The organism is Coprococcus sp. AF16-5 (assembly GCF_003479365.1).
GTDB classification, from domain to species: Bacteria; Bacillota; Clostridia; order Lachnospirales; family Lachnospiraceae; genus Coprococcus; species Coprococcus aceti.
The window spans coordinates 1-57671 of the sequence record NZ_QUGZ01000007.1; the positions used below are offsets into that span (position 1 = coordinate 1).

52 protein-coding genes and 1 pseudogene are annotated in these 57671 nt (G+C 41.0%); 41 read left to right on the top strand and 12 right to left on the bottom strand.

The window, feature by feature from the left end:
• The first annotated feature begins 114 nt into the window (after nt 1-114).
• The 11 genes from DWW70_RS13405 to DWW70_RS13455 all read left to right on the top strand — a co-directional run bounded on the left by DWW70_RS13405 (nt 115) and on the right by DWW70_RS13455 (nt 11273).
• Nucleotides 115-270: a hypothetical protein gene (locus tag DWW70_RS13405; RefSeq protein ID WP_199669333.1), complete on the top strand. Its 156-nt coding sequence runs from the start codon at nt 115-117 to the stop codon at nt 268-270.
• A gap of 398 nt (nt 271-668) precedes the next feature.
• Complete coding sequence (locus DWW70_RS14790; RefSeq protein ID WP_147360152.1) at nt 669-881, top strand: hypothetical protein; 213 nt, start codon at nt 669-671, stop codon at nt 879-881.
• A 284-nt stretch (nt 882-1165) separates the two neighbouring features.
• Nucleotides 1166-2128 carry a bacteriophage abortive infection AbiH family protein gene (locus DWW70_RS13410; RefSeq protein WP_118650043.1) on the top strand — a complete coding sequence of 321 codons (963 nt, stop codon included), beginning with the start codon at nt 1166-1168 and terminating at the stop codon, nt 2126-2128.
• Between the two features lie 44 nt (nt 2129-2172).
• Nucleotides 2173-3060, top strand: a complete 888-nt coding sequence (locus tag DWW70_RS13415) for a hypothetical protein (protein ID WP_118650044.1) — start codon at nt 2173-2175, stop codon at nt 3058-3060.
• Between the two features lie 650 nt (nt 3061-3710).
• Entirely contained in the window at nt 3711-4199 is a 489-nt protein-coding gene (locus DWW70_RS13420; RefSeq protein WP_118650045.1) for a hypothetical protein, read from the top strand.
• 12 nt (nt 4200-4211) lie between these two features.
• Nucleotides 4212-5261: an N-acetyltransferase gene (locus DWW70_RS13425; protein WP_118650046.1), complete on the top strand. Its 1050-nt coding sequence runs from the start codon at nt 4212-4214 to the stop codon at nt 5259-5261.
• A 75-nt stretch (nt 5262-5336) separates the two neighbouring features.
• Nucleotides 5337-5708: an ASCH domain-containing protein gene (locus DWW70_RS13430; RefSeq protein ID WP_055272412.1), complete on the top strand. Its 372-nt coding sequence runs from the start codon at nt 5337-5339 to the stop codon at nt 5706-5708.
• Nucleotides 5709-6176: 468 nt separating this feature from the next.
• The gene (locus tag DWW70_RS15025; protein WP_199669334.1) at nt 6177-7187 is read left to right on the top strand and encodes a hypothetical protein; all 1011 of its coding nucleotides are present in this window, start codon (nt 6177-6179) and stop codon (nt 7185-7187) included.
• A 31-nt stretch (nt 7188-7218) separates the two neighbouring features.
• Complete coding sequence (locus DWW70_RS13445; protein WP_118650048.1) at nt 7219-9537, top strand: ATP-binding protein; 2319 nt, start codon at nt 7219-7221, stop codon at nt 9535-9537.
• A gap of 95 nt (nt 9538-9632) precedes the next feature.
• A complete protein-coding gene (locus DWW70_RS13450) occupies nt 9633-10139 on the top strand; it encodes a hypothetical protein (RefSeq protein WP_147343969.1) in 507 nt (168 codons plus the stop codon).
• Between the two features lie 213 nt (nt 10140-10352).
• Entirely contained in the window at nt 10353-11273 is a 921-nt protein-coding gene (locus tag DWW70_RS13455; RefSeq protein ID WP_055145597.1) for a hypothetical protein, read from the top strand.
• A 99-nt stretch (nt 11274-11372) separates the two neighbouring features.
• Here DWW70_RS13455 and DWW70_RS13460 read toward each other — a convergent pair whose 3' ends face one another.
• Together DWW70_RS13460 and DWW70_RS13465 are read right to left on the bottom strand one after the other, a co-directional pair.
• Nucleotides 11373-12854, bottom strand: a complete 1482-nt coding sequence (locus tag DWW70_RS13460) for a nucleotide sugar dehydrogenase (RefSeq protein WP_022215939.1) — start codon at nt 12852-12854, stop codon at nt 11373-11375.
• Nucleotides 12855-13063: 209 nt separating this feature from the next.
• Nucleotides 13064-14167 (bottom strand): endonuclease/exonuclease/phosphatase family protein, encoded by a 1104-nt coding sequence (locus tag DWW70_RS13465; protein ID WP_118650049.1) that lies wholly within the window; start codon nt 14165-14167, stop codon nt 13064-13066.
• A 232-nt stretch (nt 14168-14399) separates the two neighbouring features.
• Between DWW70_RS13465 and DWW70_RS13470 the strand changes: the two genes are divergently transcribed.
• Complete coding sequence (locus DWW70_RS13470) at nt 14400-14972, top strand: VanZ family protein (RefSeq protein ID WP_117875280.1); 573 nt, start codon at nt 14400-14402, stop codon at nt 14970-14972.
• Between the two features lie 3 nt (nt 14973-14975).
• A complete protein-coding gene (locus tag DWW70_RS13475) occupies nt 14976-16454 on the top strand; it encodes a C69 family dipeptidase (RefSeq protein ID WP_118650050.1) in 1479 nt (492 codons plus the stop codon).
• Between the two features lie 18 nt (nt 16455-16472).
• On the opposite strand, the gene DWW70_RS13480 is transcribed toward DWW70_RS13475, so the two are convergent.
• Entirely contained in the window at nt 16473-17360 is an 888-nt protein-coding gene (locus DWW70_RS13480) for an AraC family transcriptional regulator (RefSeq protein ID WP_022215944.1), read from the bottom strand.
• A gap of 171 nt (nt 17361-17531) precedes the next feature.
• On the opposite strand from DWW70_RS13480, the pseudogene malQ reads away from it, so the two are divergent.
• From malQ to DWW70_RS13545, 14 genes and pseudogenes are all read left to right on the top strand, one after another.
• A pseudogene (gene malQ / locus DWW70_RS15515) lies at nt 17532-19010 on the top strand (4-alpha-glucanotransferase); the annotation flags it as partial.
• A 48-nt stretch (nt 19011-19058) separates the two neighbouring features.
• Nucleotides 19059-21308: a glycogen/starch/alpha-glucan phosphorylase gene (locus DWW70_RS15520; protein ID WP_055223647.1), complete on the top strand. Its 2250-nt coding sequence runs from the start codon at nt 19059-19061 to the stop codon at nt 21306-21308.
• A 203-nt stretch (nt 21309-21511) separates the two neighbouring features.
• Entirely contained in the window at nt 21512-23029 is a 1518-nt protein-coding gene (locus DWW70_RS13490) for a response regulator transcription factor (RefSeq protein ID WP_055272539.1), read from the top strand.
• 58 nt (nt 23030-23087) lie between these two features.
• Complete coding sequence (locus DWW70_RS13495) at nt 23088-24800, top strand: sensor histidine kinase (RefSeq protein ID WP_055223554.1); 1713 nt, start codon at nt 23088-23090, stop codon at nt 24798-24800.
• Nucleotides 24801-25276: 476 nt separating this feature from the next.
• Entirely contained in the window at nt 25277-26578 is a 1302-nt protein-coding gene (locus DWW70_RS13500) for an extracellular solute-binding protein (RefSeq protein ID WP_118650052.1), read from the top strand.
• Between the two features lie 107 nt (nt 26579-26685).
• On the top strand, nt 26686-28080 hold the full coding sequence (locus DWW70_RS13505) for a carbohydrate ABC transporter permease (RefSeq protein ID WP_118650053.1): 1395 nt from the start codon (nt 26686-26688) through the stop codon (nt 28078-28080).
• Complete coding sequence (locus DWW70_RS13510; protein ID WP_117550505.1) at nt 28080-28958, top strand: sugar ABC transporter permease; 879 nt, start codon at nt 28080-28082, stop codon at nt 28956-28958. Before DWW70_RS13505 ends, DWW70_RS13510 begins: the two co-directional genes overlap by 1 nt.
• A 50-nt stretch (nt 28959-29008) precedes the next feature.
• On the top strand, nt 29009-30706 hold the full coding sequence (locus DWW70_RS13515; RefSeq protein ID WP_118650054.1) for an extracellular solute-binding protein: 1698 nt from the start codon (nt 29009-29011) through the stop codon (nt 30704-30706).
• A gap of 2 nt (nt 30707-30708) precedes the next feature.
• Complete coding sequence (locus DWW70_RS13520; protein ID WP_118016811.1) at nt 30709-31407, top strand: HAD family hydrolase; 699 nt, start codon at nt 30709-30711, stop codon at nt 31405-31407.
• A gap of 266 nt (nt 31408-31673) precedes the next feature.
• Nucleotides 31674-32474 carry an SDR family NAD(P)-dependent oxidoreductase gene (locus tag DWW70_RS13525; RefSeq protein WP_004851555.1) on the top strand — a complete coding sequence of 267 codons (801 nt, stop codon included), beginning with the start codon at nt 31674-31676 and terminating at the stop codon, nt 32472-32474.
• 330 nt (nt 32475-32804) lie between these two features.
• Nucleotides 32805-35294: a cation-translocating P-type ATPase gene (locus DWW70_RS13530; protein WP_199669336.1), complete on the top strand. Its 2490-nt coding sequence runs from the start codon at nt 32805-32807 to the stop codon at nt 35292-35294.
• 121 nt (nt 35295-35415) lie between these two features.
• Nucleotides 35416-35976, top strand: coding sequence for a TetR/AcrR family transcriptional regulator (locus tag DWW70_RS13535; RefSeq protein ID WP_117550511.1), 561 nt, complete (start codon nt 35416-35418; stop codon nt 35974-35976).
• Between the two features lie 61 nt (nt 35977-36037).
• Complete coding sequence (locus DWW70_RS13540; RefSeq protein ID WP_118650055.1) at nt 36038-37888, top strand: GGDEF domain-containing protein; 1851 nt, start codon at nt 36038-36040, stop codon at nt 37886-37888.
• A gap of 150 nt (nt 37889-38038) precedes the next feature.
• Nucleotides 38039-40003 carry an oleate hydratase gene (locus tag DWW70_RS13545; RefSeq protein WP_118650056.1) on the top strand — a complete coding sequence of 655 codons (1965 nt, stop codon included), beginning with the start codon at nt 38039-38041 and terminating at the stop codon, nt 40001-40003.
• Between the two features lie 97 nt (nt 40004-40100).
• Here DWW70_RS13545 and DWW70_RS13550 read toward each other — a convergent pair whose 3' ends face one another.
• Nucleotides 40101-40802: a DUF6796 family protein gene (locus tag DWW70_RS13550; RefSeq protein WP_004851544.1), complete on the bottom strand. Its 702-nt coding sequence runs from the start codon at nt 40800-40802 to the stop codon at nt 40101-40103.
• Nucleotides 40803-40995: 193 nt separating this feature from the next.
• Between DWW70_RS13550 and DWW70_RS13555 the strand changes: the two genes are divergently transcribed.
• From DWW70_RS13555 to DWW70_RS13595, 9 genes are all read left to right on the top strand, one after another.
• Nucleotides 40996-41769 (top strand): hypothetical protein, encoded by a 774-nt coding sequence (locus tag DWW70_RS13555; RefSeq protein ID WP_004851542.1) that lies wholly within the window; start codon nt 40996-40998, stop codon nt 41767-41769.
• Between the two features lie 53 nt (nt 41770-41822).
• The gene (locus tag DWW70_RS13560) at nt 41823-42746 is read left to right on the top strand and encodes a DMT family transporter (RefSeq protein ID WP_055223564.1); all 924 of its coding nucleotides are present in this window, start codon (nt 41823-41825) and stop codon (nt 42744-42746) included.
• A 21-nt stretch (nt 42747-42767) separates the two neighbouring features.
• On the top strand, nt 42768-43229 hold the full coding sequence (locus DWW70_RS13565) for an NUDIX hydrolase (RefSeq protein ID WP_015534100.1): 462 nt from the start codon (nt 42768-42770) through the stop codon (nt 43227-43229).
• A 36-nt stretch (nt 43230-43265) separates the two neighbouring features.
• A complete protein-coding gene (locus DWW70_RS13570) occupies nt 43266-43892 on the top strand; it encodes an alpha/beta hydrolase (protein ID WP_118650057.1) in 627 nt (208 codons plus the stop codon).
• 45 nt (nt 43893-43937) lie between these two features.
• On the top strand, nt 43938-44384 hold the full coding sequence (locus DWW70_RS13575) for a hypothetical protein (RefSeq protein WP_004853452.1): 447 nt from the start codon (nt 43938-43940) through the stop codon (nt 44382-44384).
• Nucleotides 44381-44650: a hypothetical protein gene (locus DWW70_RS13580; RefSeq protein ID WP_022216317.1), complete on the top strand. Its 270-nt coding sequence runs from the start codon at nt 44381-44383 to the stop codon at nt 44648-44650. The genes DWW70_RS13575 and DWW70_RS13580 overlap by 4 nt, the downstream gene beginning before the upstream one ends.
• Nucleotides 44651-44769: 119 nt before the next feature.
• Nucleotides 44770-45186, top strand: a complete 417-nt coding sequence (locus DWW70_RS13585) for a hypothetical protein (protein WP_022216316.1) — start codon at nt 44770-44772, stop codon at nt 45184-45186.
• Nucleotides 45187-45217: 31 nt separating this feature from the next.
• Nucleotides 45218-45646, top strand: a complete 429-nt coding sequence (locus DWW70_RS13590; RefSeq protein ID WP_199669335.1) for a GNAT family N-acetyltransferase — start codon at nt 45218-45220, stop codon at nt 45644-45646.
• Between the two features lie 297 nt (nt 45647-45943).
• Nucleotides 45944-46180 carry a DUF6061 family protein gene (locus DWW70_RS13595; protein ID WP_004843528.1) on the top strand — a complete coding sequence of 79 codons (237 nt, stop codon included), beginning with the start codon at nt 45944-45946 and terminating at the stop codon, nt 46178-46180.
• Between the two features lie 150 nt (nt 46181-46330).
• On the opposite strand, the gene DWW70_RS13600 is transcribed toward DWW70_RS13595, so the two are convergent.
• The 8 genes from DWW70_RS13600 to DWW70_RS13640 form a co-directional block, all read right to left on the bottom strand.
• A complete protein-coding gene (locus tag DWW70_RS13600) occupies nt 46331-46939 on the bottom strand; it encodes an ATP-binding cassette domain-containing protein (protein WP_004843527.1) in 609 nt (202 codons plus the stop codon).
• The gene (locus DWW70_RS13605; RefSeq protein ID WP_004843526.1) at nt 46936-48876 is read right to left on the bottom strand and encodes a DUF1430 domain-containing protein; all 1941 of its coding nucleotides are present in this window, start codon (nt 48874-48876) and stop codon (nt 46936-46938) included. The genes DWW70_RS13600 and DWW70_RS13605 overlap by 4 nt, the downstream gene beginning before the upstream one ends.
• Complete coding sequence (locus tag DWW70_RS13610) at nt 48877-49326, bottom strand: hypothetical protein (protein WP_004843525.1); 450 nt, start codon at nt 49324-49326, stop codon at nt 48877-48879.
• Nucleotides 49327-49393: 67 nt separating this feature from the next.
• Complete coding sequence (gene mdcF, locus DWW70_RS13615; RefSeq protein WP_005608346.1) at nt 49394-49738, bottom strand: broad-spectrum bacteriocin mediterrocin MdcF; 345 nt, start codon at nt 49736-49738, stop codon at nt 49394-49396.
• 63 nt (nt 49739-49801) lie between these two features.
• Nucleotides 49802-50536, bottom strand: a complete 735-nt coding sequence (locus DWW70_RS13620; protein WP_118057035.1) for a DUF6040 family protein — start codon at nt 50534-50536, stop codon at nt 49802-49804.
• A complete protein-coding gene (locus DWW70_RS13625; RefSeq protein ID WP_009244916.1) occupies nt 50475-52196 on the bottom strand; it encodes a MobA/MobL family protein in 1722 nt (573 codons plus the stop codon). Before DWW70_RS13625 ends, DWW70_RS13620 begins: the two co-directional genes overlap by 62 nt.
• A 325-nt stretch (nt 52197-52521) precedes the next feature.
• The gene (locus DWW70_RS13635; RefSeq protein ID WP_004843520.1) at nt 52522-52836 is read right to left on the bottom strand and encodes a hypothetical protein; all 315 of its coding nucleotides are present in this window, start codon (nt 52834-52836) and stop codon (nt 52522-52524) included.
• Nucleotides 52837-52976: 140 nt separating this feature from the next.
• The gene (locus tag DWW70_RS13640) at nt 52977-53207 is read right to left on the bottom strand and encodes a helix-turn-helix domain-containing protein (RefSeq protein ID WP_004843519.1); all 231 of its coding nucleotides are present in this window, start codon (nt 53205-53207) and stop codon (nt 52977-52979) included.
• Nucleotides 53208-53378: 171 nt separating this feature from the next.
• On the opposite strand from DWW70_RS13640, the gene DWW70_RS13645 reads away from it, so the two are divergent.
• The 5 genes from DWW70_RS13645 to DWW70_RS13665 all read left to right on the top strand — a co-directional run bounded on the left by DWW70_RS13645 (nt 53379) and on the right by DWW70_RS13665 (nt 57652).
• On the top strand, nt 53379-54008 hold the full coding sequence (locus DWW70_RS13645) for a helix-turn-helix domain-containing protein (RefSeq protein WP_004843518.1): 630 nt from the start codon (nt 53379-53381) through the stop codon (nt 54006-54008).
• A gap of 86 nt (nt 54009-54094) precedes the next feature.
• Nucleotides 54095-55390, top strand: coding sequence for a tyrosine-type recombinase/integrase (locus DWW70_RS13650; RefSeq protein WP_004843517.1), 1296 nt, complete (start codon nt 54095-54097; stop codon nt 55388-55390).
• 242 nt (nt 55391-55632) lie between these two features.
• Nucleotides 55633-56070 (top strand): radical SAM mobile pair system MarR family transcriptional regulator, encoded by a 438-nt coding sequence (locus DWW70_RS13655; protein ID WP_004853467.1) that lies wholly within the window; start codon nt 55633-55635, stop codon nt 56068-56070.
• Complete coding sequence (locus DWW70_RS13660) at nt 56067-56756, top strand: radical SAM mobile pair protein A (RefSeq protein WP_118650058.1); 690 nt, start codon at nt 56067-56069, stop codon at nt 56754-56756. Before DWW70_RS13655 ends, DWW70_RS13660 begins: the two co-directional genes overlap by 4 nt.
• On the top strand, nt 56744-57652 hold the full coding sequence (locus DWW70_RS13665; RefSeq protein WP_117874918.1) for a radical SAM mobile pair protein B: 909 nt from the start codon (nt 56744-56746) through the stop codon (nt 57650-57652). Before DWW70_RS13660 ends, DWW70_RS13665 begins: the two co-directional genes overlap by 13 nt.
• Nucleotides 57653-57671 lie beyond the last annotated feature (19 nt).

Sequence of the window (57671 nt, forward strand, 5' to 3'; positions counted from 1 at the left end):
TGAAAGGAATGAATGATTATTAGCTTCTAAATAATCATACAAGAAAATATGCAACATTATAGAAATATTGGTGGCAATTCAAATGTTAATTCATATGCCATAGGAGATACCTATTTGGACGTCTTGTTTTATGGAACACCAAGAGTTTATAGGTATTCATATAAAAGTGCAGGCGTTGAAAATGTAGAGAATATGAAAGTGCTTGCTGAGCAGGGATATGGATTAAATTCTTTCATAAACAGATATGTAAAATATAAGTATGAAAGATGATGTGATATAAGATTTTATTGGGATTATAGCTATCATCTGATAGCTATAATCCTGTGAAGAATAAGAGCGTTGTTCATGAACATGCCGTTGCTAAGGATGTTTAGAGAAAGGGAGTGTTGTTACGAAAATAGCAAATCGTTATGCCATAGAGATAAACAGGATTAGTAATCATTTAACTGACTTAGAAAATGGTCGTATATATGAAATTACTAAAATCCCCGGAGAACCATCGTGTGTCACCATGGCTCAACACATTAGACAAGATATAGCAGGTCTGCTTGATTTAATTGAAAATGACAAGCCAGGAGTATTGGAAAAGGTAGCTAAAGTAGAGAATAAGATATGAATGGAAACAAATAGTAAGTACGTTAGAACAGTGTAGAAGAATTTATATATTTATGATGGAAAGAAAGGAAAAAAGAGAAATGGCAAAGTGTATTTGTTGTGGTAAATCAGGAGCGGATTATCCTCACTATAATGGAGGGTATGTTTGTGATAATTGTATTGGCATGTATTTTACATGCCCAGCATGCGGAAGAATTTTTGATATAAATGACAGAGAGCATGGAGATAATGGTGGATTTTGTGCAGAGTGCGCACCTGATCACTGATGATGTTTGTTGTTGGTATGCCCCCTCTATAGCGAGGTGGGCTCTTTAATTACTAATTATTTAGGAGAAATGGGATGAATAGATATTTTGATAAAATTGGAAGATAGATTGGAATATATAGAGTTTAGACATAAATTATTGTTTGATAAGCAATAGTGTGTAAAGTCTGATGTGCAGGTGCACATTTGCGCCTGCATGTTCGCAAATGTCGACGAAAATGTTTATCGATATTCTCCGTAGTGACCCCCACTATGGAGCGTTTACCAATATAGGAGGGACAGACATTGAAGACGTTATATATAATTGGCAATGGATTTGATATTGCACATAATCTTCCGACATCATACTGGCATTTTCGGGAGTATTTGGAAGACTTGCATCAAGACTTTCTTGCTGATTTTGAATACTTATACAATATAGGACGCATAGATTTGTCTGATCCTAGAGTGTCAGAGCGAACAGTTAGTAAGTGGAAAAACGCTATATGCGACACGTTGTGGAGTGATTTTGAAGACAAAATGGGCAGACCTAATATTGATGAGATGCTGGATGCTTCGGATTGTGTCCTAGGGGATATGCATCTGGATGGTGGATTGATTGGCATTGAGGATACTATGGATGTATATTGGCGAGAGCAGTATGGCTATATGGAAAAGTTTCAGCAATATGTGAAAAATTGGATAGAACAAGTTGATACAAGTTCTGTGAGCCCTAAGTGCAATCGGATTTTAAACAGTACTGATTATTTTATGAATTTTAATTATACTGATCTGTTAGAGAAAGTATATCATGCAGAAAATGTTTTACATATTCATGGCGGAGTTGAATCTGTAACTGATATTGAACCGGTTATGGGACACTGTAATAAACACGATATAGATGAGCATAGGCGATTGGCAAGAGAAGCAGATGAAGAGTTTGATGAGGGCGGAGCTAGCATCCATAGGGCTGTAGTTGATTATTTGTCAAGAATTTACAAGGATACAGATGCTATAGTCTCTTTTAATAATTATTTTTGGAATAAGTTACATAATGTCAATCATGTAGAGATAATCGGATGGTCTGCGGGAGAAGTTGATTTGCCATATCTGAGGAAAATCAGGGATAACGTAGATAGCTCAACTATATGGAATGTTTATTTTTATGACGATAGAGCATTAACGATGTTAAGCAAGGCAATGGATTCAGAAAAAATAAGTGATTTATATGAGGTTCACTATATTCCGGCTAACGAGTTTTGGAATTAGTGAATTTTTTGATATAGTCATGTTTTTATTTATGGGGGGATAAGATGAAGCACATTTTACAAGACAATGCACTTGAATCATGGGCAATGGCCATTAAATATAGCAATTTTATTTTAAACGGAAAGGCTACACTACAATATCGAAAACAATTTGTATCATCCTTACACAATGCAGTTGAGCTATTTATCAAGCAGTTGATGCTTGATAATAATGATCATAGGGTATGCAGTGTAAGAAAAGGTTGTGATGCAGATGGACATCCGGCGGTAGAATTTTATAATGCCGCTGATCTCAATAGTTATTTTGAGAACCTGGCAGATGAAGACATGAAAAAGTTCTATTCGATTGAATTTAATGAGATACAGAGATTGGCCAAAGAACTATTTAGTGGATATTATGGTGAGTATTCTGCCGACAAGATAGTTGTGGATGATTCGATTGCATTATTAGGACGGCTGAGAAACGGAGAAACACATTTCTTCGTTGAAAAGAATAGTTTCCTTACTGATAAGGAGTTTCAAAAACTATATAATTTTATGATTGTGTTTAATACAATACTACATTATTATAACTTGCTTCCGTATTGGGGAAAGCCATGGGGAGAATTTGAAAGATTTAAAGTCGCTGAGACAAGCTTACAGAATTTTTCGTATAAGAAAGCCGTTCAACAATCAAAATTCTATCAAAAGTTGAAAGAATATATTTCTGAAGAAGTGTATCCTGCAAATGGAAATACTGCATATGACTATGCTGAAGACATGTACTTTTATTTGCAGAATAAAGATAAAGACATGGATTTTGATGAATTGTGGACTTGTATTGAGATGGCAGTTCATTACGATCTATTATCGTATGAAGATGTTGTTGATGAGTATGATGAACCGGAGATAGGGACCGGGGCGAATGATTACAGGATGTTTAAACTTAAGTAGCGTAGATTAGAGGATTATACGAGTTTATAGATATATGACATGGGGGCTGGAGGTAGAAAAATGATAAAAACAAGAGATTTCCTTGGGGCAAAAACCAAAATGAAAAGTTTGATTTCCATAGTTAATGAATATGATTATGAGGATATTTCTAAGGCAAGCATTGTTTGAAGAAGTCTTGGGCGAGCTCACAAATCAAGGCCCTATAGAAATGGACTTTTCCTCTAGTAATACTATTGGGGAGACTTTTATTTGGAGTTCAGAATTATCAGTTACTAAAATAAATGAAGATAATCTCATCTTTTCATTAAATTATCTTGGAACAACAAAAATTGATTCATTGGATGAATGGAACAATGGATCTTACTAATAATTGGAAGAAATTATTGGTGATAAAATAAGTTTGAATCGGTAGAGACAGACAAATAATATGGGGACTGATCGAAAGAATTTTGTCCATCAAAAGGCGGGTAAGATATCCGCCTTTTTGTATAGGAACAATAGCAAAATATAAAAGATAAGAAAAACTAAAAACTTATTGCGAAAAAGTAAATATATAATATAATGTTTAATATATACATTTAATGGCAATGCAGTACAGAGAGAAAGCGATATATGTTATTTAATAGCGAAATTTTATTAAGGGGGTATATATGTCTAAAAGTAACGTGAAATTGAGTGATGGTGTGGCGGATAATTTAATGCAAAGTTTGAATAATGAGTTATCGGAAATCGGCAAAACTCTTATAGAACTAATATCAGAGTTCGTGAAAGAGAGAATACGGGATATTGATTTAAGAGAATTGTTTAGCAAGAAAGACGAAGATAAATTACTTAATATATGGTATAGCCAGCTTGTGGAGAAAGGTCTTATCCCAAAAGTGTACGAGGGCTTGCCAGAAGATATGTTAATTCATAATCTTCATCAAGAGGGATATTTACAGGGAATGTATGTAGGATTTGCCCTAGCCTTGATGTCATTAGTAGATAATAATGCCGAAGAGAATTTGATACTTTCGGTTATGGATGATATTCGACCAAATCTTGTATGTCATCAGTATGAAGACAGTTCTGAATTCTTGGATCGATTCAAGAGTGAGAAGTATAATATGGTTAATAGTTTAAGTGATGAAGAAAAATAGGAGGTTGAGGGATTGAATAATATAATACGAAAGAAGTTTTCTGAAATAGATTTACAGGATGCCTTTTTTCTGTCTTTGAGGAATGATTATCCAGGTTTTGATAATTGGTTTAAAGGAAAAAGTGATCAAGAAGCTTATGTGCAATATGAAAATAATAAAATAATTGGATTCTTATTTTTAAAAGTCGAGAAAAATTTAGTAAATGATGTTGTACCTAATATTCATGCAAATAAAATATTAAAAGTAAGTACATTTAAAATAAATGCGCATGGAACTAAGATGGGTGAGCAGTTTATAAAGATAATAATGGATTATGCTGTAAGTGAAGATGTAGATGTATGCTATGTTACTATTTATGAGAAACATCATTCTCTTATTGAACTTGTTCAGCAATTTGGATTTGAATTGTATGGGACAAAAGGAGATGGAATATATAAGGAAAATGTATATTTAAAAGAGATGAGGAAAATTACGGGGAATATAAATAAAGACTTTCCACTTGTTTGTATTAGTACAGCAAAGAAATATTTATTAAGTATTTATCCCAAGTATCATTCTGTTATGTTTCCGGATTCTATTTTAAATACTGAGGATAAAAATATTATAACAGATATTTCTTATACAAATTCTATTCATAAAGTATATGTATGTACAATGGATCAGGTAGAAAATTTGAAATATGGTGACATAGTTGTTTTATATAGAACAGCAGAAACTGGAAGAAGTGCGGAGTATTCTGCAGTTGCGACATCAATATGCGTTGTAGAAGATGTAAAGAAACAGAGCGAATTTGTTAGTTTTGATGATTTTTATAGATATGTAAGTAAATACAGCGTTTTTGATGAGGATGACCTTCGGTATTGGTACAATAAAGGTGGGTGCAAAGCCATAAAAATGACATATAATGGTGCTCTTAAAAAGAGAATAGTTCGACATGATTTAATAGGACAAATTGGTTTGGAGCGCAATCAATACTGGGGTTTTTTTGAATTAACAGATGAGGAATTTAATTTGATTGCAAAAAAAGGTGAGGTTGATAAAATATTAGTGCAAACGAACTAATGTTCGATAACGAATTGCAAAATATTGCTTGCTGATGTATAATAAAATTTATAAAAAATGAATGGAGTGAATGTGATGTGCGCAATTTTGTTATCAATAAATCCAGTTCATGTTGAAAATATAATGAATGGCACCAAAGGATATGAATTTAGGAAAAAAGCTTGTAAACGACCGGTTGATAAAATAATAATTTATTCTACTAATCCGATAATGAGGGTTGTAGGTGAAGCAGAAGTGGAAGAGGTATTGATTGATAATCCGGAAATCATATGGAAAAAGACATACAAAAAATCTGGTATTGATAAGAAATTTTTTGATCAGTATTATGAAGATAGAGATCAGGCGGTTGCGTATAAATTGAAAAATGTAATACAGTATACGAAACCAAAGAAATTAAATGAAATCGGCATAAGTAGTGCACCACAATCTTTTCAGTATATTAAATAGCTGTAAAGCGTTAAGTGTATGAATATAGTACATAGTTAATGCAGAACAAAAAGGAGGATTTAAACAAAATGGCAAAGTGTATATGTTGTGGGAAAACAGGTGCGGATTATCCACATTATAATGGGGGATATGTTTGCGATGATTGTGTTGGGGCATATTTTACATGTCCTGCGTGTGGAAGGGTTTTTGATATAAATGACAGAGAGCATGGGGATAATGGTGGTTTTTGTGCAGAGTGCGTTCCTGATCATTAACAAGAAAGATATCAATTATGATACCAACTGTCAATATTTGATAGTTGGTATTTTTATTTATGGGCTTTAGATTATTGAACATGCACGGCTTAGATAAGTTTAATATAAAAATAAACCGCGGATGAAACAATAAAACATCTACTATGCGTATGATGTTAATAAGTTATATGAATACTCAAGCAGATATTATATAAATTGAGTCTATAGGAAAAAAATGCGTCAAGAAAGGGAAAAAATGGGGCTATACCATAAGATATTTAAAGCTGATCCAAATTTATCAATATATCTTGAGAATCCAGATCCGCTTAAAGACTATGCTGAGGAATTGCTAAACCATTTAACGCATGCTGGCGACATGGAAGACCTTCATCAGGCAAAGGTAGATATTTTAAGAGATTATAGTGACATATATAATTTTGATGTGACAGATGCAGAGTTTCCTGAACCGACAGGCTATTTCGTTGATGCAGAAGAGAAAAGAGCTTTTGTAGAAAAGAGGATTTTATTACATGATATAGTCCTGTATTTAGGTAATATATATAAGTGGTATCATGAAATAATATACAATAAGCAAAGTCGGTTACCTGAGATTCGATTGAAAAATATGGCCATAGATTATACTGAAATATATCAGAAAGCAGTGGGAGACTATAAGAACGCCATTGTCAATGGGATGCCTCATGCAGTGACAGCCTCATTTATGTTACCATCCCTGATCGAGCGCGGTTTAACATTAGCTTTGCAAAATAGAATGTTATATAAATGTATTTGCGGATTGCCTGAAATAAACTATTTAAATGAAGAGGGACTGATTGATGAAGAGGAGGAGAAATATATTGACATTTTTCTTCATAATACAGAGAGATTTTGCTTTGATGCCAGGGAAGATCATGTAATGGGAAAGATGTACACTCTCTTTGTTCGTCAGGGAGTATTGGAAGAGTCGGCAGAAAATGAGATGGTTTTGACGGGAGTGGGGCATAGAAATAGAAGTGGAAGAAAAGTTACGCGAACTCTGGGATCATTGCTAAAAAGCGATTTTGCGAAAAGTGAGATTTTGCCTGAGTATATGGAGCTCATGGATAATATTTTTGTGAAGTTAAATATCAGAAACAGTATTATGCACGGCATTGGGGAAACATTTGATTACTTGAATATTGGACTAGTGTCTATAATGTTCCAGTTGTTATGGGATATTGGATCGTGCGAGATATTTAAGGATTGAATATACAATAGAGTTTTATTGGAGATAAAAGATGTTTAATTACAAAAACCTGTGTGACTACGAATTTGAAATATTGTGCAAAGATATAATGCAGAAGAAGCTGGGTGTTCCACTTCAGATATTTGCGAGGGGCCGTGATGGAGGCATTGATATAACTGATGATACTGTGAGCAAAAATGTTGTTATACAGGTCAAGCATTATATCAATAGCAAATACAGTGATCTTATATCAAGCCTGAAGAAGGAGGTTTCGAAGGTTGCTGAGCTGAAACCGGAGAAATATTATGTGTGCAGCGCATTGGAGCTTACCCCTGCAAATAAGACGGAGATTTTCAATTTGTTTGCGGGATACATGGAAGGTTCATGTAATATATTGTCGTTGAATGATATAGATGAGTATCTGCAGGATCCGGCAAATATGGATATAGTGCGCAAGCATTACAAATTGTGGCTTGAATCCGCAAATATATTGGAAGAGATTGATAGCAGAGATATTTTTATAGATTGCGAAACGCTTCTCTACAACATAAAAGAGGAACAGAGAGAATTTGTTGAAACATTGAGCTACAGACAGTGTATAGATGTCCTTGAGCGTAATCGTTTGTTGATGATTCTTGGAATGCCGGGAACTGGAAAGACCATGACGACCAAGATGCTTGCTTTGTATTACGCAGCACTGGGTTACCGGATTATTTATACGACAAATGGGGATCTGCAGAGCATAAAGAAAGCTTTGTCAGTTGATAAGGAATCTAAAGAGATTATTCTGTTGGATGACTGCCTTGGACAGTATTACTTCAGAATGAAGGACACCCAGGAAAATGAACTGATGTCTTTGATCAAATATGTGTTGATGCATAAGAACAAGAAACTCATCATGAACTCCAGGGTGACGATATTTCAGCATGCGAAGGAAGCTTACATAGAGCTGAACAGTTTTATAGACACGGAGAAGGTGCGGCTCCAGTATATTGATATGGATTCTATGACCATTGAAGACAAGGGAAGGATATTCAAGAATCATTTGTATTTCAGAAATATACCATCGGATCATTATGTTCAGATCCTGAAAAATAATAATTATCGTTGGATAGTCAAACACAGGAATTATACACCGCGTATCATAGAGTATGTTACGCGGCAAAATGTATCCAGTAAGATTGCTGCAGATGAATATTGTGATTTTATAAGGAGATGCCTAGATAATCCTACTGAAATCTGGAGAGATGAGTTTAACAACAGGCTCAAGGCAGAAGACAGGATTTTCCTTACCTCACTGTTTTCGTTGACGGACGTTGGTGTGGAGGACAAGGTACTGCGCAGAGTATTCAATGCTCGTATTACAAAAAGAACTGATATAGACACAACCCGAAATGTGTGGGAAGCAGTATTGAAGCGGATGGAGGGAACATTTGTCAAGATCATAGAGAACAAAGGCGTGCGGCAAATTGGAGCTATCAACCCATCTGTGAATGACTTTTTGAAGAATTATCTGGACGAGAATGAACCTGAAGTTCAAGAAATCAGGAAAAACGCCACGGAATATATTCAGATTGTCAGAGGATTCGGCCCGGACATAGTGGATATTGTTAGATCTGGAGATGCAAGTAAATACAATTTCAAAAGCGATGTTGAAAGGCAGCTTGTCATATTGTCGAATATATGTGAGCTGGGTATATGCATAAATCAATACAGAGATATTGTCAGGACGTTTGTGGAGTCTTTGCCATATGCGTTTTATAACAAAGCAAGTACATTTACTGTAGTGCCTTCTTTGCTCTCGGAGCCGCTGGCAGCATATTATGGCACACGTGAGCATTTGTCGTCAGAGGAATTGGAAGATCTGCTGGATTCGATGGATTTTGATGACTTTTGTGTATTTGAAGAAAATCTGAAGAATAATGGACTGGAACTGTGTGAACTGGTGGACAGTGATGTTGTTCTGGAAAAGCTGGACAAGGCCATGCGGGATTACATAGATGGATATGACAGATCCGAAAGTTATACAAATCAGGATACATATGAACTTTTTAAGGAGAATACGATATACAACGGAGCGTATCATGAGGTTGATGTAGATAAGGTTGTAAATATTTTAGCGGATTGCGTGCGGGATGATATATATGACGATGTGACAGGTAAATTGGCAGTATTTCCCAGGGCAATAACCGATGACATTGATTTATCCAGATATGATATCCGGGCAGATACTGGTGAGATCGAGAGTTATGTGTGCGATGTGCTTGCTGATCCTGGTGACAGAGATTATGGCGATTTTTATGATGGTGATAGTTCTTATTCGGGGCATTTGGATGGGATGGATGAGTTGGATTTTATATTTGCGGAGTGATGACTTTAGGCATACTAAGCAATGAGTTAATATCATTGCTAACATGGACAGAAAAAATATATACATGTTTACTAATTAAGATAAGGGAAAAGATTATGAATAAGGGTAAAGAAAGAAAAAAATGTTATGTTGATTTAAAAAAAGAATTTACTATTTACAAATATGTATGTCGTAGACGTATAAAATTTAATGAGAGAAAAAGTTTGAACGATCTAGTTAAATTCGATACCCATAATGAATGGATACACTATGTAGTATGTTCAAATAAAGTCTATTCAAAAGATGAACTAGAGGAATTTAGAGCATATCTCATACAAAGACAAAGAAATATTAATCCGAGTAAGGAGTATTGGTCACTATCGGTGCCGGTTTGTATGACTATAATCCTCGATAGAGCGATGAATATGTTGGATGTTTTGGGAAAAATTCAAAAGAAATCAGTGGGAATAATAATGGTTATAATTATAGGAGTGTTTGTTATTGAAGTATTTATAGTAGGAGTACTGGTGTTTCTTATAAAAAATATAGGAGATTATGAAGATAGAATAAATTTTTATAAAGATTATATATCTATAATTGAGAACATGATAAAAAAATTATAGTAAAATTCTATGTTGTACAATACTAAGAGTTAAATCAAATTTTTATTTGTTCACAATAATTTCGGGGGGATATAACCAGCAAAACTAAGTCAAAAATGCTCCTTGAAATACCCCACCCGCTTCTATATAATTAAAATATATTATTTATTGCGGAAAATGAACTATTCAGCCCGGTTTTACAGGGCTGAAGTTCAATACCAGGGAGGATTTACTATGAGGTTGGTTACAAGATCGGATTTTGATGGACTTGCGTGTGGCGCACTGCTGAAGGAAGCGGGAATTATTGATCATTGGAAGTTTGCGCATCCGAAGGATCTTCAGGACGGACTGATTGAGGTTACGGAGGATGACTGCCTTGCAAATGTGCCATTTGTTGAGGGCTGCGGACTTTGGTTCGATCATCATTCAAGTGAGCATGAGAGATTGGCGCTTGAGGGGAAATACAAGGGGGAGAGTCGTATAACTCCATCGTGCGCTAGAATAATCTATGAGTATTATGGAGGCAGAGAGAGATTTCCGCAGTTTGACGATATGATGGAGGCTGTTGATAAGGTTGATTCAGGTAATCTTACCATCGATGAGGTACAGAATCCAAAGGGATGGATACTTATTGGATTCCTGATGGATCCTAGAACCGGACTTGGAAGATTCAGAAATTTCACCATATCAAACTATCAGCTCATGGAGAAGCTTATAGATGCATGTCGTACCATGACCACTGATGAGATACTTGCCCTGCCGGACATACAGGAGAGAATAGTTCTGTATAATGAGCAGACAGAGAAGTTCAAGGAGATGGTCAAGGCACATACCATAGTGGACGGTAATCTTATCATAAGCGATCTTCGCGGAGTGGATCCGATATACACCGGCAATCGTTTCATGATATACAGTATGTATCCTGAACAGAATGTGTCAGCGTGGATAGTAAGCGGACGTGGTGGACAGGGATGTTCGGCAGCAGTTGGATACAGTATCCTGAACCGCACAGCGACCATGGATGTTGGAAGCCTTATGCTCAAGTATGGTGGCGGTGGACACAGGAAGGTTGGTACATGTCAGTTCAAGGATGACGAGATGGATACAAGACTTCCTCAGATGCTTGAGGAGCTCAAGGCTCAGGCTAATTCATAAGAAATATTGACAAAAAATAACCGAATGATACAAGTTTTAATTCGTATCATTCGGTTATTTTTTATGTTATAAAAATGTTCTTAAAGGTCTTCTTGAAGATTAGTCTCTCTGGAACAGATCTCTTGTGTATACCTTGTCTTTGATGTCGTCGAGGCATGAATTGTACCTGTTGGCGATGACAGCGTCGGACATGGATTTGAATTTGTCTAGGTCATTTACAACTTTGCTTCCGAAGAATGTGGTTCCGTCTTCAAGGGTTGGCTCGTATACAACGACGGTTGCGCCCTTGGCTTTGATACGCTTCATGACACCCTGTATACTGCTCTGGCGGAAGTTGTCGGAGTTGCTCTTCATCGTCAGTCTGTATACACCTATGACACATTCCTTCTCCTGGGCTGCTGAGTAATCACCGTTATTGTTGTAGTCGTAGTAGCCTGCGATGGAGAGAACGCGGTCTGCGATGAAGTCCTTTCTCGTTCTGTTGCTCTCAACGATGGCGCTCATCATATTCTGAGGCACGTCGTTGTAGTTGGCAAGGAGCTGCTTTGTATCCTTTGGCAGACAGTATCCGCCGTATCCAAATGATGGGTTGTTGTAGTGTGTTCCGATTCTTGGGTCGAGACATACGCCGTTTATGATGTCCTGTGTGTTAAGTCCCTTCATCTCTGCGTATGTGTCAAGCTCGTTGAAGTAGGACACGCGGAGTGCGAGATAGGTATTTGCAAATAACTTTACAGCCTCAGCTTCGGTGAAGCCCATGAACAGAGTGTCTATATCTTCCTTGAGGGCACCCTCCTGAAGCAGTGCGGCAAATGTATGGGATGCCTTAACTATCTTCTCGTCATTCTTGTCTGTGCTGACAATTATCCTTGATGGATAGAGGTTGTCGTACAGTGCCTTTGATTCACGAAGAAACTCTGGGCTGAAAATGATATTTGACGTGTTGTATTTCTTCCTTACGGACTCGGTATATCCAACTGGTATAGTTGATTTGATGACCATGATGGCATCCGGGTTGACCTTGAGGACGAGCTCGATAACGGCCTCAACGGCTGATGTGTCGAAATAGTTCTTGTTGCTGTCGTAGTTTGTCGGAGCAGCTATGATTACGAAATCTGCATCCTTGTATGCTGATTTGCCATCGAGAGTTGCTGTGAGATCAAGCTCCTTCTCGGCGAGATATTTCTCAATATAGTCGTCCTGTATAGGGGATTTCTTGTTGTTGATGAGATCAACCTTTTCAGGGATGATGTCAACTGCCGTTACATGGTTGTGCTGTGCCAGCAGGGTCGCAATGGACAGACCAACGTAACCGGTTCCTGCCACTGCAATGTTCAGTGGGGATGGAGACTCGAGCTTGTGTGCGCCAGCATTGATGAACATTTCTGTGAGGTCGAAGTTCAAAACCTCTGACAAACTTTCGAGCTGCTCTATAGAAGGAACAAAATCCTTCTGCTCTATTCTGGAAATGAGTGCTCTGTTGATACCGGTTGCATCGGCGAGCTGAGCCTGGGTCATACCTTTTTCTTTTCTTCCGTTCATGACAGTGTCGGCGAGACGTGACTGTGATAATTTCTTCATGATCAAAATTCCTTTCTCTGATGAGTATTCTCTATTATTCTTAGAAGTATTATTCAAAACTAGCAATAAATGTTAATATTTATAACATTTACAATGCCATAATACATGTAAAAACGGCATAAATCAAGAGAAAAATGTATTTTAAACATAAAATTATACATAATTAATGTTAATTAAAATAACATGCATAAAATAACTGAAAATATAGTTTATTTCAACGCAACATCGAGTCTTATCGGATTGTGATCGCTGTTTTTAAAATCCAGATCTATGGTCTCTGTGGAGTTGATCTGCAAATTGCTCGATACTATGAATCCGTCGATGACATAATATTGGAAACTCTCGTGGTCATGTCCTTCGTATGGTTTGTCCAGGGATCGGCATGTCGGAGCTGAGGAATCGGTGGTGCAGGTGAAGGAATCTCCAAATTCAGATACATCTATGCTTCCTGGTGCCCACAGGTCAGCGGACTGCTGAGGGTATGCGGACAGATCCACATTTGAAAAAGTCTGGTTGAAGTCGCCTCCTGCGATAACGTAGTTTCCTGCTGCAGCCTCATTTTGGAGAATGTCGGCGAGCATCCTGGTCTGGGCGGCTTTGCCCTCGCCTGAGTCATAAGCCTCCAGGTGGAGATTTACTATGACGAGTTCGTGTTCACTTCCGGCAATCGGTATTCTGGACACGATCAGGCATCTTTTCAGGTTGCACAGTCTGATCGGGTAGGAAAATGGACATGGAAGCTGTATTCTTTCTGCATCCGATACTTCAAATGAGCTGAGAGTCATTATTCCTGATGTCACTCTGCCGATCGGTGGAAGTGGATATGGAACCATGAGTGTTTTGTAGTTGTAGGCGTATGAGCTTGTGTATGACGGCAGCTTTTCCCTCAAAATATCGGCTTCGTTTATCTTGTGGCTTCTGGATGATCGTTCATCGACCTCCTGGAGAAGAAAGATGTCAGCGGCAAGTGAATTCAGCTCTGATGTGATGGCCTCCATATTGTCGTTTACCTGCTTGGCTGTGGAAGTGTACACACTGTCTCCTCCGTCCATGAAAAAGTCAGCATTTGCGCCGAGGGATCCGTAGCCGAGATTCCATGTCACGATGGATATGGAGTCGCCGACAGATGGTGAAAGTTTGGCTGAGCCGGTTGTATTTTTGCCAAATGTGCTTCCGGATGTGACCTCAAGGGATTCGGAATCGTCTGGCTTGTATTCTGTTATAGTGAGAACTCCTACAAATATTATGGCGGCCGCAAGGATCACGCCGAGGACGATACATGTTATTTTTAGAATTTTTTTTGCTATTATCATGTTGGATATTTCCTGTTCTATATTTGTTCAGCCCGTCCAAATGGTTAGTTGGACTGACATGTAAAGTATATCAGACGCGGTGTATGTAAACAATGTGTAAAATGACACATGTTGGGAATCGTGGTATAATGTAGCACGCTGATGCGTGCGCAGGTCATCGCGCTTGCGCACGATGATATATGATATAATGAGCAGCAAGACATAGTATAGTAGAAATTATTGAGGGGAATGTATGTTTGAACTTATTATAAAAGATATAATGGAGGTCGCGGGCTACCTTCCGATAGGGATTCTATGCGGATGCATAGCAGTCGTGGTTTATCTCGTGTATACAGTGAGTCCTGCAGGAAAAAAGGTCAGTGCCGGAGGACGTGTGAAGAAGTCAATAGTGTGGTTCCTGCTGGTGGTGTATCTGGCGGTGATGGCAGTTACTGTGTTCCTGTCCAGAGAGCCGGGCTCAAGGCAAGGCATTGACATGACGCTGTTTCAGACGTGGGGAGTGACGCCCCAGGAGCACGCATTTGTCATAGAAAATATATTGCTCTTTGTGCCGTTCGGCGTGCTTTTTCCGCTGGCGGTGGCTGGAAGTAAGAATGGCGATGGCAGGGCGGTAGACAGGTTGTCCAAATGTACTGTACTGTTTGGATTTCTATGCAGTGTCTGCATAGAGACGGTTCAGCTTATAACGGAGCGCGGTTACTGCCAGCTCGATGATGTAGTTATGAATACCCTCGGAAGCCTTGCGGGATACATTATATTTTTAATTATAAAAAAGATGAAAAATATTAAAAAAATGGAGGAATAGATCATGCCATGTACAACAATATTGGTAGGAAAAAATGCGTCTTATGACGGTTCAACAATAATAGCGAGAAATGACGATTCGGGTGCCGGTTCGTACACGCCGAAGAAATATGTGGTTGTGAAGCCGGAGGAGCAGCCAAGAATATACAAGTCGGAGATATCCCATGTGGAGATTGAACTTCCGGATGATCCGATGCGTTACACCTGTGTTCCAAATGCGCTGGCGGGCGAAGGAATCTGGGCGGCAAGCGGAGTGAATTCTGCAAATGTGGCTATGACGGCGACGGAGACCATAACCTCAAATCCAAGAGTGCTCGGCGCGGATCCACTGGTGTGCTATGAGCCTGCGGAGGGAGATAAGCCTGAGAAGACTGGAGGTATCGGCGAGGAGGATATAGTCAGCATTACACTTCCATATATAAAGAGCGCAAGAGAGGGCGTGAAGAGACTTGGCAGCCTGCTTGAGCGATATGGAACCTATGAGATGAACGGAATTGCATTTCAGGATGTAGACGAGATCTGGTGGCTTGAGACCATCGGAGGACATCATTGGATCGCGAGAAAAGTTCCTGATGATGTGTATGTTGTCATGCCAAACCAGTTTGGTATGGACGAATTTGATATTGCAGACGCAATGGGAGCGCAGAGCGAGTTCATGTGCTCGGCAGATCTTCCAGCATTTATAGAGAAGTATCATCTGAACGTGGAGAATATGGAGGACACGATCTGTCCACGGGATATATTCGGCAGCCACGACGATGCGGATCACGTGTACAACACCCCGAGGGCATGGTTCATGGAGCGGACGCTCAACCCGAATTCGGCAGTCTGGGACGGACCGGATGCGGACTTTACGCCGGTTTCGGATGACATTCCATGGTGCATGATACCAGAGAAGAAGATAACCATGGAGGATGTGAAGTATGTGCTTTCTTCGCATTATCAGGGAACTCCGTATGATCCGTACGGCAATTACGGCGACAATAAGATGCGCGGGGCATATAGATCGATAGGTGTGAACAGGACGGATTTCATGTCGGCGATCCAGATGAGACCATATGTTGGAGAGGATAACTGCGCTGTACAGTGGATAGCATTTGCATCGAATGCATTCAATGTCATGGTTCCTTTCTATGCAAATGTAGACACGACTCCTGAGTATCTGGCAAATACAGGGGCGGATGCTTCCACGGACAACTTCTACTGGACCAGCCGTATGATCGCAGCGATGGCGGACGCATCTTATGCGAAGTCGGTGTTCCATATCGAAAGGTACGAGGAGAAAGTCATGTCCAAGGCACATGAGATAATATACAGATATGATGATATTATGAATGAACAGCCATTGGGCGAGAAACTCCGCCAGCAGGCCAACCAGGAGACCACAGACATGGTGAGACGTGAGGCAAATGCAACCCTTGGCAGGGTCCTCTATGAACTCAGCAATCAGATGAAGAACTCGTATTCAAGATCTGATGCGTAGTAGGCAATGAGTGGCCGCTTACAGGTTATGATTATCCCTGTATTTACCCGGAGTCACGCCGTATTTCTTCTTAAACATCCTGTTGAAGTAGGACAGGTTGAAGAAGCCGCAGTTCTCCGCGACGGAGAGTATGCTCTCGTCATTGGAGGAGAGAAGTCTTGCGGCAACATTCAGCCTGAAGTCGTTCAGATATGATACAAATGACACCCCCATGGTGTTCTTGAAAAATCGCATAAAATGGGATTCAGAGAATCCACAGTAGGAGGCTATATCCGTTATGGATATGGCCTCTTTGTAATTTTCGTCTATGTAGGAGAGGATGAGTTTTGTTCTCTCCAGATCCCTGGCTCGGTTCTTCCTGTCTGCCTCATCCCTTGCGGTGGAGTTGGCATAGAGAATGTAGAAGAATTCAAAATAGCATCCCTTAAGTGCAAGGTGGTATCCCTTTGGCGTCTCTGAGCAGAGCTTGTCTACCCTGTTAAGACACGCGGAAAGAGACGGATATAATGGATCGTCCCTGTCATAAATACTCTTGATATCCACGTCGCCCGCCAGCAGAGGCAGGAAAAACTCGCTGTCCAGTGAGTCGTGATTTCTGGATCTGAACATGTCGACGGAGAAAAGAATATTCTCATATTCCATTGAATAGCCTTCGTGCTGGGAGATTCCGTGAATGTGTCCTGGCAGGATAATGACTATGTCACCCTCCTCAACATAGTGAGTTGTGAAGTCCACAGTCACATTTCCCTTGCCTTTTTTGATATAGATAATCTCCATAAATTCATGCCAGTGCAGAGACACAGAATTGAAGTCAAGTGGTATGGAGCACAGGTAAGTATTGTACGGAAACATCGGGTCCGCATGGGTCTTATTCTCCAGAAGATTTTCGTATTCAAGACTGTTCATATAACCATGTGCCTCCTTTTTGTTAATTCGACGATTTTTTACAGCTTTTACATATTGTACATCATCAAGATGATAGAATTGTACAATTAATTGCTTATATAATGCAAGCATAAAAGGGGAAATGCTAATAAAATACAAGCCATAACAGGAACTGTTCAGGAGGTATCATATATGAGTAAAGCGTTGGAGCGTGGCGCAGGAATACTCCTGCCGATAAGCAGCCTCCCATCACCATATGGAATTGGAACCATGGGAAGAGATGCTTATGATTTTGTTGATATGTTGAAAAGAGCAGGGCAGAAGTACTGGCAGGTGCTTCCGATAGGACCAACAAGCTTCGGTGACAGTCCTTATCAGTCGTTTTCAGCATTTGCGGGCAATCCGTATTTTATCGATCTGGATACATTGATAGCTGAAGGGCTTATCAAGAAAGAGGAGGTAGAATCCTACAAATGGGCTGACAGTGATGACGAGATCGACTACGCCAGAATATACAGACAGAGATTTGAAGTTCTCAGAAAAGCATTTGGCAGATCAGAGCACAAAGACAGCAGGGATTACGTAGATTTCATAGAGGAAAATGAACAGTGGATAGATGACTATGCGCTGTATATGGCGATCAAGGCTGATCATAACAATAGAGAATGGCTTGCGTGGGAACCGGCGATCAAGAAGAGAAAGCCGGAGGCTATGGCAGCTTACAGAGAAAAGCTTGGTGAAGACGTGGAATTCTACAAATTCCTTCAGTTCAAGTTCTACGAGCAGTGGATGCCATTAAAAGAGTATGCCAACAGAAACGGCATAAGCATCATTGGAGATATTCCGATCTATGTGGCACTGGACAGTGCTGATGTGTGGGCTAACACAGACCAGTTCCAGCTGTCCGGAAGCCTTGCACCGGCGGTTGTGGCAGGATGCCCACCAGACATGTTCTCAAGCTACGGACAGAAGTGGGGTAACCCGATTTATGACTGGGATGTCATGGAGAAGGATGATTTCGCGTGGTGGAAGAAGAGAATTGCTGCATCTGCAAAGCTCTACGACGTGATCCGTATAGATCATTTTATCGGAATAGTCAGATACTACAGCATCCCGGCAAATGGCGAGCCGAAGGATGGCTACTACAGACAGGGACCGGGAAAGAAACTCATCGATGCTATAGACAGTGCCATAGGTTCATCCAAGGTTATAGCTGAGGACCTCGGTATGGTCGTGCCAGAGGTTCAGAAACTTGTAAAGGAATCCGGTTATCCGGGCATGAAGGTGTTGGAATTTGCATTTGACGGCAATACGGCAAATGAATATCTGCCGCACAATCACGCAAAGAACTACGTAGCGTATATCGGAACCCACGACAATGATATGCTGAAAAGTTATATCAGCGGACAGAGTGAGGAGCTTCAGGAATATATGATGAAGTACCTCATGGCGAACAGCCTGGATGATGTGGCAGAGAAGATGATACATGCACTTTACATGAGCTCAGCGGACACGGTCATACTTCAGATGCAGGATATTTTGGGCAAGGACAACAGCGCCAGAATGAACTATCCATCAACGCTTGGCGGCAACTGGAAGTGGCGGCTTACCAAGGGAGCAACATGGGAATTTACACAGGAACATATAGATAAATTAAGGGATCTCACCAGACTGTATGGAAGAAACAGGGTGAAGACGTATATTTGTAAGGAGGATATTATGTTAAAGGACATTTGCATGAAGAAATACAACAAGGAGATCAAGGACTGCACAAACGAGGAGATCTACTTCGCACTCCTTGATATGACAAAGAAGCTCGCAGACGGAAAGGTTTCAGAGGAGGGACAGAAGAAGGTTTATTACATCTCAGCAGAGTTCCTCATAGGAAAGCTTCTCTCGAACAATCTCATCAACCTTGGTGTATTTGACGAGGTTAAACAGGTGCTTGCTGAGAATGGCAAGAGCATCTATGACATAGAGGAGGTTGAGCCGGAGCCATCACTTGGAAATGGTGGTCTTGGAAGACTTGCAGCATGCTTCCTCGACTCCATGGCAACCCTCGGACTTCACGGAGATGGAATTGGACTTAATTACCACATGGGTCTGTTCAAGCAGGTATTTGAGAACAATTACCAGAAGGAGACTGCAAATCCTTGGATTGAGGCAGACAGCTGGCTCGAGAAGACAGACGTTACCAACACGATCACATTTGGCAATCTGAAAGTCCAGTCAAGAATGTACGATATAGATGTAACCGGATACGAGAACAGAACAAATAAGCTCCACCTCTTCGATATCGAGAGCGTTGACGAGTCCATCATGGAGCCGGGCGGAATTAACTTCGACAAGACAGACATTGCAAAGAACCTGACACTCTGCCTGTACCCGGACGACAGCGATGAGGCTGGAAATCTTCTCCGTATCTACCAGCAGTATTTCATGGTGGCAAATGGTGCAAAGCTCATTCTTGATGAGGCTAAGGCAAAGGGTTCAAATCTTCACGATCTGGCTGATTATGCAGCAGTTCAGATCAATGATACACATCCTTCAATGGTGATCCCTGAGTTCATCAGACTTCTTACCGCTGAGGGCATCTCATTTGACGAGGCTACAGAGATCGTGACAGAGGTGTGCGCATACACCAACCATACTATCCTTGCAGAGGCTCTTGAGAAGTGGCCGCTTGCTTACCTTGAGAAGGTTGTTCCACAGCTTGTTCCTATCATCAAGAAACTGGATGAGAAGGTTCGTAACAGATACAAGGATGAGAGCGTATATATCATCGACAAGGATCAGAGAGTGCACATGGCACACATTGATATACACTATAGCCACAGTGTAAACGGTGTTGCATACCTTCACACAGAGATCCTCAAGGATTCTGAGCTGAACAACTTCTACAAGATTTATCCTGAGAAGTTCAACAACAAGACAAATGGTATCACATTCAGAAGATGGCTTCTCCACTGCAACGAGCAGCTTGCAGCTTATATCACAGAGCTCATCGGTGACGGCTACAAGAAGGATGCAGAGAAACTGAATGACCTCGCTAAGTTCTATGATGATGATGCAGTCCTTGGCAAGATCATGGATATCAAGAAGCAGAACAAGGTCGTTCTCAAGGATTACCTTAAGGAGACACAGAACATTGACATAGATGAGAATTCTATCTTTGATATACAGGTTAAGAGACTTCATGAGTACAAGCGTCAGCAGATGAACGCACTCTGGGTTATCCACAAGTACTTCGATATCAAGGCAGGAAATCTTCCAAAGACTCCTGTGACTGTAATATTTGGTGCAAAGGCAGCTCCTGCATACACCATCGCAAAGGATATCATTCATCTCATCCTCTGCCTGCAGCAGCTCATCGATAATGACCCAGAGGTAAGTCCATACCTCAAGGTTGTCATGATCGAGAACTACAATGTGTCAAAGGCAGCAAAGATCATACCTGCATGTGACATTTCAGAGCAGATCTCACTTGCATCAAAGGAGGCATCAGGTACCGGAAACATGAAGTTCATGCTGAACGGCGCGCTTACACTCGGAACAAGAGATGGTGCAAATGTTGAGATTGGAGAGCTTGTCGGCGAGGACAACATTTACTTCTTCGGTGAGTCAAGTGAGGCAGTCATCGACCACTATGCAAAGGCTGATTATGTGTCAAAGGATTACTACGAGCAGCCTGAGATCAAGAAGCTTGTTGATTTCATCGTGAGCGATGAACTCCTTGAGATCGGACAGAAGGAAAGCCTTGAGAGACTTCACAACGAACTTATCGTAAAGGATTGGTTCATGACACTCCTGGATGTTGAGGATTATATCAAGACCAAGGAAGGCGTACTTGCAGACTACGAGGACCGTAAGACTTGGGCAAAGAAGGCACTTGTCAACATCAGCAAGGCTGGATTCTTCTCATCAGACAGAACCATCGCTGAGTACAACAAGGACATTTGGAGATTATAATATAAAACTTAGTTTATTTCACAGCAGGGGACGGAGGGGTCAGGCACCTCCGTCCCCTTTTGGTGCCCTATTTGATTTAAATAAAGAATTCTTGTGATGGTTTTAGGTGGCATATGAGAAGTAAGTCGGTTATAATTGAATAACGAAAGTTGGAATGTGATACGAAATCAGTTCACATCAAGAAAAAGAAAGGCAGTGGAGAGATGTATAGAATACTGATCGTTGATGACGAGAGAATAGAGAGAAATGGGATAAGATTCCTTCTGAAAAAGCTGAATATGGAATTTGATATCGACGAGGCAGTAAACGGTCTTGATGCATTGGAGAAGATACGTCAGGAGGATTATGATATCCTTCTAACCGATGTGAAGATGCCATTCATGGACGGTATAGAACTCATTGACAATGTGGTAAATGAGAAGAAGAAAATGAGATGCGTGATATTCAGTGGCTGCAATGAATTTGACTATGCAAAGAGAGCGATAAGGCTGGGGGTTGTGGATTATATACTGAAACCGGTCGATCCGAAGGAGTTTAAGGAGACGCTGGAGAAGGTTGTGGATGAGCTTGAGGCGGCTAAAGCCTCGGATGAACTCAAGAATAAGAGCATGGAATTCCTATATGAGCATGCACTATATATGCTTGTAAATGGCGAAGATATAGAGAGCATACGCAGAGAGTACAACGGTCTGAACCTCGATTTTGCCAGATTTAAGAGAATTCTGCTGGTAGAATTTAATCACGATTTCTTTGGAAGACGAGATGTGGATTTCAAGAAAAATGAGAAGATAATGTCACTTGGAATACAGAGATACCTAAATCTGAACCAACAGCAGGAACTTATTTTCCTGGGCGATGAAACAGATGCGGTTTCCACGGCCCAGGAGCTAGCCAGGATAATTAAAAGTGATTACGATGAGGAATGCTTTATAGCAGTTTCATCGGATATAGAGAAACCTGAGGACATGAAACAGAAGGTCGATGAGCTTGATGAGCTCATGGACAATAAGTTTTATCATCCGGAGATAAAGGTGTTCTACCCGAATATGGAGAGCGATTCGTCAGGAATGATTCAGTTTGATGATGACACTCTTATGAAACAGATGAAACAAGACATCAAGATGAAGGATGTGGATGCACTCAGAGAGCATTTTGACAAATTCTGTGAAAAGTACAGGCACAAGAATGAGTGTTCACAGATATATATAAAGTTTCTCTACTCAAATCTTTTAAAGGACATATATGGCAGTATAGATGGAACAGGTGAGGCGGATCTTAACAAGGATGTTGAAAAGATGTATATGACGACGGATTTTCAGAGCCTTACAGGTCTCGTCGAGGTTGCGATAGACAGACTGGCGGCCTGCTTTGAGGACAAGAGTCAGACCGGACATAAGGAAGTGGAGATGGTAAAGCAGTATATTTACAGGAATTACGGGAGCGAGCTTGGCATAGATATGCTTGCGGATATGGTATATCTTGCCCCAAGTTATCTCAGCACAGTGTTCAAGAAAGAGACGGGACAGAATCTGAGCAAATTTATCAAGTCATATAGAATGGAGCGGGCAAGGGATATGCTTGAGAATAGTATGGCAAAGATTGTAGATATAGGTGCGATGTGTGGTTATCAGAATGTATCCTACTTTTGTTCGAGTTTCAGGGAGTTTTATGGAGTGAGCCCTCAGAAATTCAGGGAGAGCGGTGTTACAGGAGAAGAGTAGACATACAGCAGACTTGGCAAATGGCGAGTGCAGAACTCGTTAAGCAGGGGGATCGTAGATGAACAAAGGTGGACTCAAGAAGAGATTTCGTGATATGAGGCTGACCGGCAAAATGGTTGTTATTTATCTGCTTGCCGGACTTGTGCCTGTTATGATAATACTGGGTATAACATACATGGAGATGAAAAAGATTCTGTGGGACCGGGAGACAACGATACTGAAATCTTATGTCAGCCAGACCACGGATTCCATGGACAATGAACTGGAGATATATAACAATCTCTCTAAATATATATCGTATAACCAGTCGATTGCAAAGATACTGAGTGCGGACCAGTCGGCATACCAGAATTATGAGCAGTTCAGTACGGTGATCGATCCTCTGCTGGCATCGATCATGTATTTCCATGAGGATGTAAATCAGGTCACGATATATACTGATGCCAGCGATGTGAAACATGGGTCAACAGTTGCACCGTTAAAAGATCTGGCGGATGGAACGCATGCATATGATGATCTGGATAACAATATACACTGGCATATTGATCTGGAAAGCCGAACTGCATTTTCAGTCAGCCGGATGGCTATGCTGGAGCAGAAAGGTGCCAAGGGCGTTTTGTATGTAGGCGTGGATTATGACAGTGTATTTCAACCGTTTTATACAGAGACAATGTTTGATAATTATGGGCTTATCATAGAGGATGAGTATGGACATATGATATTCAACAAGAATACATTTGCCGATGAGCAGTCAGCATATGAATTGGATGTGGATAAATTCGATGTTCTGAGAGAGATGGAAAATTCAGGGTATCAGTTCATAGATAAGACGTCCAAGGCGACCGGCTGGAACATATGTGTATACAAACCGAACAGACTTATAATCTCATCGGTTCGTCCGATACTTATAATAGCGGTGGCGGCACTTCTGGTAAGTATGCTCGCAGGTATATTATGTATAAATATGGTATCAGAATTTATAACGAAGCGAATCAAAAATCTTCAGAAGACTATGAAGGCCACCGAGACAGGAAATCTGGGCATGGTTATAGAAAATGACAGTACAGATGAGATTGGTGATCTTATAAATGGCTACAACAGCATGAGTAAGCGCCTTGATGAGACTGTCAATGAGGTATATCAGAGCAAGATCAAGGAAAAAGAATACGAGATGAGGGCACTTCAGGCCCAGATCAACCCGCATTTCCTGTACAATTCTCTGTCTATGATCAATTGGAAAGCCCTTGAGGCGGAGCAGGAAGACATAAGCCGGATCACCTTGTCTCTGTCCACATTCTACAGGACAGCTCTGAACAAAGGAAAAAACATCCTGCTTGTCAAAGATGAGATAGCAAATATCAAGTCGTATCTTGATATCCAGCTTGCCATGCATGACAACAGCTTTGATGTGGTGTACGACATAGATGACAGTATCTTAAAATATGAAACATTGAATCTGATACTCCAGCCGCTGCTTGAAAACGCGATAGGGCATGGAATTGACGTCAAGACTGATGGCAGAGGAGAGATACGCATAGAGGGAAAGGAGAATGGAGATTTCATTGACTTTACCGTATCTGACAACGGTGTCGGTATGACAAAGACCCAGGCCGCCCTGATCCTGTCCAAGTCGTCCAATGGCTACGGTGTGTCAAATGTAAACGAGAGGATCAAGCTATATTATGGAGAGAAGTACGCGGTGAAGATCGAAAGCACCCCGGGAGCTGGCACGAAAGTAATGCTCCACTTCCCAAAGAGAGTAGAAAACTAGAAAATCATACAAAAATACAAAGAGTGGATGTACCTCTTGAAGCATATTAAAGCTCAAGAGGTACATTTTTTTATACTTTATAATAACAAAACCAGTTATCGGCGAAAAATAAAACAGAATCTATATATGTAATAAAATCTATATATGAGAGACATAATAACATTGCTAATATTCTTTTGACTAAACCAGAGTATATCTTATATAGCCGCCTTGTGTGATATAGGAGATCCGCAACTGTATATGCGGTCGAAGGGCGGGCAGACAAGCGTGCTACGGCCGCATATACAGTGGCGGATCTCCGCGGCACACGCCCGCCCATCAAAAAAATTCAACATATCTAAAAAATCCAACATGATTCTAAAATCATTGATATATACGGATTGGAAACGTTTTCCTATAATAATGACATAAGGTAAAGGTACTGCAAAGGTGTTAAAAACATTCAGTCAAAACTATATTTTTAAGGAGGAACGATTATGAGAGTTAAGAGATTTGCAGCAGTTGCACTTGCGGGTGTAATGGGAATGTCAATGCTGGCAGGATGTGGAGATTCAGGAAAGGATGAGTCAACAACAGCAGCAAAGAGTGATGCAACAGAGGCTACAGATGCAACAGAGGCAGCTTCAGAGGAAGAGGCAATCAAGACAACACTTACAGTATGGGGACCAGCTGAGGATCAGTCACCTGATTACGGCGAGTGGTTACAGACAACATGTGAGGCATTCAAGAAAGAGCATCCAAACTGGGATATCACATTTGAGTATGGTACATGTAGTGAGGGTGATGCAGGAAAGACTGTTACACAGGATGTTTCAGCGTCAGCAGATGTATACATGTTTGCAAATGACCAGTTACAGACTCTGATCGATGCAGGTGCTATCTCAGAGCTCGGCGGAAGCACAGCAGATTATGTTAAGTCAACAAATTCACAGGCGATCGTAGATTCTATCACAGTTGATGGCGGTATCTATGGTGTGCCATTTACAACAAATACATGGTTTATGTACTACAACAAGAAGACATTTACAGAGGATGATGTAAAGAGCCTTGACACAATGCTTGAGAAGGGTAAGGTTTCATTCCCACTCACAAACTCATGGTACATCGCAGCATTCTACCTTGCAAATGGCGGAACATTATTCGGTGATGGTACAGACAATGATGCAGGAATCAACTTCGGTGGCGACAACGGCAAGGCTGTTACAGACTACCTTGTAGATCTTGTAAACAACAAGAACTTTGTAAACGATGAGTCAGGTGTTGGTATCTCAGGTATGACAGATGGTTCAATATCAGCAATGTTCTCAGGCTCATGGGACTACGCAGCATTACACGATGCACTTGGAGATGATCTCGGAATCGCAGTTATGCCAACAGCCAAGATCGGCGGTGCGGACAAGCAGCTCCTCTCATTTGCAGGATCAAAGGCAATCGCTGTAAATCCTAACTGTGAGTATCCACAGGTTGCAGTTGCGCTTGCACTCTACCTTGGAAATGAGGCATCACAGGAGTCACACTACACAGCAAGAAACATCGTTCCATGTAACACAAGCCTTCTTGAGAGCGATACAGTTAAGGGCGATGCACTTGTAGCAGCTCAGAATGCAACATTCGATACAACAGCATTCATCCAGCCATTTGTTCCTAAGATGGGCAACTACTGGACACCAGCAGAGAACTTTGGTAAGTCTCTCGTAAATGGTGAGGTTACACATGACAACGCAGCAGATATGACAGAGTCATTCAACACATCACTTAACACTGATGTAGCACAGTAAAAAATACTAGTTATATATTTCAAAAACAGGTGCTCCATTCATCTACAGGTGATGGGGCACTTGTAATAAGAAGAGATAATGATTTACTTTGAGACGGAGGTGTTAGGATGGCTCAGGCTATAACAAATAAAAAAAGTAAAATGAAGAAAATACGAAGATCTGATTACCCATATACCGTTGCACAGGCAGTGGCAAATGGAGACATAGCTACCAGAATTTCATTTCTGATCTTGGGGTTTGGAAGCATAGTCAGAAAACAGTTTGTAAAGGGATTTTCGTACCTGGTACTTGAGGTACTGTTTATATGGTTTATGATAAAGCACGGAGCATCACTCCTGGTGGATCTCTTCCATCTGGGTGGTCAGGAACAGCAGAAGGTCTGGAATGATGCAAAGGGTGTATTTGAATATACACAGGGTGACAACTCTCTGCTCATGCTCCTGTACGGTGTGGCAACACTGTTTATAATTTTCGCATTCATCTGCCTTTGGGTAGTAAGTATAGAGAGCGCATACAAAGCGTATTGCCTGTGGGATAAAGGCAAAAAGGTTCCAAAGTTCAAGGACGATGTGAAGAGTCTGTTTGACAGCAATCTTCATGCTTTTCTTCTTCCTCTTCCTGTACTTGGAGTTGTTGTATTTACGATATTGCCATTGGTTTTCATGATCTTTATGGCATTTACGAATTACAGCAAGCTTGATTCACATACAGTTATATTCAACTGGGTTGGACTGAAGAATTTTGCAAAGATATTGAACTTTAGTGATGCAATAGGAAGTACATTCTGGTCAGTGCTTGGCTGGACGCTTGTTTGGGCTGTGGCAGCCACATTCAGTAACTACTTCCTTGGAATGATACTCGCAATGGTGATCAACAGAAAGGGAACCAGGGCAAAAGGTATGTGGAGAGCGATTTTCATGCTCTCAGCAGCGGTTCCGCAGTTTGTATCACTTCTTCTGATGAGGACTATCTTCAGTCAGAATGGTATCGTCAATACATTACTTATAAATAACGGAATAATCGACAATGCTATTCCATTCTGGAGCAATGCAACACTTGCCAGAGTCATGGTAATTGTCATCAATATCTGGATAGGAATTCCATTTACCGTCATGCAGGTCACAGGAATTCTCCAGAGCATACCGGAGGAGATATACGAGGCTGCGAGAGTTGACGGCGCAGGCCCGGTAAAGATCTTCTTCAAGATCACTCTTCCTTATATGTTGTTTGTCACAGCACCATATCTGATAACAACATTTGCGGGAAATATCAACAACTTCAACGTTATCTACCTTCTGTCAAATGGAGCGCCTACTCCGGTTGGAAAGACTGCCGGAAAGACAGACCTTCTTGTCACATGGCTCTATAAGCTGACGGTTGATAACCAGTACTATAACTTAGGTGCTGTTATAGGTATCATGACATTCATAGTTCTCGCTGTTGTGTCACTGGTAACTTACCACAACACCGCATCATATAAAGATGAGGAGGGATTTCAGTAATGGCTAAATCAAATAATAATGAGATTAAAGCAAGAAGCAAATGGACACTGGGAGACATCGTGGTTCATATCATACTGGTAATCCTTTCGGTTATCTGGGTACTGCCGATCGCATGGATAATCATGATAAGCTTCAGAGGAGAGAAAGGACAGTATGTTTCAACTCTGTTGCCAAAGTCTTTGACTCTGGCGAACTACACAAAGCTTTTTACAGACACAGGTATCCTGAACTTTATGCAGATGTTCAAGAATACTTTGATAATAGCAATTTTCTCATGTATAATATCAACAGCGTTCGTGCTTGCAGTTTCATACTGTATGTCAAGAATGCGTTTCAGACTGAGAAAGCCATTTATGAATGTGGCACTTATACTTGGAATGTTCCCGGGATTCATGGCTATGATAGCAGTGTATTACATCCTTAAGGTTCTGGGACTTTCAGAAGGCTCACTCATCAGGGTTGCTCTGGTACTCGTATATTCAGGCGGTTCAGGACTTGGATTCTATATCGCCAAAGGATTCTTTGATACTATACCAAAGTCGCTGGAAGAAGCAGCATACCTTGATGGTGCTACAAGATGGCAGTCATTTACAAGGATAATCATACCACTCAGCCGTCCGATCATAGTTTATACGGTTCTGAATTCGTTCCTTGCACCATGGATTGATTTCGTGTTTGCCAAGGTTATATGCAGAGCCAACAAGGACTATTACACAGTATCCATCGGACTTTGGAACATGCTCGAGAAAGAGTATGTGTACAACTGGTTCAACTCATTTGCGGCTGGTGCAGTGCTGATATCCGTACCGATTATCATTCTCTTTATGTTAATGCAGAAGTGCTACAAGGATAGCATGTCTGGAGGCGTAAAGGGTTAAGGATAATATATGAAATTATTTGCAAAACCTAAGTGGAATGAGGAAAGCATATGCCAGCAATGAAGTATCTGAAAAAAATAATAACATGTGTGCTAACAATTACCCTTATAATAATATGTGGCTGCCAGGACAATAACACCCCCTCCAACCCGTCTAAGGCGACCACAGATGCAGAATATGAGTCTGCCATGCATATTGCGGAGACAACGCCGCTTGGAAGGTATCCGGAACAGCTCACCTATACCCTGGGCAAGCTGTCCGGTGCAAATAATTCAAATCTCCCACAGGGAGAAACGTATGAAAATAACGCATACACACAGATATTAAATGAAATCTTAAATGTGCAGAACCAGGATATATTTGAGGCTGCTGATGATCAGTATGATGACAATGTATCCATGGTGATAGCACAGAAGGATCTTCCGGATGTGATGATCGTCCAGGACATGGATGAGCTGCAGTATCTGGTGGAAAATGACATGATCGAGGATCTCACAGACAGTTATAACAACTGCATGAGTGAAACGGTAAAGAACATATATAAGAGTTATGGCAGCAGTATCATGGATGTGGTCACATTTGATGACCGTATCATGGCCATACCTGAGACAAATATATCAGATGGACCAAATCTGATATGGCTTAGAAAAGACTGGATGGATAAGCTGGGACTTGAGGCTCCGAGAACACTTTCGGATGCGGAGGAGATCATCAGGCAGTTTATTGAGAAAGATCCGGGAAATAATGGTGTAGGAAGTACCGTAGGGCTGGTGGCAGACACAAGTCTCTGCGGCGGTTGTGGTTATAGCAGCGAGTACACGCTCGACATTGTATTTGCCGCATATGGGGCATTTCCAAAACAGTGGATAAAGGATGAGGACGGAAATGTTGTGTATGGTTCTGTACAGCCGGAGGCGAAGAAGGCTCTGGAGCATATACATGAGATGTACGAGGAAGGGATTCTGGATCAGAATTTCCTCATGCGGACAAGCAGCAACATAATAGAACTCATAGTGAATGGACAGTGTGGTTCGTTCTTCGGACCATGGTGGGCTCCAAATAATCCTCTCATGGACGCTGTAGCGGCCGATCCAACAGCAAAGTGGGAACCATATCTGCTTGCCACAGAGGAAAACGGCTCAACGAGTTATCACACTCAGGTTCCGTATGGCAACTTCGTGGTTGTCAAAAAGGGATATGAGCACCCGGAGATAGTGTGCAAGATAATAAGTGTGCTGTTTGACTATGTAAGATATGAGGATAAAGACAATCAGGCTATAAAGGATTACTACAAACTCAATGTGGATCCTACCGCAAGACCACTTGCGATGAACGTGGATTACAACAATGCACTTCAGATATGTTATGGCGAGCTGAACCATGTGTTCTCTGGCGTAAGGCAGCCAGATGATCTGAATCTGCTGGAACAGTCTTATTATGAAGCATGTGATTCATATCTTAAGAATGAAGACAATGCGTCATCGGAGGACTGGGCGGCATATACATCCCGTATAACTGCGTGCAAGATCCTCAATGATGCGCGTACAAATAAAGTCGAATCTCTGTACTTCGGGGAGACCGAGACCATGGTGTCAGACTGGTGGTACCTTGAGAATCTGGAGAGCGACACTTACCTGAAGATAGTTACAGGTGAAGCTGATCTGGATGAATTTGACAGTTTTGTGGACAATTGGTACAAGACCGGTGGAACAACGATCACCAAGGAAGTTCGAAGGGAGTGTCAGTAGATATGATAAGAGCAATAGTATTTGATTTAGATGATACATTATACGACTGCCTTCACGAGAATGATAAGGCAGTGGAAGACACTGTGAGATATGTGGCAAATGAACTTCTTCATATAGATGAAGTGACAGTGATGAAAGCCTTTGAAGAAGGCAGAGACATGGTAAAGGATCAGCTCTCTGCCTGGGATATGGCGGCGCAGCACAATAGGGTGCTGTACTTCCAGAAGATGCTGGAGATCCTGGGGGTATCACCATTTAGATATGACCTGCAGGTGTACAACTATTTCTGGAACAATTTCCTGAACAAGATATCCATATTCCCCGGGGCATTGGAGTTTATAGATGATATGAAAGCCAGAGGAATAAAGATTGGTATCTGTACAGATATGACTGCGCATATCCAGTTTAGGAAGATAGACAGACTTGGACTTACGGGCAGACTTGACGCAATGATAACAAGCGAGGAGGCTGGTATAGAAAAGCCGAACCGCAGGATGTTTGATATGATAGCTACAAAGCTGGGCGTAAAGAATGATGAGGTCATCTATGTGGGCGATAGCTACAAGAAGGATGTCATGGGAGCGAAAAATGCCGGAATGACACCAGTGTGGTATTTGTCACTGCAGAACAAGACGGACGAGGATGTACTGGCTGTGTCCAGCTATCCGGAACTTAAGAACATAGTGAATAGGGCGATATAGAGAGCAGTGCGATAGCTGCACACCAGATTCCATTGATGCCAAACACCATAGGAAGCAATAAAACTGCTGCAAGCTGTATCACCAGTGTTCTGAGGAAAGATATGCATAAATATTTTCATTTAAAGGTATGTGAAGGTGTTGTTTTGGGGCGGCCGTGTGGCTATAATAATAGACATGGGCTATGAAATTATAGATATATGTTATGGTTGACAGAAATCTATGCGGTGTGAAGAAAGTAGTCATGGCCAGGAAAGGAGTATATACTTATGGGGTTTTTAACAGGTAAGACAGCGATAATAACAGGAGGCGGACGTGCAGTTCTCAGCGATGGAAGCTGTGGATCCATCGGATACGGAATAGCGACAGCATATGCCAAGGAAGGTGCCAATCTGGTGCTTACAGGTCGTAATGTCCAGAAGCTTGAGGATGCAAAGGCAGAGCTTGAGAGCAAATATGGGATCAAGGTTCTTGCAGTACAGGCTGATGTAAACGCAGGTGCGGACAATGAGAGCGTTGTCAAGAACGTTGTGGAGCAGGCGGTTAAGGAATTTGGAAGAATAGATGTGCTCATCAACAATGCGCAGGCATCTGCATCAGGCGTTACCATCGCAGATCACACAACAGCACAGTTTGACCTTGCCATATATTCAGGTCTTTACGCTGCATTTTACTATATGCAGGCATGCTATCCATATCTGAAGGAGACAAAGGGTTCAGTCATCAACTTTGCATCAGGTGCAGGCCTCTTTGGAAATTACGGACAGTGCGCATATGCGGCAGCGAAGGAAGGCATTAGGGGCCTTACAAGAGTTGCAGCTACAGAGTGGGCAGCTGATGGAATAAATGTCAATATAGTATGTCCTCTCGCATGGACATCACAGCTTGAGAACTTTGAGAAGGCATATCCGGATGCGTTCAAGGCAAATGTAAAGATGCCGCCAATGGGACACTTCGGAGACGTAGAGAAGGAGATTGGACGTGCGTGCGTGGCACTCGCATCACCGGATTTCAAGTACATGAGTGGTGAGACCATCACACTTGAGGGCGCGATGGGACAGAGACCATAGAGCAGTCAATATATCAAATATGGCTTATGCTATGATAATAGAATATGATGTAGATGCGAAGCCTGGTTCGCGGTTTGCATAAAAAATGAGCGTAACACAATAATACCCAGATGGGAAATGTGTTATGCTCATTTTGTTTAGCCGACTCAGTCATCAACTATATCTCAAACCAGATGGTTGTCCGCTTGTCGTTAAGGAGACACAAGGTTTCTTAAAAAAATATGAAATATCTGCCATCATCCTTGAATAACCTTACTTGGAGTACTTATAATAGAACTTTGTTAAAGAAATCATGGGATGTCAAGGGCAGTCGATGCAAAATGCTGCTCGATGCATAACATTTGCCGACCATATACACAGGAAGAGGTGTTTTATTTGGATACAAACTCAGAAAACAATCTGGATACACGGGGAGTCCCGATCATTGGCCTTACATCGGAGGAAGTAAGGGAACGGATCGACAAGGGACTTACCAATCACACGGATATAAGTACGCAGAAGACAGTGGGGCAGATCGTCAAGTCCAATCTGCTTACATACTTCAATCTTATATTCCTCATACTTACGGTGCTGCTATGTATCGTTGGTTCATTCAGGAATCTGACTTTCCTGCCGGTCATCATAGGCAATACGGTTATAGGAATATTTCAGGAGCTGCGTGCCAAAAAGACTCTTGACAAGATGAGCATGTTAAATGCGCCGCATTCGATAGTTGTGAGAGACGGAGAACAGCAGAAGATACAATCAGAGGAACTGGTTAAGGACGATATCATCATTCTGTCGGCTGGCAATCAGATATGTGCTGATGCTACGGTGCTCAGCGGCAGTATATCGGTAAATGAAGCCCTGCTCACCGGTGAGTCGGATGAGATCAAGAAGAAATCAGGTGATCGACTCATGTCTGGAAGCTTTGTGGTGTCCGGGCAGTGCTATGCCAAGCTTGACAAGGTGGGCAATGAGTCATACATATCACAGCTCACAGCCCAGGCGAAGGCCATGGGTGACGGTGAGCAGTCAGAGATGATCAGGTACATCAATAAACTTGTAAAATGGGTTGGAATCATCATCATACCAGTGGGAATCATATTGTTCTGCCAGGCGTATATCATGAATGGAGAGACATTCAAGAAGAGTGTTGTATCGATGGTTGCGGCGGTTCTCGGAATGATCCCTGAAGGACTTTATCTGCTCACAACTGTTGCGCTTGCGCTCAGCACAATAAGACTTGCGAAGAAACAAGTGTTACTGCATGACATGAAGAGTATAGAGACACTCGCGAGAGTCGATGTACTCTGTGTGGATAAGACCGGAACCATCACTGAGCCGGGTATGCAGGTTACAGAGCTGGTGATAAGCGGCAGATGCGGCGATGCCGAGATGGACAAGAGAGCATTTGCGCATCTGCTGGCGGATTACTCGGCGGTCATTGAGGACAACAATGCCACAATGGAGGCAATCAGAGCCTATGTGGCTAAGAATGAGATAGAGAAGGGCAGCAGGACACTGCTCAAGACACAGCCTTTCACATCGGCGAACAAATACAGCAAGGTGTCATTTGTCGAGGGAGACTATATGCTTGGTGCTCCGGAGTTTATAATGAAGGATAGGTATGAGGAGATATCCGAAGAGATAGAGGAGTACCAGAGCAAGGGATACAGAGTCCTTCTTATGGCGGAGTCAGGAGAGGATTCTATTGGTTCGGTAAGACCATTAGGAGGCATATCTCCTATTGGTTATATAGTGCTTTCAAATCCAATAAGGGAAAATGCAGAGAGCACATTTACATATTTCAAAGAGCAGGGCGTTGCCATAAAAGTCATATCCGGAGATAACCCTGCCACAGTATCAGAGGTGGCAAAGCGGGCAGGCATAGATGGAGCGGAGAACTATGTGGATGCTTCCACTTTGGCGTCTGAGAAGGATATAACTGAGGCTGTGGATAAATATACAGTATTTGGAAGAGTTACGCCTAAACAGAAGCAGCTCATAGTCAGGGCGCTCCAGAAACAGAAACACACGGTTGCCATGACTGGTGATGGTGTAAATGATATACTCGCAATGAAGGATGCTGATTGCAGTATTGCAATGGCATCTGGAAGTGAAGCGGCTGCGCAGGCGGCACAGACGGTGCTTCTGGATTCGGATTTCGGACGTATGCCATATGTGGTGTTTGAGGGAAGACAGGTGGTCAACAATATACAGAGATCAGCAAGCCTCTTCCTTGTTAAGAATATATTCTCACTGCTGATGGCCATATTCTCAGCGATATTTGCGATCACATATCCGCTGGAGCCATCACAGATATCGCTCATAAGCATGTTCACCATAGGATTGCCGGGATTCCTGCTGGCACTTGAGCCGAACAGGAATCGTATAGAGGGAAACTTTATGGTAAATGTCATGTTAAAAGCATTGCCTGCAGGACTCACGGATGTGTTGTCGGTCGGAGCACTTGTAATCTGCGGACAGGTCTTCAACCTCCCGAGTGAGGACATAGCCACAGCCGGCACAATGCTTCTTGCGGTTGTCGGATTCATGATAATAATCAAGATCAGCCATCCGTTCAACAAGATGAAGTATGGTGTACTTCTTATCAACATAATCGGACTGCTGTTCTGTGGCCTTTTCCTCGGCAGGCTGTTTGCCATAGAGTCGATATCCAACATATGTTTCCTGCTCATGGTTGTATTTGCATTTGCGGCGGAATCTATGTTCAGGTATTTGACATTGTTTGTTGAAAAGCTCAGCAGCTTCTTTGGAGACGAGAAGAACAGACGTAAGATCAGAAGAAAGATAAGGAAATATAACATTTTTAAGTAGAGAATTGTCGAAAAAAGAATATAATAAATATTAAGATATACTCATAAGAAGCAATATTGTTTTTTATGAGTATGTTTGTTTATAAGGATGATATGTACAACTTGGATAACAGGAGGTAAGCATGGCAAATTCAACTAAAAAAGCACTTGAGGTATCTCTGAAAAAGCTTCTTAAGGACAAGCCATTTGACAAGATAACAATAGCGGATCTCACCGGAGACTGCGGGATAAGCAGGATGACATTCTATTATCATTTTCAGGATATATATGAGCTTGCCGAGTGGGTGTGCATAGAGGATGGCAAGCAGGCACTGAAGGATAAGAAGACCTACGATACCTGGCAGGAGGGCATGATACAGGTGTTTGAGGCTGTGCTGGAGAACAAGCCATTTATCGCAAATATATACAGGTCGGTGGATAAGGCTAAGATAGAAAACTATCTGTATAAGCTGTCGTATCAGCTCATAGCGGATGTAGTAGAAGAGAAATGCGAAGGGGATAACCTCTCGGAGGCTGATAAGCAGTTCATAGCAGACTTTTACAAGTATGGATTTGTGGGGATTATGCTTGACTGGGTAGACAAGGGGATGAAGGACGATTATCATAAAATAGTGGAGCAGCTTAGCACCACGCTTCGTGGAAATATAGCAAATTCTATTCATAATTTTGAAATCGAGATGTAAAAGCAGAGGACGGATCAGGATAAAGAAATCTATTACTGTGAGATATGCGGGGAGAGCGCTTATGAGTCAAACATCAGATATGAAAAAGAGATTGCCAGGGATAATATTGATAACGGGGGGAATCGTGCTGGTTGCGATGGTCATCCAGGCGGTCATACTCAGCTTTATCAATAACAGGAGTTTTGACAGGACCTCGCAGGTGCTGTTGGATCAGGTCAGCAATGTAATCGAGAAGAATAAGGCAAGTGAGGAAGATCTGATAGACTCCCTCAAGGAAGATTATATGGTCAGGGCTAAGGCTGTGGCGTACATAGTTGATGCAAAGCCGGAGGTAGCGGATGGTGTGGAGGAGCTCCGCAAGATTGCTGCACTTATATCTGTTGATGAGGTGCATTTGTTTAATACGGATGGCGTGATATATGCTGGTACCAATCCCGAATATTTTGGATATAGCTTTGATTCCGGGGAGCAGATGGCGTATTTTAAGCCTATGCTGGATGATAAGAATCTCACCATGTGTCAGGATGTCACTCCGAACACATCAAAGGGTAAGAAGATGATGTATGCAATAACATGGAACGACGATGGAACCAAGATGATACAGGTTGGAATCGAGCCGAGAAGACTTCTGAATGAAGTAAAACAGAATGAGATATCCACGGTGGTTGCCAATATGCCTATGTATGATGGACTGAGTGTTGTAGTGGCAGATGGCGAATCGGGAGAAATATATGGATGTTCATATGAACCGGTAGTAGGGCTTACTCTTGATGAGATCGGCATTTCGGTGACTGATGATATGCTGCCGGACGATGAAGACAGTTTTACAGGCATAAGAAGGATTAATGGATTTAGAAACAGATGTGTATTCCGAAGATCCGGAGAGTATGTGATCGGGGTCATATATAGAATGGATGTGAATAGCCGGAGTAATATGGCAATCATGGTTATCATGGCACTGTATCTGTGTTTTGCCGCCGGCCTGGTGGTAAGCATGGTGATGAAGGTGATACATGCGAATCGGGAGAGAAATGAACAGCTGTCAATATTGACATCCATGTCGGGGATGTATTACAGCATGCATATGCTTGATCTTAGGCATGATACATTTGCCCTCTATACCGCAGGAGACCTGATATTGAGGGCTGGTGAGCGGGCAGCAGGGGCGAAGGAACTTATGAGGAAGATCGTTCATAAGGTGGTTGTGGATGAACATCAGGCAAGTGCCCAGGAATTCATGGATCTGGATAGTCTGGGGGACAGACTGATCAAGAAAAAGATTGTATCAGGTGAGTTCATGGTGAAGGATCTTGGATGGTTCAGACTGTCATTTATATCGATAGATGTTGACGAGGACGGACGCCCTTTAAAAGTCATATTTACCACCAGAAACATAGATGAAGATAAGAAACGGGAGCAGAAGCTGATAAGACGGTCTTATACAGATGAGCTCACAAAATGTTATAACAGGAGCGCATATATAGATGATGTCAGGGAGCTGCCGGGAGATTCTGTATATGTGTATGTGTCCATGGATGTAAATGGGCTTAAGCCAGTGAATGATACCCTGGGACATGCGGCTGGAGATGAACTGCTTCAGGGAGCTGCCAAGTGTATGGAGCAGTGTTTTGGAAACTATGGTAAGGTGTACAGGATGGGCGGTGATGAATTTGCAGCCATCATCTTTGTAAATACCAGAAGGCTGAAGAGAGTGCAGCAGGAGTTTGATGACGTTGTGCGTGGATGGTCTGGACAGCTGGTGAAATCCGTATCGATATCATGTGGCTATGTGTCAAGTGATGAGAAGGACTGGGAGTCATTTGACGAGATAGTAAAGGCTGCAGATGAGAGAATGTACGAGAATAAGGCGGCATATTACAGGCAGAAGGGCGTCGACAGGAGGTATCACTAGAGTACATATGCAATATAGGGTTATACAAAACGGGTGGAATGATAAAATTTTTATCATTCCACTTTTTTTGTAAATATGAAATAAAAATTGGGTAAGCTATTATAGGGACATGAGATGGAAATAGACGGCAGACTGAAAGGAGAATTGCTTATGTCAAAGAAGAAATTGGGAATCGGGATAGCAGCGGTGGCAGCAGCCGGCGCAGGAGCAGCAGCTCTCACAGTTAAAAATCGTAATAAGGCAAAAGTTCAGAAGGAGAAGGCTGCGGCTGAACATGCTGAGTACCGCAATACGGAGCGCGGAAAGCATGAGAAGAACAGTAAGGGAATCTATTATACAAATGGAAACTATGAGGCATTTGCCAGACCGAGAAAGCCGGAGGGCGTGGATGACAAGAACGCATATATAGTGGGAAGTGGTCTTGCATCACTGGCAGCAGCTTGCTTCCTTGTACGTGACGGACAGATGCCGGGTTCACATATCCATATTCTTGAGGCCATGGATATAGCGGGCGGTGCGTGCGATGGAATATTTGATCCTGCCAGAGGCTACGTCATGAGAGGTGGACGTGAGATGGAGAACCATTTCGAGTGCCTGTGGGATCTGTTCAGAAGTATACCTTCCATAGAGACACCAGGGGCATCGGTTCTTGACGAGTATTACTGGCTGAACAAGGAGGATCCAAATTACTCACTGTGCAGAGCAACAGTGAACAGAGGCAAGGATGCCCACACAGATGGCAAATTCAATCTGAGCCAGAAGGGCTGTATGGAAATCATGAAGCTCTTCATGACAAAGGATGAGGATCTGTATGACAAGACGATAGAGGATGTATTTGACGATGAGGTATTTGATTCAACATTCTGGCTGTACTGGAGGACGATGTTCGCATTTGAGAACTGGCACAGTGCGCTGGAGATGAAACTTTACTTCCAGAGATTCATACATCACATCTCAGGACTTCCGGATTTCTCGGCCCTCAAGTTCACGAAGTACAACCAGTATGAGTCGCTGATCCTTCCGATGGTGAAGTATCTTGAGGCGGCGGGCGTGACATTCCAGTACAACACGGAGGTCACAAATGTCATATTTGACATGAGAGACGGCAAGAAGATAGCAAAGACCATCGAGTGCAGGGTAAACGGAACTGAGAAGGGGATCCCGCTCACTGAGAACGATCTTGTATTTGTCACAAATGGAAGCTGCACGGAGGGAACTATCTACGGTGATCAGAATCATGCGCCAAATGGTGACGCAGAGGTGAGAACAAGCGGCTGCTGGAGCCTGTGGAAGAACATAGCTGCACAGGATCCTTCATTTGGCCATCCTGAGAAGTTCTGTTCTGATATATCTAAGACAAACTGGGAGTCGGCCACAGTAACAACGCTTGACGACAAGATCATCCCATACATCGTGGATATCTGCAAGCGTGATCCGAGAACAGGAAAGGTTGTCACGGGTGGTATCGTGAGCTGTCAGGATTCAAGCTGGCTGATGAGTTGGACCATCAACAGACAGGGACAGTTCAAGACCCAGGACAAGGATAAGGTGTGTGTATGGGTATATGGCCTGTTCACAGATGTTCCGGGCGATTATATCAAGAAGCCTATGAAGGATTGTACCGGTAAGGAGATCACGGAGGAGTGGCTCTATCATCTGGGAGTGCCAGAAGATGAGATCGAGGAACTGGCCACAAACAGCGCAGTCTGTGTGCCAACTATGATGCCATATATCACCGCATTCTTCATGCCAAGGGCAAAGGGCGACAGACCAGACGTAATTCCGGATGGATGCACCAACTTTGCATTCCTCGGACAGTTCGCCGACACTCCTCGTGACACAGTGTTCACCACAGAGTATTCTGTCAGAACAGCCATGGAGGCTGTGTATGGACTTCTCGGCGTGGACAGAGGTGTTCCTGAGGTGTGGGGAAGTGTGTACGATATCCGTGAACTGCTGGACAGCAGCGTGAAGCTCATGGATGGCAAATCTCCGCTTGAGATAAATCTTGGACCTTTGAACAAGCTCAAGAGACCTATACTTAAGAAGATCCAGGGCACGGTGATTGAAAAGGTACTGAGAGACCACGATATCATAAAAGAGGGTATGCTGTAGGTTGAAGTTAATATAGAGTAATAAGAAAGTTCCATGTGTCTGCACGGTGCAGATGCATGGAACTTTTTATATGTTTGAATTAGTTTGGAGACGGTTGTTAATTGCTGTTTCTTTTAGAATATACAAAGCTGGCAACTAGCCAGATGAGGCAGGCGGTGTTTCCTGATGCCTGACTGAATACATAATCCAGTGTGGATATGTCGGCGCCCATGGCCTGTCTGATGTCAGGAATGAGCACAAATATAAGCTGCCATGTGATGATGTGAAATACGATCATGCTCCTCTTCATGACAGTTCTGCCTGCCAGCAGCGATATAAGACTTGTGAGCATGAGCAGTGCCGTAGGTATGTACACTATGCTGACGGCTGGAAAGAGCAGATTGTAGTAGTCGTCAACATATGCGATGGCCTGTTCTCTTCCAATGTGTTCAGACAGATAGGTTACCCAGTAAGCGAGTGTTCCCACGAGAAAATGCAGTGTTGCGGCGGACGCGACATACATGAGCCCTGCGTATTTGACGAGTGCCCTCGTCTTGCGGTACTTGGGAAGTATCTGCTCCGATATGGCGTCTATGCCAAATGCATAGAAGAACATACCGACAAGACCTGTCACAAGCAGCAGAGCCACTCTCCACAGCTGGAAATCCCCGTTCAGATATGCCCCCCTCACATAAAGTCCTTTGTCCGCGGGTGATGCGGGTACTATGCTGATACACAGATCCCCCACGATCAGGAGCGCTGCGCCGAGCGCGCCCAGCAGGCAGTTCCTTTGGTATTTAATTTTTTCTTTCTGTTCCATGTAATCCCCCTTGTAAATAATCTATATGGTTAGCATAAACTAACTAGAGCATATCATATACGAGGAGATAATTGAAGAAATATTTGCCAAAAACAAGTCGCGCCAATGGGGAAAGAAAATTGACTTTTTTCGTGTATAAAAATATACTTTCCATATATATACAATAAAAGATGCTTAAGAATGGAGGTACATTATGAGGGGAAGATGGAAAAAGGAGATTTTGTTATTTGTGATAGGTGCAGTATGGGGATTCATATATTGGGGCAATACGGTGTGGAATCCTGATGTGCAGTACCTCTTGCAAGATATAAAACATATAAAATTGCCGCTTAACTGGCATTGGATATTTGACTCAGGTGTGCATCTTGGCATAGCGGCTCTTGTGTTGGCGGTTGGCACACTGTTGATTCTATGGATACTGCGCTTTTTATCAGATTCACGTAACACACATGGGCTGATCATAGCCGGCCAGTGGTTCACAGATCTGATCTTATGTTCATTTCTGACTGGCGTGATCCTGTTCTATTTTAATAAATGGTTCCTATACAAGATTATTGGCGATAAAGGTGATGTCGTATTTTCCATAGCATATTTGTTTGTATACATATTGATATATATGATACTGTGTTCATGGTTTGATATATCCATTGAGAGGGTACAGAGAAAACCAAAGAAGAATTGCAGTCTGCTTATATGTCAGGTTCAGAATCGTGAGACATTTATGGATGTCAAGGAACTAGTAAAGAATTGCAAGTACACAGAGTGCTATACGTTGATGAAAAATAATCAGGAGAGATTGTCTCCAAAACAGTTCTGGGTCATAAGGGAGACGAACTTTACAGGGAAAAAGATGACAGCCGAGTGGAGATATTATGCAAATGGTGACTATGTAGAACTGGATGATGAAGAGCTTGCGACCAGGTTGCTGCTTGCTGAGAATGCAAAGAATATAGACTGGCAGTTATAATCGTATATAATGTTGTTAGTCTATGATATAAAAGACACGAGAGAGAAGTAAATATGAAAAAGATAGAGATAAACGACAAATGGATGCAGAAGACCAGTGTTGTGTGGTTCGGTGCCATGCTGTGCTGCCTGTTGTGGGGAAGTGCGTTTCCTTGTATAAAGATAGGTTATGGACTGTGGAATATAGAGAGTGCGGATACGTCGGCACAGATACTGTTCGCCGGTATGCGATTCGTGCTGGCGGGAATCCTTGCCGTGATATTTGGAAGTCTGCTGGAAGGAAAGTTCATAAAGCCGGAGAAGGGCTGCGCCGGCAAAATAGTGTGGCTTGCTATGCTGCAGACAGTCATACAATACCTGTTCTTTTATATAGGTCTCGCGCACACAAGCGGAGTCAAGGCCTCGATCATAGAGGCAGTAAATGTATTCGTTGCCATCATAGTGTCAGGATTCATATTCCATCAGGAAAATGTAACTGCGAAGAAGATGCTTGGCTGTCTGGTTGGATTTGCGGGAGTTGTCCTCATAAATATGAACGGAATGAACTTTCAGATGAGCCTGTCAGGAGAGGGTGCGATATTTCTGTCGACAGTGGCTTATGCGTTCTCATCGGTATTTTTGAAGAGATATTCGGCAAAACACAATCCGGTCATGCTCAGTGGCTACCAGTTTATATTTGGCGGAATGATTCTGTCGGCTGCCGGTTTTGTTATGGGAGGCAGACTCAGTACTGTATCCACTGAAGGAGTTTTGATGCTTATATATCTGGCTCTTGTATCGGCGGTGGCATATTCTCTGTGGGGAATGCTGCTCAAGTACAATCCCATATCCAGAGTTGCAGTATTTGGATTTATGAATCCGGTGTTCGGCGTGATACTGTCGGCATGGCTGCTCCGCGAGGGTGCGCAGGCACTTGGCCCGGTAAGCCTGGTGTCGCTGGTTTTGGTGTGCGCAGGAATATACATAGTGAATAAGTAGGGACGTTCCTGGGAGGTTAATATGAAGATGACAACACTTTGTTACATAGAGAAAGATGGAAGATACCTGATGCTCCACAGGACAAAGAAGGAGAAGGACATTAATAAAGGCAAATGGATCGGTGTAGGTGGACATGCCGAGGAGGGTGAGAGTCCTGAAGACTGCCTTCTCAGGGAGATAAAGGAGGAGACGGGACTTACGCTTACATCGTATAGATTCAGAGGGCTGGTGACATTTATCAGCAATGAGTGTGAGAATGAGCTTATGTGCCTGTTCACCGCAGATGGATTTGATGGGGAAGTTCAGATATGCGATGAGGGTGATCTTCAATGGATAGATAAAGAGATCGTGCCAACACTTCCGACGTGGAGCGGGGATGCGATATTTCTGAAGCTGTTGCTTGAAGGGGAGGAGAGATTTTTCTCACTCAAGCTCGTATATGAGGGAAGTGAGCTGGTGGAGCACAGGCTGGAATTCTATTGAGAAGGAACGTCCCCACATGAGGAGGAGCAACAATATATGAAGTATTTATATTTGCATGGACTAGGACAAAAACCAGACAGTTGGAATAGCGTAATAAAAGAAACGAAGGTATCGGAAAGTAGTGTCAAATTAAGTTTGGCAGAGATGTTAGAAGGAAAATCTGCTACATATAAGGAATTATATTCGGCATTCTCATCAGAATGTGACAAGGTGAACGATGAAATTGTCTTATGTGGGCTTTCTCTAGGCGCTGTTTTGGCACTTAATTATGCGATAGACCACCCAGATAAAGTAAAGTCGCTCGTATTAATTGCAGCACAGTATAAAATGCCTCAAAAATTATTGAAAGTTCAGAATATGTTGTTTCATCTTATGCCGAATTCGGCATTCAGTAAAATGGGTTTCAAAAAAGCGGATGTTATCAGCCTGTGCGGGACGATGGCTGAATTGGATTTCAGTGACTCCCTGCATAAGGTGTCTTGTCCGGTATTGCTCATTTGTGGGGAAAAGGACGCTGCAAACAAAAAAACTTCAAAAGAACTTTGCCAATATTTTAACAACGCCTGTTTCCATGAACTTGCGAAAACAGGTCATGAAGCAAACATAGAAGCTCCGGAAGAGTTGGCGATCGTGTTGCAGAGATTTTATGATAATATCAGATAAAATTCAGTGGTGCGTCCAGACAAGGGCATGTGGTGATGTGAATTTATGGAGAAAGTTATGGACTGGTTAAATATATTCGGACTGATAATGATTGCAGTTATTATGATACCCAATATTATTTTTGCAGTTAGATGCAAAGAGGGATTTCAAAACAAATGGAGCAATAAATTTGTTGAGGTTGCAGAACAGATAGGAAGGTTTGGCTGCTTTGGTTTTATGATAATTAACATTCCTGGAACATGGTTCGGGTGGTGGTCTGACGAAGCATTTGCCATATACCTTATTGTGGACGCGATATTAGTAGTGTTGTATTGTGCAATTTGGATAATTTGCTTTAAGAAGAGCAGCATATTCAGAGCACTGGCGCTATCTGTTATTCCCTCAGTTTTGTTCTTGTTTAGTGGAATTATGAGCAGATCAATTCTGTTGCTTATCGCAGCAATATTGTTTGCGCCAAGCCATATTTTGCTTTCGTATAAGAACGCAAAATGATATTGGTCAACAGTCCTTTATCTTCGCTGACGCCTAATGAGCGAAAAGAAAATGCTGCATGGAAGAAAAATACGAAATATAGAAGCCGAGTATCTTTTTGGAAAAATAATCATTATGTTCGTGTTAAAATCACTGAAGATAATCAGTATATAATACATTCGATGAAAAAATCACATAAAAGACAATATACATATGATGAAATCATCAAAGAATTTATATTATTTGCTGATGCAGATGCTGAGGAAATAGGCAAGGCGGTTATTTAGTCTTTTATGGAATCAGAACGATATTACAACATGGGTTAGAGTTTGGTTGTAATAATATATCACACATGATATTGGGAGCTTATGCTGAGCCTATAAGTACAAATTACAGGAGGGTTCAAATGGGATTATTTGATAGATTTAAGAAGATATCAAAGGAAAGTTTATTAGGATATTTGCAAAATAGCATTTCAGATAATTCTAGCCTGGAACACATAGTAAGCGTGTTCGAAGAGATGTGTAATATGCCACTTAAAGAAGATATGATTTTATTTGAAACAGGAACCTATTCTTTTACAGGAAAACCTATGTTTAACTTTTCTTTGGTTAGACAATTTCCTAATGATGAGGAAGAGTATTATCAAATTCATGTGGATGTGTTATATATTCCAACGGAAGAAAATAAAGATTTTCAACGAACTATATGGAATGAGGATATTGAAGAAGATATATTCAGCTATATCAAAAAGACTCCTGAGTTTGATTTCTGTAAAGATAAGGTATTCAGCAAAATAGAAATATATTTGGATGAAACCTAACGTGAAAATCGGAATTTATAGGAGGATATAAGTGTTTGTGGTTAGAAAAGCTAAGGCAAGTGATAGTGCTGCAATATGCAAGATTTGTGGCGAGGATTTAGGCTATACCTGCGGAATAGAATTAGTGCAGTCAAAAATGAAGAAATTGGATGATTCAAGAGAAATTGTATTCATTGCGGAAATAAATAATATGGTAGTTGGCTTTGTTCATGCAGAAAAGTATGATGTATTGTATTATGATACAATGGTAAATATTCTGGGCTTGGCAGTGGCTGAGGAATATCGTCATAAAGGGATTGGTAGTCTGTTATTGAAAGCTGTTGAACAATGGAGCGAAGAAAAAAATATTCACTTTGTTCGTTTGAATTCTGGAACCACTCGAGTTGAAGCGCATAAGTTCTATAGGACTAATGGATATAGAGATGACAAAGAACAAAAGAGATTTATTAAGAGGATATAAATAACAAATTCCAGTTGATATTTCACATATTTTAGGAAATTTAATAACTGTTATATTTAATTATCAAATTCTTCGCAAACCCTTGAAAATACTAAGTTTGTAGCAAGTGAGCTTTCCCTTACTCTTTCCCTTGTGTTATATTCTCACATTGGTTTTCATGAACCTTAATATGGGAAAAAATAAGGGAAAGAAAATTTCATAACACAGTATAACAATAACGACATGGTGAACTGATTGAAATGTTTTCGATATTTAACTCTATAACTGATTATTAAAAGAAAATGGAGATAAGATACGATGAGAACAATTTATGCAGAATACAACATAAATCACGATAGTATTGATGTTTACACAAGTGCCGGATATATGCTTCGCATTGATTGCTGGAAAGCTGAAAAAAATCTAAAAACCACATACGGATCAGAATGTGCGCTTACTTCATTGGCTGTGGATGAGCCTTTGGAATATGCAAGATTATATCTTGAGGGTAATTTACAGATGTGGGTAGATGCAGAAGACTCACTAGAGTTATAATTCTTATCCATATAAATAATATGCAAATATATATCCCATCAATATAGCGAATATACTGAAGTAAAAGTATCTTTATAATCAATTTTAACCAAAAGAATATGTTCTTAGAGGAGGTGTCTCCCGAAAGAACATATTCTTCTATTATGGGTATTATAAATATAGAACATGCTTTTCTTGTGCTACAATTTCTTCACTATGAGTTACAACAATAACTGTTTTTCCCTGTTCACTTAACTCATGCAATATATTCATAACAATCTCACTATTTTTTTTGTCTAAGGAACCAGTTGGTTCGTCTGCTAATACAATCGAACATTTCTTTAGCATTAAACGAGCTAACGCAACTCTCTGCTGTTCGCCACCAGATAATTGATAGACTTTTTTGTTAATTACTTTCTGTAAACCAACTTTTTCAAGAGCTTCATTTATTAAAATATCCGTTCTACCTGATTTTTTTATTATTTCTAGATTTTCTTTTACTGTTTTGTTTTCCAAAAGGGCAAAATTTTGAAATAAAAATCCAACAACTTCTTTGAAATATTTCTGCTTTTTTCCTTTTTTTGTCACATCAAAACCATTCACAATAATAGAACCTTTGTCAGGAGTTTCAATACCTCCAATCATATTAAGTAAAGTACTTTTTCCGCATCCACTTTCGCCACTAATTACCAAAAAACTGCTATCTGGAATTTCCAAATGAAAATTTTTGAACAAAATTTTATCATTATATGCTTTGCATAGATTTTCAATTATTATCATAAGCAACCTCCTTTTAATGATTTCGGTATGTTTGTTTTTTCAACAATTGTGATATTAAAGAAAATAATTGTAAATTCTATTAGTGCCATAAATGAACTAACAAGAATGCTAATTCCTACTTCAGTCTGTACCGATAATAAAGAATAGATAAGCATACCTACTAATATCACAAAATTTTCCACTACAATCATTTTAAGAAGTGTTTTGTGCCGTTCAAATAAACTATATCCAAAGATTTTCATCAAGGAAATTTTCATTGCATTTTCTCGGAACTCTAGTCTACTTACGGTAACAATAATCATAATATTTAAAAGCAATACAATCGTACAAAGAGAACTTAAAAATCCCACGAGTTTTATTAAAAATGTGTGATTATATAAATACTGTTCATGTACGTTTGTAATTACTAGCTGATAATTTCCAAGCATATCTTCATACTTTTTGCTGATATTTCTTAGCTGTTTTTCATCACATTGAAATAAAACTGCTCCTGCTTTATAGCTTTCAAGATACCCACCATTGACTGCTAAATCTTTGTTTGCCTGATAAATAATTATCGGATTTTTGCTTTTTTCGATACCATTTATTCTACTTGTATCTAAATAGGAAAAGTATTCTGTTTCGCTATACTCTATGTACTGAATATTTAATTGTTGTAAATTATCATGATTTAAAACATGGCTCAAGGAGTCATAGGCTAATTGCTTGTTTTTAGCAAAATATCTATTCTTTGGAATGAAAATAATCAAATCAGAAGATTCATTCTCTACTGCATTTATCTGCTTCGTAAAACCTTGTAACATATCTTTTGCATGATTATTTACATATATCACATCATTTTTATCATTTAAAATATTCAAGCATATTACAGGCTTTAATGTGTTATATTCATTCTTGTATAGTTTATTCCAAAAAGCTTCTTCTTTTTCAGCATTAAAATCAGTAGTCTTTACGGTAAAATAATTTGCATCATAATATTCTTCTAACAAATGTTCATTTGTAAATAGGTTATTATGAATACTACTAATATTAGTGATAATTGTAAAAACAGCGGCTACCCCTGCTATAAATTTTAACGAATAAATTAAAAAATCCACTCCTCTTTTGTGTGTTGCATTTGCGAATGCCTTTCTAATATCAAAAAAGCAAAAAGAACAATATGGAATAGTGGAAAGAATAATTCCAATGGAATATAAAATTGTGACGAGTCTATTCTCATATGCTCCCGATATATAATTTGACAGCAATATTTTTGCAACAATAAATAATGCAATGTCAAAAGTTACATCGAATAAAGCAGCCTTAAATGCTATGAAACCAGCACTTTCTCCTAAGGAAACTCGTACAACAACCTCTTTTTTTCGCCTAACCACTTCAATTACATTTAGAACAATCATCAATGCAATAATCATACCCCATATAATAAAAATCATGTCCTTTTCCGTAGAATTCCAATATTCTGGATAAGTTAAGCTATATTTTTCTGATAATTTCTGATATGCAGAGATAATATTGTCCTCATTTCCTATGTATGAGATAAAGTTTTCATAACCCACAGAGGTACTTTGCAATTCTGAGAGATTATGAAATTTTACTTTCGTAATTCCGGAAACTAAAGCGGTATATTCTGATTCTTCTATGTTTGCAGTATTTTTTAATGTTTGTCTGATTACTTTATCATCGCCATAAATATGAAGTGTTGAAAGGTATTTATTATTGATTTCATTGTACTGAGAAAAAATATGTACATCATTCTCCGTTGCAGTTTCTGATACATCTTTCAGAAACTGCGACATATCTTCACTAGCAACTTCATAGCGTGATGACGTAAAATATGCTGTAGAAAAGTTCCAAAGCTGATCTTGAAATATTTCAGATTGCATAAGTATTCCAAAAATCAGGAAACAAAACAAACATAAGTTTTTAATTGCTTTCATTTATTTCAACCCCAGATTCCATACTTTATTTGCTTTTTCAAATATCGTAGTCAATATTGTGCTATTTTCATCAACAATCCATTGATCTTCTTGATCTTCAGCTTTTTTGCTACTTGACAACATAATTTGAGTATTCAAATCCTTATAGTCATTAAATAGCACGCCTTGACTTATTCCTTGGTGAAATGGTTTTATCCAAATAATTAGTGCATATCGAACATCTGACTCAGCTATCGCAAGATTTCCATTCCAAAGCAAATAATCAGGGACAGACACACTATACTGGAATCCATCTTTATCTGTGTAAATTTTTACTCCAGATTCTTCTATTTCAGGGAAGTCTTTCTGAAATTCGTTATATGGTTTATAACTCCCGAAGTACCAAAATAAATTATAGCAACAGAACAAAATAACCAAAACAATTCCTATATATTTTATTTTTTTCTTCATTTATATACACTCCACAAAAAAGAGTGGTTGGAATTCCAACCACTCAGCCATTATCCCGAACCTTTGTTTAGTAGCTATTACCGTAGGTAATACTATTTCCTTTATGAGCAACCTCAATTTTAGACCAATTACCTTTACCAACATTTGAACCCGAAAAAGAACCATTTCCATTTTTGACATATGCGTAATGATCTTTAGTTGAATGATATGCGTGTGCATAATCTTCATTAATAGCAAGAGTATTATAACCATAAGTCAAAACACCTTTTCCGCCATCAGATGTAGTGCTCAATTCCCACTTTTTATCAAATGTCTTATTCCCGTTTGTAACAGAAAATGCCATTACTGGAATTGATGAAGAAATTAACATTGCACTAATAGCTACCCCTACAATCACTTTCTTTGCTCTCATAAGTTTTACCTACTTTGATCTGCTGTATTTCTATTTATATTTTATCAAATATTTTGTATCTAGTCAATCAGTATCTTGACTTATATAGCGTCGAATTGTAAGATATATTCCTTGTAAAATTAACCAAAAGAACAACAGATTTATTGATAATGCTTTTTTAATTACTTCTCCAAAATAAATGATGACAGCCGCACTTGTCAGTATCATCAGTAGGGTAATAACATCCCAACAGTTTTTCTTATATAATTCTATAACCTTTATTTCTATCAGTATCGCCAGTATTCCTGTCCCTGCCACACATATTCCCACAACCAATATCAGCAATAACCAATATATGATTCCGGGTATAATCTCATTTGGAATTTTTGTGCTGATTTGTGCCACAGATTGCCCGGCATCAATCGTCCAACCAATAAAAGTTTGTATGAATGATGCTGCATCATGGAAGAATGATTTGCAATCGGAAAGGAACACATCTGACTGTACTGCCTGAAAAAGAGTGGTTGTCAGCGAATACCATGCAAGAAGGAACAAGGTTGTTTGGAACATTACCGTTTTTGCTTTATATTGTCCTGCAAGTTGCTCTTTTTGTGTTTCGTATCTTGCTTTTGCATTCTGATAGGCTGTCCGGTCACAGGCTTCGCATTTTTTATAGAGTACCGGCTTTTCTACCGGTATCTCTACGATTTTCTGATGTGTCCGGGCATAATCCCGTTGTTGTGTTAAGCATCGTATTTTATCTTGACATTCCTCTATCGTGACGTTTGCGCTTCGCAGCTTCTCTTTCTCGCTCCGCAATGCTCTGTCTGCCAGCTTCAAGTCGTTCTTTAATGCTTGAATATTCCCGGCTCTGTTCTCTTTGTTTAATTTCTCGTTCAAGGTCAGAGATTCGTTGAGCTGCGTCTTCAGTTCCACGATAAGCTGGTCTTTCTGTTCCAACTCTTCTTGTATCTCCTCGGTCAAGAGCAGAAGTTCTTCCAACTGTTCGGCGTTCTTTAATTCTCTGGATTCGTTCATCTATATCACGTCCTTTCTCTACCTGCTGTTCCAGTTCAGCAATTCGGTGTTCTGTTTCAGTAATAAACTGTTTTCGCTGTTCAGCTTCTGTGCCAATATCTGCCATTGCTGATTTTCGTTTTCCAAAAGTTCTATCTTCGTTTTCTGTTCTTCCATCTTGGAAAGCAGTTCCTCGGTATTTGGCAAAATGTTGAGCAGCTCGGATAACTCGCTGTTTAATTTTTGCAATTTCTGATTCTGTTCCTGCATAAGAGAGAGTTGGGTGTCCCGGTTCTGCATTTCCAGAAGCATTTCTGCCATTAAGGTCTGCTGTTCTTCGATTTGCCCAATCATAGATTCCATTAAGGGTATAATTTCCCGGCTTTCTTCTAATGTCATTTAATCGCTCCTTCCATAATGATAATGCACCAGATACTTTCCCAAAGGTGTCCAGTATCTTTTGCAATAACGTGTTTTGTTGTTTTATGATTTGATTTTCCGCTACTTTCCACGAACCTTTTATTTCCTGCCCGGCAAGAAACTTCTGTTCAATCTTTCTTGCGTCAGCACCTTCATGGATGGTAGGAATCTGGAGTTTTCCCTGCTTTTCATAAGAACGGTGATCGACCTGATTATGCAAAGGCAGATGTTCATTACACACCTTTGCCCACTCGCTCCGCCACAGTTCACAGTTTTTTGGATTGTTCCATCCCGTAGCATCGGTCAGTACCCGTTTCCATTGCAGGCGGTTTCTTGCACCAATCTTCTGGATTCCGTTTTCATCTAATACAGGGATACGGATTCCATGACGGTCAGGGTTTTTCTTATCCTGCCACCAGTTCGGATGGGATTCATCAATCACGATATTTCCGCTTTTATCTCTGACAAAACCCCAATCTTTGACTTCTTTCTTCCCCCAAGAATGATCCGGGTTAAAAGGGCGCATTGTCAGAAGCAGATGGACATGAGGATTGCCATCCCCTTTGTCGTGGATACTCCAATCAGCACACATTCCCTTATCCACAAATGTTTTTTTGATATAGTCGGCTGTATATTGAATCTGTTCCTGTCTGCTCCATTCTTTTGGGAGGGCAAATTCAAATGACCTGCCAAGTTGGGCATCTGCACTTTTTTCAATCTTCAATACCTCATTCCATAACCGTTGTTTCTGAAATGTGATTTTAAATTTTTCTAAAGCAGCTTCTTTATCTTCTGACCTTTTGTATCGGACAGATTTTTGAAAGCGTTTTATATTTTCTTCTGGTACTATCTGCCATTCAGGAGGTGCGTTTTCGCACATCATCAGACTGGTGTAGACCACTTCTTTTTTAGAAGTGTAATAACTGATTCTCCCGGTTTCCTCGTTTTTCATCACATCCCCATTGAGATATGCGGAAGCGGAGATAACAGATTTCCCTTTACTTCGTCCGACTATTTTGACTGTGTAATGAAAAATCGCCATGTCTGGATTCCTCCTTTCTGCACATCCGGCATAGATTTCCGGCAACATTGCTTTCAGTTTTAGAAAAAGCAGTATTGCCGGAACGCCCTCTGCGTAAGAGTGCCCTGCGCATAGCAGCCTGCATGGAATGCGCCTCTCTGGCGAAGAGTGCCTCCTGCGGCATGAGCAGGTCTGGCTGAAAGCCCCGCCGACGGAACGAGCCCGGCAAGCGTGAGCGAAGACCGGTTGCCACTTGTGGCAAACTTATTGGGACGACCTCTGGTTGTCCATAAGTGCGCCCTTCATGAAAAAGCAATGAAGGGAATGAAAAACTCATCCCCCGCCATTACACTTCCTCCATATCGGTATTTGTTTCTTTCTGCATTGCCTTTGAAAAAAATTTCCCATTGGCTTCCTGCTTTTTCAGAAAACCAATCAGCTTTGGGATGTCCTCTTCCTCAATAGGCGCACCGAGAACGGATTCCACCGCACCGCCAACCTGACAGAGCCTATGGGTTCGTTTTTTACTTTCTTCGGCTTTCTTTCGTTTCAGAAGTTCTTTCTTCTGTACTGCATATCGTTTTGCTTTTTCAAGGCTTTCCTGTTCCTTCTTTTCCATTTCAAGCATTCGTTCTTCATAACTTTTTGTTGATTTTGCCATGATTACATTCCCCTTTCTTTTACAAACATAAGTTCTCGGTTGCGTATCAGAAGAAGCACATGGTATAATCTTCTTGCGTGTAGGTATATCATGGCTTCGGTCTGATAGAACCTTTGGCGGTTTCTTGGGAAGCCGCCTTTTTAATTTGCCGCAGTTCTTGTTACGGCTTTTACATTTCCTCTATCCCTCAAATCACGACCTTCATTAGCTTCCATAAACATTTCCAGAATATCGGTTTTAATCAGGACTTTGCGACCAACCTTTAATACTGGAAGTTTCTTCCATTCTACAAGCTGTCTTAAGGTATTTCTGCCGATTCCCGTATAGTCAGCAGCTTCTTCGATGGATAATGCAATTTTTCTTTGCGTCATATAATCACCTCCTTATAAATTGCATTATGCAATTCTTGTGATGTAAGTATATCCTTTTCACATCTTTTTGTCAAGCGTTACGAAATATTAAAAACAAATATTATATTGCATATTGCAATTATAGAAAAACAATGCTATAATTCATACATACCGAAAAAGGAGGCAGTCAGCATGAAAGATAAAGAACTACGCAAGCTGATAGGCAGCAGAGTAAAACAGCGCCGTCTGGAATTGAATCTGACACAGCCTTATGTCGCAGAAAAGATGGGTGTTACCGCTTCTACAATCCTGCGTTATGAGAATGGTTCGATTGACAATACGAAAAAAATGGTGCTGGAAGGTCTTTCGGAAGCACTCCATGTATCTGTGGAATGGCTCAAAGGGGAAACAGATGAATATGAAACCGACATTACGGATAAGAGAGAGTTACAGATTCGTGATGCGATGGGAGATATTCTGGAACAGTTACCGCTTGCCCTTACCAAAGAAGAAGATGCTTTTTCAAAAGATTTATTACTGCTGATGTTAAAACAATATGGTCTGTTTTTGGATTCCTTCCAGTTCGCCTGCAAAAACTTCAAGGGAAATGCTGGTCAGACGGATATTGCCAAAACAATAGGGTTTGAATCGAATGAGGAATATAATGAGATTATGTTCTTAAGGGAAATCACTCACACCATCAATGCTTTTAATGAGATGGCAGACGTTGTAAGGCTCTATTCCAAGAAACCAAAAGCAGCAGAACAAAGGCTTGCAAATCTTTTATCAGAAGTCTTATACGAAGATTCCGAATCGGTATAGTAAGACAACCGGAGTTATGATATACTTACACGCACGAAGCATTTCATCAGTTCCGATTGTCTAATATCGAAAGGAGACATACGATTATGGCAAAAGGATCTGTAAGAAAAAAAGGAAAGAAATGGTACTACCGCTTCTATGTAGAGGACGCAAGCGGCAATCTTGTTCAGAAAGAATGCGTTGGAACAGAAAGCAAAAGTGAAACTGAAAAGCTGCTCCGTCAGGCAATGGATGATTATGAGAAAAAGAAATTTGTTGCCAAAGCGGAAAATCTCACAGTCGGACAGCTTTTGGATGTGTGGGCAGAGGAGGAATTAAAAACAGGTACGCTCAGCAATGGTACGGTGGAGAATTACCTCGGAACAATCCGAAATATCAAGAAACACCCATTGGCAGAACGGAAACTGAAAAATGTAACCTCTGAACATTTGCAATCCTTCTTTGATTTGCTTTCCTTCGGGGGAGTTCATCCCGACGGAAAAGAGAGAAAGGGTTACAGCAAAGATTATATCCATTCTTTTTCCGCAGTCATGCAGCAGTCCTTCCGTTTTGCAGTATTTCCAAAGCAGTATATTACGTTCAATCCCATGCAGTATATTAAACTGCGGTATCAGACGGATGAAGTGGATTTGTTTTCCGATGAGGATATGGACGGAAATGTCCAACCAATTTCACGAGAAGATTATGAAAGATTGCTTGCTTATCTGCAAAAAAAGAACCCAGCCGCAATACTTCCAATCCAGATAGCCTATTATGCCGGGCTTCGTATTGGAGAAGCCTGCGGTTTGGCATGGCAGGACGTAAATCTGGAAGAACAATGCCTTACCATAAGACGCAGCATCCGATATGATGGCTCAAAGCGCAAATATATCATCGGACCAACCAAGCGGAAAAAAGTAAGGGTTGTTGATTTTGGAGATACACTGGTAGAGATTTTCCGTAATGCCCGGAAAGAGCAGTTAAAAAATCGAATGCAGTACGGAGAACTTTATCACACGAACTACTACAAAGAGGTCAAAGAGAAAAACAGAGTGTACTACGAATATTACTGCTTAGACAGAACAGAGGAAGTCCCAGCAGATTATAAAGAAATTTCTTTTGTTTGCTTAAGACCGGATGGTTGCCTGGAACTTCCGACTACTTTGGGAACGGTATGCAGAAAGGTGGCAAAAACATTAGAGGGATTTGAAGGCTTTCATTTCCACCAGTTACGTCACACCTATACAAGCAACCTTTTAGCAAATGGAGCAGCCCCAAAAGATGTGCAGGAATTGTTGGGACACTCAGATGTCAGTACCACAATGAACGTCTATGCTCACTCCACAAGAGATGCGAAACGAAAATCGGTTCGGCTTCTTGATAAAGTGGTGGGCAATGACTAAAAAATTTCCCTTATTTCCCTTGTGATTATCTCATAAGGGCAAAAATAAGGGAAACTACATATCATTTCACTAATGGACATGCGGGAAAGCCTATAAAATAGGGAAAGTTAGAGAGATAATTATATAAATTCCAGTTTGGAGAATTGAAAAAAATGGGATTTACCTATTAAGACATATAAACTGTTGACAATAAAGCTCCTATATAGTATGTTTTTAATAAACTACTATATAGGAGCTTTTGTATGGAAATGAATGGAGGATTTCTTGTCACCAAAATAAAACAGCTTGGAGACCGGATTTTCGAGAAGATTCTCAGTGAAAAGAATATTGATGCATTTAATGGAGCTCAGGGGCGTATTCTTTATGTGCTGTGGCAGGAGGATGGTATCTCAATCAGGTCACTCTCGACTAAATGCGGATTAGCGATAACATCTCTTACTACGATGCTGGAAAGAATGGAAAATCAAGGGCTGATAAGCCGTGTTCAGTCTGAAACGGACAAAAGGAAAACACTCCTGTTTCTGACTGAGAAAGCACATGCCTTGAAGGGCGAGTACGATTCTGTATCTGATGAGATGGGCAGTATTTACTACAAAGGTTTTTCAGAGGAAGAAATTACCCGGTTTGAGGAATGCCTCGACCGCATCAGAAAGAATCTTGAGGAGTGGCAGAAGTCATGAGTATTTGTATCAAAGATCAGATTCAGAACATGAATATCGTCATTGGCTGCACAGTGGGGTGTACATATTGCTATGCCCGCAACAACGTGAAACGCTGGCATATGATTGATGACTTCTCTGACCCTGAATTCTTTCCGGGTAAGCTCAAGATGATGGAAAAGAAACGTCCGAAGAACTTTCTTCTTACAGGGATGAGCGATCTCTCCGGATGGAAGCCGGAATGGAGAGACGAGGTATTTGCAAAGATCCGTGAAAATCCACAGCATCAGTTCCTGTTCCTTACCAAGCGACCTGATTTGCTGGATTTTGATACCGATCTGGAAAACGCATGGTTTGGCGTTACGGTGACGAGGAAAGCAGAACTGTGGCGTATCGACACCCTTCGGAAAAACGTTAGAGCAAAACATTACCATGTTACCTTTGAGCCGTTATTCGGCGATCCCGGCATAGTTGACCTTTCCGGAATCAATTGGATCGTTGTCGGCACCATGACCGGAGCTCAGAGCAGGAAGATTCATACGGAGCCGGAATGGGCATGGTCTCTGGCGGATCAGGCACATAAGCTCGGCATTCAGGTGTTTATGAAGGAAGACCTTGTCCCTATCATAGGGGATGAAAATATGATTCAGGAAATGCCGGAAGAATTTAATAAAGTGTTAGAGGAACAGAAATCATGGAAGAAGTAATAAATGGAATCCTCATTCGTGAGGTGGAAACAAAGAACATCATGACTAAGTCTAGTCTGCCGGTAGGCGGTTACTCGGTCAATCCCTATGTAGGCTGTACACATGCCTGCAAGTATTGCTATGCTTCTTTTATGAAGCGCTTTACCGGGCACAAGGAGGAATGGGGCACTTTCCTTGATGTGAAGCATTGGCCGGAAATTAAAAATCCGAAGAAATATGCCGGACAGCGGGTGGTCATCGGTTCTGTGACAGATGGCTACAATCCACAGGAGGAGCAATTCGGGAATACCAGAAAACTTCTGGAGCAGCTGATCGGCAGTGACGCAGATATTCTGATCTGCACAAAGTCGGATCTTGTGGTACGGGATATTGATCTGTTGAAGAATCTTGGACGTGTAACCGTTTCATGGTCGATCAACACACTAGATGAAAATTTCAAGAACGATATGGATTCTGCTTCGAGCATTGAGCACCGTATCGCTGCTATGAAGCAGGTATATGAGGCAGGTATCCGTACAGTCTGTTTCGTATCCCCGGTATTCCCCGGTATCACGGATTTTGAAGCAATCTTTGAGCGGGTAAAGAATCAGTGCGATCTGTTCTGGCTCGAAAATCTCAATCTTCGAGGCGGTTTCAAAAAGACAATTATGGATTATATCGCCGGAAAATATCCTGATCTTGTACCACTTTACGACGAGATCTATAACAAGCATAACCGCAGCTACTTTGAAGCACTTGAAGTAAAAGCTGAGAAAATGGCTAAGAAGTATGATTGTGCCTTTGTGGATAATGAAATGCCTTATGGCAGAGTCCCGCAGGGACATCCGGTGATCGTAGATTATTTCTATCATGAGGAAATCCGTGGGACAGAGAATACCGGAAAAAGAAATCGCTAAATTCCAGTTTGCTGGACTG

Coding starts and splice junctions, on each gene's coding strand:
- DWW70_RS13515 (WP_118650054.1), top strand. CDS start 29,009: ATGCCAGCAATGAAGTATCTGAAAAAAATAATAACATGTGTGCTAACA.
- DWW70_RS15025 (WP_199669334.1), top strand. CDS start 6,177: ATGCGTCAAGAAAGGGAAAAAATGGGGCTATACCATAAGATATTTAAA.
- DWW70_RS13610 (WP_004843525.1), bottom strand. CDS start 49,326: ATGAAGAAAAAAATAAAATATATAGGAATTGTTTTGGTTATTTTGTTC.
- DWW70_RS13655 (WP_004853467.1), top strand. CDS start 55,633: ATGGAAATGAATGGAGGATTTCTTGTCACCAAAATAAAACAGCTTGGA.
- DWW70_RS13585 (WP_022216316.1), top strand. CDS start 44,770: ATGGGATTATTTGATAGATTTAAGAAGATATCAAAGGAAAGTTTATTA.
- DWW70_RS13545 (WP_118650056.1), top strand. CDS start 38,039: ATGTCAAAGAAGAAATTGGGAATCGGGATAGCAGCGGTGGCAGCAGCC.
- DWW70_RS13550 (WP_004851544.1), bottom strand. CDS start 40,802: ATGGAACAGAAAGAAAAAATTAAATACCAAAGGAACTGCCTGCTGGGC.
- DWW70_RS13635 (WP_004843520.1), bottom strand. CDS start 52,836: ATGGCAAAATCAACAAAAAGTTATGAAGAACGAATGCTTGAAATGGAA.
- DWW70_RS13580 (WP_022216317.1), top strand. CDS start 44,381: ATGATATTGGTCAACAGTCCTTTATCTTCGCTGACGCCTAATGAGCGA.
- DWW70_RS13475 (WP_118650050.1), top strand. CDS start 14,976: ATGCCATGTACAACAATATTGGTAGGAAAAAATGCGTCTTATGACGGT.
- DWW70_RS13490 (WP_055272539.1), top strand. CDS start 21,512: ATGTATAGAATACTGATCGTTGATGACGAGAGAATAGAGAGAAATGGG.
- DWW70_RS13520 (WP_118016811.1), top strand. CDS start 30,709: ATGATAAGAGCAATAGTATTTGATTTAGATGATACATTATACGACTGC.
- DWW70_RS13565 (WP_015534100.1), top strand. CDS start 42,768: ATGAAGATGACAACACTTTGTTACATAGAGAAAGATGGAAGATACCTG.
- mdcF (WP_005608346.1), bottom strand. CDS start 49,738: ATGAGAGCAAAGAAAGTGATTGTAGGGGTAGCTATTAGTGCAATGTTA.
- DWW70_RS13575 (WP_004853452.1), top strand. CDS start 43,938: ATGGAGAAAGTTATGGACTGGTTAAATATATTCGGACTGATAATGATT.
- DWW70_RS13500 (WP_118650052.1), top strand. CDS start 25,277: ATGAGAGTTAAGAGATTTGCAGCAGTTGCACTTGCGGGTGTAATGGGA.
- DWW70_RS13420 (WP_118650045.1), top strand. CDS start 3,711: ATGTCTAAAAGTAACGTGAAATTGAGTGATGGTGTGGCGGATAATTTA.
- DWW70_RS13660 (WP_118650058.1), top strand. CDS start 56,067: ATGAGTATTTGTATCAAAGATCAGATTCAGAACATGAATATCGTCATT.
- DWW70_RS13625 (WP_009244916.1), bottom strand. CDS start 52,196: ATGGCGATTTTTCATTACACAGTCAAAATAGTCGGACGAAGTAAAGGG.
- DWW70_RS13600 (WP_004843527.1), bottom strand. CDS start 46,939: ATGATAATAATTGAAAATCTATGCAAAGCATATAATGATAAAATTTTG.
- DWW70_RS13455 (WP_055145597.1), top strand. CDS start 10,353: ATGAGGTTGGTTACAAGATCGGATTTTGATGGACTTGCGTGTGGCGCA.
- DWW70_RS13605 (WP_004843526.1), bottom strand. CDS start 48,876: ATGAAAGCAATTAAAAACTTATGTTTGTTTTGTTTCCTGATTTTTGGA.
- DWW70_RS13555 (WP_004851542.1), top strand. CDS start 40,996: ATGAGGGGAAGATGGAAAAAGGAGATTTTGTTATTTGTGATAGGTGCA.
- DWW70_RS13525 (WP_004851555.1), top strand. CDS start 31,674: ATGGGGTTTTTAACAGGTAAGACAGCGATAATAACAGGAGGCGGACGT.
- DWW70_RS13665 (WP_117874918.1), top strand. CDS start 56,744: ATGGAAGAAGTAATAAATGGAATCCTCATTCGTGAGGTGGAAACAAAG.
- DWW70_RS13510 (WP_117550505.1), top strand. CDS start 28,080: ATGGCTAAATCAAATAATAATGAGATTAAAGCAAGAAGCAAATGGACA.
- DWW70_RS13495 (WP_055223554.1), top strand. CDS start 23,088: ATGAACAAAGGTGGACTCAAGAAGAGATTTCGTGATATGAGGCTGACC.
- DWW70_RS13465 (WP_118650049.1), bottom strand. CDS start 14,167: ATGATAATAGCAAAAAAAATTCTAAAAATAACATGTATCGTCCTCGGC.
- DWW70_RS13430 (WP_055272412.1), top strand. CDS start 5,337: ATGTGCGCAATTTTGTTATCAATAAATCCAGTTCATGTTGAAAATATA.
- DWW70_RS13560 (WP_055223564.1), top strand. CDS start 41,823: ATGAAAAAGATAGAGATAAACGACAAATGGATGCAGAAGACCAGTGTT.
- DWW70_RS13505 (WP_118650053.1), top strand. CDS start 26,686: ATGGCTCAGGCTATAACAAATAAAAAAAGTAAAATGAAGAAAATACGA.
- DWW70_RS13445 (WP_118650048.1), top strand. CDS start 7,219: ATGTTTAATTACAAAAACCTGTGTGACTACGAATTTGAAATATTGTGC.
- DWW70_RS13650 (WP_004843517.1), top strand. CDS start 54,095: ATGGCAAAAGGATCTGTAAGAAAAAAAGGAAAGAAATGGTACTACCGC.
- DWW70_RS13640 (WP_004843519.1), bottom strand. CDS start 53,207: ATGACGCAAAGAAAAATTGCATTATCCATCGAAGAAGCTGCTGACTAT.
- DWW70_RS13460 (WP_022215939.1), bottom strand. CDS start 12,854: ATGAAGAAATTATCACAGTCACGTCTCGCCGACACTGTCATGAACGGA.
- DWW70_RS13570 (WP_118650057.1), top strand. CDS start 43,266: ATGAAGTATTTATATTTGCATGGACTAGGACAAAAACCAGACAGTTGG.
- DWW70_RS13415 (WP_118650044.1), top strand. CDS start 2,173: ATGAAGCACATTTTACAAGACAATGCACTTGAATCATGGGCAATGGCC.
- DWW70_RS13645 (WP_004843518.1), top strand. CDS start 53,379: ATGAAAGATAAAGAACTACGCAAGCTGATAGGCAGCAGAGTAAAACAG.
- DWW70_RS13450 (WP_147343969.1), top strand. CDS start 9,633: ATGAATAAGGGTAAAGAAAGAAAAAAATGTTATGTTGATTTAAAAAAA.
- DWW70_RS13595 (WP_004843528.1), top strand. CDS start 45,944: ATGAGAACAATTTATGCAGAATACAACATAAATCACGATAGTATTGAT.
- DWW70_RS13540 (WP_118650055.1), top strand. CDS start 36,038: ATGAGTCAAACATCAGATATGAAAAAGAGATTGCCAGGGATAATATTG.
- DWW70_RS15520 (WP_055223647.1), top strand. CDS start 19,059: ATGTTAAAGGACATTTGCATGAAGAAATACAACAAGGAGATCAAGGAC.
- DWW70_RS13530 (WP_199669336.1), top strand. CDS start 32,805: ATGCATAACATTTGCCGACCATATACACAGGAAGAGGTGTTTTATTTG.
- DWW70_RS13470 (WP_117875280.1), top strand. CDS start 14,400: ATGTTTGAACTTATTATAAAAGATATAATGGAGGTCGCGGGCTACCTT.
- DWW70_RS13535 (WP_117550511.1), top strand. CDS start 35,416: ATGGCAAATTCAACTAAAAAAGCACTTGAGGTATCTCTGAAAAAGCTT.
- DWW70_RS14790 (WP_147360152.1), top strand. CDS start 669: ATGATGGAAAGAAAGGAAAAAAGAGAAATGGCAAAGTGTATTTGTTGT.
- DWW70_RS13480 (WP_022215944.1), bottom strand. CDS start 17,360: ATGAACAGTCTTGAATACGAAAATCTTCTGGAGAATAAGACCCATGCG.